This window comes from Dyella sp. AD56, from assembly GCF_002878475.1.
GTDB lineage: Bacteria > Pseudomonadota > Gammaproteobacteria > Xanthomonadales > Rhodanobacteraceae > Dyella.
This window is the reverse complement of the sequence record NZ_NRDP01000015.1, coordinates 1-57,671: the sequence shown is the minus strand read 5'-3', so window position 1 is coordinate 57,671 and position 57,671 is coordinate 1. Positions and strand designations below refer to the sequence as shown.

39 protein-coding genes and 2 pseudogenes (1 of these 41 running past the window's edge) are annotated in these 57,671 nt (G+C 63.7%); 20 read left to right on the top strand and 21 right to left on the bottom strand.

Annotated elements, in window-relative coordinates; all coding sequences use genetic code 11:
* The 4 genes from DyAD56_RS11280 to DyAD56_RS11265 form a co-directional block, all read left to right on the top strand.
* A protein-coding gene (locus DyAD56_RS11280; protein WP_102302868.1) for a VWA domain-containing protein crosses the window boundary here: on the top strand, positions 1 to 190 show its end. Its footprint begins 833 nt before the window's first position; 190 of the gene's 1,023 nt are visible here — the last part of the coding sequence; the start codon falls outside the window, past its left edge; the stop codon is at positions 188 to 190.
* A gap of 3 nt (positions 191 to 193) precedes the next feature.
* Entirely contained in the window at positions 194 to 1,819 is a 1,626-nt protein-coding gene (locus DyAD56_RS11275) for a VWA domain-containing protein (RefSeq protein ID WP_102302867.1), read from the top strand.
* Positions 1,816 to 3,150, top strand: coding sequence for a BatD family protein (locus DyAD56_RS11270; protein WP_158241317.1), 1,335 nt, complete (start codon positions 1,816 to 1,818; stop codon positions 3,148 to 3,150). The genes DyAD56_RS11275 and DyAD56_RS11270 overlap by 4 nt, the downstream gene beginning before the upstream one ends.
* 124 nt (positions 3,151 to 3,274) lie before the next feature.
* Positions 3,275 to 5,743: a tetratricopeptide repeat protein gene (locus DyAD56_RS11265; RefSeq protein ID WP_158241316.1), complete on the top strand. Its 2,469-nt coding sequence runs from the start codon at positions 3,275 to 3,277 to the stop codon at positions 5,741 to 5,743.
* 119 nt (positions 5,744 to 5,862) lie between these two features.
* Here DyAD56_RS11265 and DyAD56_RS11260 read toward each other — a convergent pair whose 3' ends face one another.
* Complete coding sequence (locus tag DyAD56_RS11260) at positions 5,863 to 6,276, bottom strand: DoxX family protein (RefSeq protein WP_102302864.1); 414 nt, start codon at positions 6,274 to 6,276, stop codon at positions 5,863 to 5,865.
* Positions 6,277 to 6,402: 126 nt separating this feature from the next.
* Positions 6,403 to 7,215, bottom strand: a complete 813-nt coding sequence (locus tag DyAD56_RS11255; RefSeq protein ID WP_102302863.1) for an SDR family oxidoreductase — start codon at positions 7,213 to 7,215, stop codon at positions 6,403 to 6,405.
* A 271-nt stretch (positions 7,216 to 7,486) separates the two neighbouring features.
* On the opposite strand from DyAD56_RS11255, the gene DyAD56_RS11250 reads away from it, so the two are divergent.
* A complete protein-coding gene (locus DyAD56_RS11250) occupies positions 7,487 to 8,113 on the top strand; it encodes a hypothetical protein (RefSeq protein WP_102302862.1) in 627 nt (208 codons plus the stop codon).
* Positions 8,114 to 8,167: 54 nt separating this feature from the next.
* Here DyAD56_RS11250 and DyAD56_RS11245 read toward each other — a convergent pair whose 3' ends face one another.
* The 5 genes and pseudogenes from DyAD56_RS11245 to DyAD56_RS11230 all read right to left on the bottom strand — a co-directional run bounded on the left by DyAD56_RS11245 (position 8,168) and on the right by DyAD56_RS11230 (position 13,139).
* Positions 8,168 to 9,379, bottom strand: a complete 1,212-nt coding sequence (locus DyAD56_RS11245; protein WP_102302861.1) for an AGE family epimerase/isomerase — start codon at positions 9,377 to 9,379, stop codon at positions 8,168 to 8,170.
* Positions 9,376 to 10,352, bottom strand: a pseudogene (locus DyAD56_RS11240) (carbohydrate kinase). Before DyAD56_RS11240 ends, DyAD56_RS11245 begins: the two are co-directional and overlap by 4 nt.
* Positions 10,353 to 10,370: 18 nt before the next feature.
* Positions 10,371 to 11,450 carry a glucose/galactose MFS transporter gene (gene gluP, locus DyAD56_RS24290; RefSeq protein WP_343125305.1) on the bottom strand — a complete coding sequence of 360 codons (1,080 nt, stop codon included), beginning with the start codon at positions 11,448 to 11,450 and terminating at the stop codon, positions 10,371 to 10,373.
* A gap of 84 nt (positions 11,451 to 11,534) precedes the next feature.
* Positions 11,535 to 11,996: pseudogene (locus tag DyAD56_RS24285) on the bottom strand (MFS transporter); the annotation flags it as partial.
* A 93-nt stretch (positions 11,997 to 12,089) separates the two neighbouring features.
* Entirely contained in the window at positions 12,090 to 13,139 is a 1,050-nt protein-coding gene (locus DyAD56_RS11230) for a LacI family DNA-binding transcriptional regulator (protein WP_102302859.1), read from the bottom strand.
* 157 nt (positions 13,140 to 13,296) lie between these two features.
* Here DyAD56_RS11230 and DyAD56_RS11225 point away from each other — a divergent pair, with 157 nt between their 5' ends.
* From DyAD56_RS11225 to DyAD56_RS11210, 4 genes are all read left to right on the top strand, one after another.
* Positions 13,297 to 15,699 (top strand): GH92 family glycosyl hydrolase, encoded by a 2,403-nt coding sequence (locus tag DyAD56_RS11225; protein WP_102302858.1) that lies wholly within the window; start codon positions 13,297 to 13,299, stop codon positions 15,697 to 15,699.
* An 86-nt stretch (positions 15,700 to 15,785) separates the two neighbouring features.
* Complete coding sequence (locus DyAD56_RS11220) at positions 15,786 to 17,582, top strand: ATP-binding protein (RefSeq protein WP_102302857.1); 1,797 nt, start codon at positions 15,786 to 15,788, stop codon at positions 17,580 to 17,582.
* A complete protein-coding gene (locus DyAD56_RS11215; protein WP_102302856.1) occupies positions 17,579 to 18,025 on the top strand; it encodes a response regulator in 447 nt (148 codons plus the stop codon). The genes DyAD56_RS11220 and DyAD56_RS11215 overlap by 4 nt, the downstream gene beginning before the upstream one ends.
* Positions 18,026 to 18,105: 80 nt before the next feature.
* Complete coding sequence (locus DyAD56_RS11210; protein WP_233202384.1) at positions 18,106 to 19,647, top strand: response regulator; 1,542 nt, start codon at positions 18,106 to 18,108, stop codon at positions 19,645 to 19,647.
* 713 nt (positions 19,648 to 20,360) lie between these two features.
* Here DyAD56_RS11210 and DyAD56_RS11200 read toward each other — a convergent pair.
* The 7 genes from DyAD56_RS11200 to DyAD56_RS24280 form a co-directional block, all read right to left on the bottom strand.
* Entirely contained in the window at positions 20,361 to 21,767 is a 1,407-nt protein-coding gene (locus tag DyAD56_RS11200) for a sigma-54 dependent transcriptional regulator (RefSeq protein WP_102302853.1), read from the bottom strand.
* An 81-nt stretch (positions 21,768 to 21,848) separates the two neighbouring features.
* Entirely contained in the window at positions 21,849 to 22,916 is a 1,068-nt protein-coding gene (locus tag DyAD56_RS11195; protein ID WP_102302852.1) for an alpha/beta hydrolase fold domain-containing protein, read from the bottom strand.
* On the bottom strand, positions 22,913 to 24,601 hold the full coding sequence (locus tag DyAD56_RS11190) for a trehalase family glycosidase (RefSeq protein ID WP_102302851.1): 1,689 nt from the start codon (positions 24,599 to 24,601) through the stop codon (positions 22,913 to 22,915). Before DyAD56_RS11190 ends, DyAD56_RS11195 begins: the two co-directional genes overlap by 4 nt.
* 112 nt (positions 24,602 to 24,713) lie before the next feature.
* Positions 24,714 to 25,979: an MFS transporter gene (locus tag DyAD56_RS11185; RefSeq protein WP_233202383.1), complete on the bottom strand. Its 1,266-nt coding sequence runs from the start codon at positions 25,977 to 25,979 to the stop codon at positions 24,714 to 24,716.
* Between the two features lie 96 nt (positions 25,980 to 26,075).
* Complete coding sequence (locus DyAD56_RS11180; protein ID WP_102302850.1) at positions 26,076 to 28,628, bottom strand: TonB-dependent receptor; 2,553 nt, start codon at positions 28,626 to 28,628, stop codon at positions 26,076 to 26,078.
* 30 nt (positions 28,629 to 28,658) lie between these two features.
* On the bottom strand, positions 28,659 to 30,764 hold the full coding sequence (gene pgmB, locus DyAD56_RS11175; protein WP_233202382.1) for a beta-phosphoglucomutase: 2,106 nt from the start codon (positions 30,762 to 30,764) through the stop codon (positions 28,659 to 28,661).
* Between the two features lie 57 nt (positions 30,765 to 30,821).
* Positions 30,822 to 31,718: a hypothetical protein gene (locus tag DyAD56_RS24280; protein ID WP_233202381.1), complete on the bottom strand. Its 897-nt coding sequence runs from the start codon at positions 31,716 to 31,718 to the stop codon at positions 30,822 to 30,824.
* Between the two features lie 409 nt (positions 31,719 to 32,127).
* Here DyAD56_RS24280 and DyAD56_RS11170 point away from each other — a divergent pair, with 409 nt between their 5' ends.
* Positions 32,128 to 33,081 (top strand): LacI family DNA-binding transcriptional regulator, encoded by a 954-nt coding sequence (locus DyAD56_RS11170; RefSeq protein ID WP_102302849.1) that lies wholly within the window; start codon positions 32,128 to 32,130, stop codon positions 33,079 to 33,081.
* A gap of 15 nt (positions 33,082 to 33,096) precedes the next feature.
* On the opposite strand, the gene DyAD56_RS11165 is transcribed toward DyAD56_RS11170, so the two are convergent.
* Positions 33,097 to 34,743 carry an ATP-binding protein gene (locus DyAD56_RS11165; protein ID WP_199178948.1) on the bottom strand — a complete coding sequence of 549 codons (1,647 nt, stop codon included), beginning with the start codon at positions 34,741 to 34,743 and terminating at the stop codon, positions 33,097 to 33,099.
* A 296-nt stretch (positions 34,744 to 35,039) separates the two neighbouring features.
* On the opposite strand from DyAD56_RS11165, the gene sucC reads away from it, so the two are divergent.
* The 3 genes from sucC (at position 35,040) to DyAD56_RS11140 (ending at position 38,430) form a co-directional block, all read left to right on the top strand.
* On the top strand, positions 35,040 to 36,203 hold the full coding sequence (gene sucC / locus DyAD56_RS11155) for an ADP-forming succinate--CoA ligase subunit beta (RefSeq protein WP_102302847.1): 1,164 nt from the start codon (positions 35,040 to 35,042) through the stop codon (positions 36,201 to 36,203).
* A 14-nt stretch (positions 36,204 to 36,217) separates the two neighbouring features.
* Positions 36,218 to 37,093: a succinate--CoA ligase subunit alpha gene (gene sucD, locus DyAD56_RS11150; RefSeq protein WP_102302846.1), complete on the top strand. Its 876-nt coding sequence runs from the start codon at positions 36,218 to 36,220 to the stop codon at positions 37,091 to 37,093.
* 515 nt (positions 37,094 to 37,608) lie between these two features.
* Positions 37,609 to 38,430, top strand: coding sequence for a hypothetical protein (locus DyAD56_RS11140; RefSeq protein WP_102302844.1), 822 nt, complete (start codon positions 37,609 to 37,611; stop codon positions 38,428 to 38,430).
* A gap of 263 nt (positions 38,431 to 38,693) precedes the next feature.
* On the opposite strand, the gene DyAD56_RS11135 is transcribed toward DyAD56_RS11140, so the two are convergent.
* Positions 38,694 to 39,590: a LysR family transcriptional regulator ArgP gene (locus DyAD56_RS11135; RefSeq protein ID WP_102302843.1), complete on the bottom strand. Its 897-nt coding sequence runs from the start codon at positions 39,588 to 39,590 to the stop codon at positions 38,694 to 38,696.
* Positions 39,591 to 39,709: 119 nt separating this feature from the next.
* Here DyAD56_RS11135 and DyAD56_RS11130 point away from each other — a divergent pair, with 119 nt between their 5' ends.
* The 3 genes from DyAD56_RS11130 to DyAD56_RS11120 all read left to right on the top strand — a co-directional run bounded on the left by DyAD56_RS11130 (position 39,710) and on the right by DyAD56_RS11120 (position 43,522).
* Entirely contained in the window at positions 39,710 to 40,327 is a 618-nt protein-coding gene (locus DyAD56_RS11130; protein WP_102302842.1) for a LysE/ArgO family amino acid transporter, read from the top strand.
* A 76-nt stretch (positions 40,328 to 40,403) separates the two neighbouring features.
* Entirely contained in the window at positions 40,404 to 41,366 is a 963-nt protein-coding gene (locus DyAD56_RS11125) for an acetoacetate decarboxylase family protein (protein WP_102302841.1), read from the top strand.
* A 17-nt stretch (positions 41,367 to 41,383) separates the two neighbouring features.
* Positions 41,384 to 43,522 carry an NAD(P)-binding protein gene (locus DyAD56_RS11120; protein WP_102302840.1) on the top strand — a complete coding sequence of 713 codons (2,139 nt, stop codon included), beginning with the start codon at positions 41,384 to 41,386 and terminating at the stop codon, positions 43,520 to 43,522.
* Positions 43,523 to 43,554: 32 nt separating this feature from the next.
* On the opposite strand, the gene DyAD56_RS11115 is transcribed toward DyAD56_RS11120, so the two are convergent.
* Complete coding sequence (locus DyAD56_RS11115) at positions 43,555 to 45,318, bottom strand: diguanylate cyclase (RefSeq protein WP_146010486.1); 1,764 nt, start codon at positions 45,316 to 45,318, stop codon at positions 43,555 to 43,557.
* Between the two features lie 141 nt (positions 45,319 to 45,459).
* Here DyAD56_RS11115 and DyAD56_RS11110 point away from each other — a divergent pair, with 141 nt between their 5' ends.
* Positions 45,460 to 47,091 (top strand): NAD+ synthase, encoded by a 1,632-nt coding sequence (locus tag DyAD56_RS11110; protein ID WP_102302838.1) that lies wholly within the window; start codon positions 45,460 to 45,462, stop codon positions 47,089 to 47,091.
* Between the two features lie 89 nt (positions 47,092 to 47,180).
* Here the strand turns inward: DyAD56_RS11110 and DyAD56_RS11105 are convergent, their stop codons facing one another.
* Positions 47,181 to 48,023, bottom strand: coding sequence for an outer membrane protein assembly factor BamD (locus tag DyAD56_RS11105; protein ID WP_102302837.1), 843 nt, complete (start codon positions 48,021 to 48,023; stop codon positions 47,181 to 47,183).
* A gap of 69 nt (positions 48,024 to 48,092) precedes the next feature.
* Here DyAD56_RS11105 and rluD point away from each other — a divergent pair, with 69 nt between their 5' ends.
* Both rluD and pgeF read left to right on the top strand, forming a co-directional pair.
* Positions 48,093 to 49,070, top strand: coding sequence for a 23S rRNA pseudouridine(1911/1915/1917) synthase RluD (gene rluD / locus DyAD56_RS11100; RefSeq protein WP_102302836.1), 978 nt, complete (start codon positions 48,093 to 48,095; stop codon positions 49,068 to 49,070).
* A complete protein-coding gene (pgeF, locus tag DyAD56_RS11095) occupies positions 49,067 to 49,813 on the top strand; it encodes a peptidoglycan editing factor PgeF (protein ID WP_102302835.1) in 747 nt (248 codons plus the stop codon). The genes rluD and pgeF overlap by 4 nt, the downstream gene beginning before the upstream one ends.
* 70 nt (positions 49,814 to 49,883) lie before the next feature.
* On the opposite strand, the gene otsA is transcribed toward pgeF, so the two are convergent.
* From otsA to otsB, 3 genes are read right to left on the bottom strand one after another with little or no spacing between them, the layout of a single operon-like run.
* A complete protein-coding gene (gene otsA / locus DyAD56_RS11090; protein ID WP_102302834.1) occupies positions 49,884 to 51,272 on the bottom strand; it encodes an alpha,alpha-trehalose-phosphate synthase (UDP-forming) in 1,389 nt (462 codons plus the stop codon).
* A 2-nt stretch (positions 51,273 to 51,274) separates the two neighbouring features.
* On the bottom strand, positions 51,275 to 53,086 hold the full coding sequence (locus tag DyAD56_RS11085) for a glycoside hydrolase family 15 protein (protein ID WP_102302833.1): 1,812 nt from the start codon (positions 53,084 to 53,086) through the stop codon (positions 51,275 to 51,277).
* The gene (gene otsB / locus DyAD56_RS11080; protein ID WP_102302832.1) at positions 53,058 to 53,861 is read right to left on the bottom strand and encodes a trehalose-phosphatase; all 804 of its coding nucleotides are present in this window, start codon (positions 53,859 to 53,861) and stop codon (positions 53,058 to 53,060) included. Before otsB ends, DyAD56_RS11085 begins: the two co-directional genes overlap by 29 nt.
* A 200-nt stretch (positions 53,862 to 54,061) precedes the next feature.
* Here otsB and clpB point away from each other — a divergent pair, with 200 nt between their 5' ends.
* Entirely contained in the window at positions 54,062 to 56,644 is a 2,583-nt protein-coding gene (gene clpB / locus DyAD56_RS11075; protein ID WP_102302831.1) for an ATP-dependent chaperone ClpB, read from the top strand.
* The last annotated feature ends 1,027 nt before the right edge of the window (positions 56,645 to 57,671 follow it).

Here is a 57,671-nt window from a genome sequence, read left to right as displayed (position 1 = left end):
GCTCGATCGCATGACGCCCAGTAAGGTGAAGCACTCGGTTTACCGGCCCAAGGTCAAGCTGTATTACCTGCCGTTGGGTGCGGCCCTGCTGCTGATGATTTTCTATCACCTGCTGATGCTTGGCCTCTTCGCGCCGTTCGCGCGAAAGCGCGCCACGGCGTCGCTCGCATCCAGGCCATCGGAGGGCTAAACGATGGACCAGGGCTTCCATTTCATCCGCCCGCTATGGCTTCTGCTGTTGCCGCTGGGCCCACTGTTGCTGTGGTGGTGGCAGCGGCGAAATGACCCGCTCCAGCGATGGAAAGGCATGATTGCGCCGCATCTGCTGGCGCATCTGGTGGTGGGTGACAGCGAGCATTGGCGCGCGCGTCCCATCCATCTGGTTTGCGCCGTTCTGATCATCGGAAGCATTGCCTGTGCCGGGCCAACGTGGGAGCTGGAATCGCCGCCGTTCGCCGAGGATCGCGCGCCGATGATGGTGGCCATGGATCTGTCGCCCACCATGAATGCCATGGATGTGTCGCCGACACGGCTGGAGCGCGCCAAGCAGAAGGTGCGCGACCTGATGGCGCTGCGCGTGGGCGGCCGCACCGGCCTCATCGTGTACACCAACACCGCGCACATGGTGTTGCCGCCCACAGACGATGCCGCGCTGATGGAGATGTTCCTTTCGGCACTGAGCACCGACCTGCTGCCGGGCAAGGGGAGCAATGCCGGCGCTGCGCTGGCACTGGCCGACCGCTTGCTCGACGCCGAGCACGACCCCGGCACCATCGTGTTCTTCACCAGCGGATTTGACGACGCGCAGATCCCCGCCTTCGTGGCGCACCACCAGCATTCGCGGCAGCAGGTGCTGATGCTTGCGGTGGGTACGACCAGAGGCGGCCCGCTGCGCACGGCGAATGGCGGTGAACAGACGGGGGAAGACGGCGCGCCCGTGGTAGCAAAGCTTGATGACAAAGCGCTGCAACGGCTCGCATCGCAGGCACATATTCCATTGGCCAGCATCACCTCGAGCAATGACGACATGCAGTGGGTGCAACGCGAGGCGGTGCATCACCTGCAGATCGTCAACGATAAATCGTCCGTGCACTGGAAAGAGTACGGCTACTACCTTTGCTATCCCCTGGTGCTGATCGCTTTGTTCTGGTTCCGGCGCGGCTGGATGGTGCGTTGGGTGTTCATACTGGGGTTCGTCGGGCTGAGTGCTTTGCCATCACCCGCCACGGCCGCCGACTGGCACGTGGCCGATTGGTTCTTCACCCCCGACCAACAGGGGCGCTGGTACTACGAGCACCGGGATTTCGGCAGTGCGGCTGAGCATTTTCAAAGCGCTTATTGGAAGGCGTGGGCGCTCTATCAGCATGGACGCTGGGACGAAGCACAGAAGATCTTCGAGACGTTGCCCGGATCGGACGCGAAGTTCATGTCCGGCAACAGCTACGCGCACCAGTTCGAATATCAGGAGGCCAAGGATGCCTACAACGACGCGTTGCGCCTGCGTTTTCCCTTTCCCGAAGCCGAAGCCAATCTACGGTTGATGGACACGCTGATGAAACAGCGCGCGGAGGTGCCACCGGAGACCAAGGACGAGGACAACACGCCCGACAAGATCAAGGAAGACAAAGAGGGCAAGAAGGGCGATGAGAAGGAAGAAACCATGGGCAAGCGCCCCATCGCGTTGCCCGCGGACGTATGGATGCGCAACCTGAGCGTGTCGCCCGCGGACTTCCTGCGCACCAAGTTCAGCATCGAGAACGGACCGCCGGCGGCCCGAGTGCCGGCACCCGCGACAAGCGCGTCGGGGCCATCGCCATGAGGGTCTGGTGGTGCTGCCTGTTGTGGCTGGTCGTGGCCATCGCTCATGCCGATGCGTTGCCTCCACCGACGCCACCCATCCAGGTGCGTGTGCATCAGGAGCCGTCTGGCTCGCTGATGCAGGGCGAGACCACGCGCATCGTGGTGGACCTGCTCACCCCCGATTTCTTTACCGACGCGCCGGTATTACCCGAGTTGCACATAGACGGCGCCTACTTGTCGCTTTCGGACGAAACCCCCGGGCATCTGGTGGAGACGATCGACGGGCAGACCTGGTCCGGTGTATCGCGCACCTATCTCATCACCCCGTTGATGTCTGGGGCGATGGAAATTCCTTCGTTCGAGATCACCGCCCATATCGGTGCGCAGCGCACCCCAGTCGCAGTACAGACCCAGCCGCTCGCATTGCAGGTACGCGCGCTGGTTTTGCCGGCGGGCGTGACGGAAGCGTTGATCGCGGGCTCGGTGAAGGTCACGCAGACGGTAACGCCGCAGGACGGAAGTCTTCACGTGGGCGACACGGTGACGCGGCGCGTGGAGATATCCGCGGAGGGCGCTCCCGCGATGATGTTGCCTCCCACCGCTTTCGCGCCGGTGAATGGTCTCACCCTGTATGCCGCATCGCCGGTCACGCGAGATGCTGTCGATAATCACGGCGGTTTTGTCGGTGGCAGTCGCGTGGATACCGCCAGTTACGTCATCGACCATCGTGGCCGTTACACGTTACCGCCGGTGACGGTGCGCTGGATGGACAGCCATACGCGCGAATGGCGCGAAACCATAGCCCCAGCGGTCCATTTCCACGCATGGTGGGGAGGCACCGACAAGCCGCGTTTTGCCCTGCCGAAAGGCGGCTTCATGCCCAGGCTGATCGGGTGGTTGTCGAGTGATGAGGGTCTTGGTGTCCTCTTGCTGGCCGTCTTGGCATGGTTTGGCTGGCGGTTCCGTGATGCGTTGCAAGCTCGCTGGGCTCAATGGAAGGCATGGCGATATCGACGCCGACATTCAGAGGCCGCAGCGTTCCGCGCTGTTTCCCGACAGCGCCACGTGACCTCGGCCGTGGCGCTGGCCGGAGCCGTCGACGCATGGGTTCGGCGCGCTGCGGATGATGGTGGGCCGACCAGTGTGACGGCCTGGGCCGCTCGTTACGGCGATGCATCCCTGCAAGCGCATTGGAATGCATTGCAGGATGCGCTTTACGGGCAGAGCGCTTCGACATGGTCGGCCCCGGGTCTCATCGATGGGCTCGCGTCGGGACGGCGGCATTGGAAACGCAGGCAGCGATGGTGGCAGCGCCGGCCCGCATTGCCGCCACTAAACCCGACGTCTTGATCGACAGCATCGCATTCACGGCTTCATCGCGCGCGCCGGCTACCATGCCCGCGCGCGACGGTGGAAAACAGCATCCCAGGAAGGGATGCACGACATTCATACCGTAGGTATCGGAGAGAGCAGGATGGGGCGTTCCAGGAAGAGCCATGGCAAGCGCTCAGGTAAGGCAGCGGCTGCGCCATCAGCGCCCGCTGCCGCAGCGCCGGCATCCGTGGCTCAGCGACGGCATGTGTGGTGGTTGCCGCTGGGTGTGGCCGTGCTGGTGCTTGTCCTGCTCGGTATCTGGTGGTCGCGCGTACCTGCGCCGGGTGTGGCGACCACGCCGGTAGCCACGGTCACCTCGTCTTCCGCGCAGCCAACCGCCGCCTTGCCACCATCGCACTACGTGGGCGCGCAGACATGCGCTGCATGCCACGCCAAGGAAACTCAGGCGTGGCAATCATCCCATCATGCATTGGCCATGCAGGTGGCCGAGGACAAGACTGTCGCGGGTCATTTCGACGGCGCGCTGAAGCAGGACGGCTCCGTCGCAAGCTTCTTCAAGCGCGACCATGCGTATTTCGTCAAGACCGATGGGCCGGATGGCAAGCCTGGCGAGTTCGAAGTGAAGTACACCTTTGGTGTTTATCCACTCCAGCAGTATCTGGTTGCCTTTCCCGACGGCCGGTTGCAGACCTTGCGCGCGGCATGGGATGCGCGTCCCGCTGCCGAAGGTGGCCAGCACTGGTTCAATCTCTATCCCGGCGAACGTATCGACGTGCACGACACCCTGCACTGGACGCGCTTGAACCAGAACTGGAACTACATGTGCGCCGACTGCCACTCCACGAACGTGCAACGCAACTACGACCTGGCCAGCAACACCTTCAAAACGAGCTGGAGTGAGATCAACGTGGCTTGCGAGGCATGTCATGGCCCGGGCTCGCGCCATCTTGAGTGGTCGAAAGCCACCGACGAGAAGAAGCGCGCCGATCCGTCGATGGGTTTAGCCATTGCGTTGGACGAACGCAAGGACATGCACTGGATTCCCAACCCAACGACCGGCAACCCGGTGCGCAGCACGACGCTGGCCTCGCATCGCGAAGTGGAAACCTGCGCAGTTTGCCATTCGCGCCGCAGCATCATCGCCAAGGACACGGCACCCACCGGTCGGTTGATGGATACGCACGATCCGGTGCTGCTCACCGAAGGGCGCTATCACGCGGATGGTCAACAGCTTGATGAGGTTTACGTGTATGCCTCGTTCCTGCAGAGCCGCATGTACGCCAAGGGTGTGACCTGCAGCGATTGCCACGATCCGCATACAGGTAAAACACGGGCCCAGGGCAATGCGCTATGCGAGAGCTGCCACACGCCCGCCGTCTACGACACGGCAGCTCACCATATGCACAAGGAGGGCGGTGCGGGGTCGCAGTGCGTGGCGTGCCATATGCCATCGAAAAACTACATGGTCATCAATGCACGGCCGGATCACTCCATCCGTGTTCCGCGCCCTGACCTCACGGTGCAGTACGGTGTGCCCAACGCCTGTGCGAACTGCCACGCCGACAAAGGTGCCCAGTGGGCGGCAGATGCGATTGCGAAAGCACACGGTCCCGAACGCAAGGGCTATCAGCATTTCGTTGAAGCACTCGATGCCGCGCGCCGCGGCAAGCCGGGGGCGGCATCACTTCTGACCACGTTGGCAGGTGATGCCAGCTCGCCGACCATCGCACGCGCTACGGCGGTCGACGAACTTCGCCACTACGCCAGTCCCGATGCGTTGCCCGCCATCCAGACGGCGCTGGGTGATGCTGATGCGCTTATGCGCGCGGCTGCGCTGGATGCGCTGCTGGCGTTCCCAACCGACGTACGTGGACCACTGGCGGCATCGTTGGCTGATGACCCGGTGCTGGATGTACGCGTCAAAGCCGGGCGTGCGCTGGCCGGTGTGCCCGATGCGCAACTCGACGCGAACCAGCGCACGGCACGTGACCGGGCGTTCGCTACGTATCGACAGGCACAGGAGGCCATTGCCGATCGCCCGGAATCGCATTTTGACCTGGGCTTGGTCTATGTCGAGCGCGGCGACACCGCGGCGGCGGAACAGGCCTTCCGGCAGGCGTTGAAGCTGCAGCCGGATTTCGTACCGGCCTATGTGAATCTGTCTGACATGTATCGCGCCACGGGGCGAGAAGAGGATGCCGAAAAGATCGTCGACGAAGGGCTGAAGGTAGTGCCGGGAAACGCCAACCTGCTGCATGCCAAGGGGCTTGCGCTGATTCGACAGAAGCAGCCGAAGGAGGCACTGATCTGGCTGGAGCGTGCGCATCGTGCCGAGCCCTCCAACGCGCGCTTTGCCTATGTGTACGGCGTAGCGCTTGATTCGGCGGGGCAGGGCGAGCAAGCGCGCAAGCTGTGGGAGGAAAGCCTGCGTACGTCGCCGTACGATCCTTCGTTGCTTTTCGCCGTGGCCGGGGCGGAGCGTGACGCCGGCAACAAGGACAAGGCACGCGAATACGCCGAGCGGCTGGTGGCGGTGGCGCCGCGTTCCCGCGACGCGCACGAACTGCTGCAAAGCCTCGGGGGCGACAACATGCCGGCCTTCCATTGAAGGTCTTCAGGCCGGCCGGGCAGCGCCACCAAGATGGACGTTGCAGGGCAAGCGTTGCAGCACACACGTGGCCAGCCCTGACGCGAGGGTATATCGCGTCAGGGAAGCACACGGCGGGGTCAACGTCGGTCGAGCGAGTATTTGCCCGGGCCGGCAATGCATAGCAATAGCAGCCCGCCAGCGATACTCATGTTCTTGTAGAAATTGATCATGGCGCCGATGCGCTCGGGATCGACCAGGTTCCAGAACTGGTGACCGATCACCGCCGCCGCAATGGTGTAGAGCCCGAGCACGATTGCCAGCGGACGCGTGTAGAAACCTACGGCGATGGCAATGCCGACGAAGAACTCCATGATCACCGCGATGGCCGCTGTCACCGCCGGCATCGGGACGCCGACGGAGCCCATATAGGCAACCGTGTCCGAAAAGCCGATGAGCTTGCTCCAGCCGAAGATGACGAAAAGGATCATCAGCAGAAGGCGGGCGAGTAGCAGCATGCCGTCTCTGCTGCCTGCCAGTAACGTATATCGCATGGCGGTTCTCCCATGACTCTACGCAAGGCATGTGGGGCATGCCCACGTGCGCCGCGCCGCCCATGCGGCACGGTCATGGACACTATATGCCTGCGCGCGACGGATGGCGCAGCCGGCTTTGACAGTTCAGGCGTCCTCGGGGATATCGCTCTTGTAGCGGTCGGCGGCCACGCTACGCGAGAGTTCGGGCAGCATGCGGCGACGCGCCTCTTCGAAGCGCTTCCATTCCACGCTGTCGACCAGGGAGGGAATGGTGACCACCTCGCCCTGGTCATAGCCGGCCAACGCCGCATCCACCAGTTCGTTCACCTCCATGATCATGCGCGGCGGAAACGACTCCAGTCCGCCAGCGACATTCCAGGTCGCCGTGCGCGTGACGCCCGGCAACACGCATTGCACGCGAATGCCGTGGCGGCCAACTTCCTCATGCAAGGTAAGGGTGTAGGTCAGCACGTAGCTCTTGCTGGCGGCATAGGCACCGACGGAAAGCTCCGGCGCCAGCGCCAGTATCGAAGCGACGTTGATGATGCTGCCCCTGCCGCGCGCGACAAGGCGGGGCAACAGTGCGGCGACCAGCCGTGATGGTGCGGTGACGTTGAGTTCGATCATCGCTGCCACCGCGTCCGGCGACGCCTGGGCCAGGGCTGGCCCAGCCTCTACGCCAGCGTTGTTCACCAGGGTGCCGATGGTGTGGTCGGTGCGCAGGCGCTCTTCCACCCGTTGGCGTTCGGCTGGCGATGTCAGATCTGCTGGAAGCACCTCTGCTTTCACGTGATATTCACGGGAAAGTCGTTGGGCCAGCGCTTCGAGTTGTTGTTGGTTGCGGGCTACCAGCACCACCGGATGGCCGCGCTGCGCGAAACGGTCGGCGTAAGCCGCGCCGATGCCGGCGGAAGCGCCGGTGATCATGACGGTATCGGGTTGCTCCACAACGGCCATGCAGATGTCTCCGAAAGAGGGGAAGTCGCTTGAGGGAAGCGTGGCCCGCTCAAGCTTGCGCCTGACCGCACACCCTGTCACCTCTCCGGGGGAAGGGTGTCTTCCCGGTAGAACTACGTAGCGTCTTTGCGTGGTTTTTCGCTCGTGGCGCGCGGCCTACTGGTCGAACATGGTCGAGTGAGGGATGCCCCATCGCGCTGGCCTGGCGTGGTGCCTGCCCTCCCGCATAGAACCCGGCATCGGGCGAACGATACTCAAAGGAGAAACCATCATGAAGAAGTTCCAGCGTTCCACCCGTTGCCTGCTCGGTGCGGCGATCGCCCTCTCGGCGCCGATGTTCGCGTGGGCACAGCAGGCCACCACGGAGGCCCCCGTTAACTCGACCGTGCATGAGTTAGCCCGCGAGGACAAGATGATCACCGCAACCGTGGTGCACGTGGACCAGGCGGAACGCTTCGTTACGTTGAAGGGTCCCAAGGGTAATGAAGTCACCATCCAGGCGGGCCCCGAAGTGAAGAACTTCGACCAGTTGAAAGCTGGCGACCACGTGACCGCGCACTATCAGTCGGCCGTCGCCGTACAGATCATGCCAGCCGGTAGCGCCAAGCGGGATGTAACGTATGAGGCCGGTCAGGCGACTGCCCCGCAGGGCAGTGCGCCTGGCGTCAAGGAAGGACAGGCCGTCACGGTGACGAGCAAGCTTACGGCGATCGACCTGAAAAACCACACGGTGACCCTGAAGGGACCGGATGGCAACGAGCGCACCATCGAAGTGAAGGATCCTGATCGTCAAGCAGCGATGAGCAGCTTGAAGGTGGGCGACATGGTGGTCGCAACGTATGTCGAGGCGTTGGCAGTGACGGTGACGCCGAAGGCCAAGGCGGGCGCATCAAAGTAAGCTAAAGAAAAGGGCCGCGATGCGGCCCTTTTCTTTCAACGGTGTAATCGCCTTTTACGGAACGCCGCCGTCCCGGATCAAGGCCATCACTTCGTAGCATGCGCCCATGGTGTGGTAGTCGGTTTTGCCGGCAGGGCTCTTCTCGTCGTCGACCTTACCGTTGTCGCGCGTGAGGATGCGGAACCACGCACCGTACTTGTGATCGACGAAGTGTTCCCACGAATACGCCCACAACTTGCCGTACCACGCGTCGTACTCGGGCAGCCCGGTACGGGCATGCAGCAGGGCGGCGGCGGCCAATGACTCGGCCTGCACCCAGAAATACTTGTCGTCGTCGCACACCGTGCCGTCGGGGGCGAAGCCGTAGGCCATGCCGCCAAATTCGCTGTCCCACGAGCGCGCAAGCGCGGTATCGAACAGGTGCTTGGCGGTCGGCACCAGCCAGTTCTCTTCACGGCCGCGTTCAAGCAGCAGCGGCTCCATGATCAGCAACAGCTTGGCCCATTCGGTCTGGTGGCCGGGCTGGAAGCCCCACGGGCGGAACAGGTGCTTGGGATTGTCGAGGTTGTACTTCCAGTCGACATTCCAGTTCACGTCGTAGTGTTCCCACACCAGGCCGTCGGCCTTGGCGGCTTGCCGGCGCGTCATGTGGTCGGCCAGTTGCAGGGCACGTTCCAGGTAGCGCGGCTCGTCGCTGGCCTGGTATGCGGCGAGCATCGCCTCGCACATGTGCATGTTGGCGTTTTGGCCGCGGTAATCGGTGAACTGCCACTGGTCGTTGGCCTCGTCGCGATACAAGCCGGCCTCGGCATCCCAGTAGCGCAGTTCCAGCAGGTTCCAGGTTTCGTCCATCCACGCACTGGCTTCGCGCACGCCGGCCTTCAGGGCGGTGGAGTAGGCAAGCAGCACAAAGGCCACGCCATACGCGTGGTACATGGTGTCCTCGGGCTTGCCATCACGGATGGTCCAGGCATAGCCGCCGGTGGCCGGATTGCGGTGCACGTCGCGCAGGTAGCGCAGACCGTGATGCACGGCATCGAGGTATTCGGGGTTGCCGAATTCCATGTGCGCCATCGCATAGTTGAAGACGAAGCGCGTGCTGCTTACCAGGTGGCGATGGCTACGATCGTAGATCGTGCCGTCGTCCTTGTAGTAGTGGAAGAAGCCGCCGGCCGGATCGATCGCGTGCGGATGATAAAAGGCCATGGTCTGCGCGATGTGTTCGCGCAGGAACGCCTCGCTGCGGAAATCAGGCGTCGTGGTCATGCGTAGGTCTCCATGAAGCTCAGCACTTCGGCCTCGTCGGGAATGGCCGAGAACGAACCCTGGCGCGTCACGGTGAGTGCGCCGCAAGCCGATGCAAAGCGCAGGGCTGCATGCAAGCGGGGCAGTTCGGTGATGAGGTGGTCGATGCGGTCGTCGGTATGGGCGAGCGTGGCGAGCTGGTACAGCAGGCCACCCACGAAAGCGTCGCCGGCGGCGGTCGTATCCACGGCGGGCACGGTGTACACCGGCAGCTCGCCTTCCACGTCTGGATGGAACCAGCGCAGCGGGTTTGCACCGTCGGTGATGATGACCAAGCGCGTGCGTCCCTCCCACAGCTTCTGCAGTGCGGCCTCTTCACCATCGACGGCCAGCCACGCGAACTCTTCGGCGCTTAGCTTCACCACGTCGGCCAGTTGCAACGCCGGCCAGATCAGCGGGCGCGGTTCCACATCGCGCGGCCACAGGGCCGGGCGTAGGTTGAGGTCGAAGCTGACCAGCGCACCGGCGGCGTGCGCGCGACGCATGCCCTCGCGGGTGGTTTCGGCCAGCGCGGGGTCGGTCATGCTGTTGGAGCAGACGTGGAACACCGCGGTGCCGTCGAAACTTTCCGCATGGAAATGTATCGGGCGGAACAGCAGGTCGGCCGACGGCGGGCGATAGAAGCTGAAGCTGCGTTCGCCACTCGCGTCCAGCGACACGAAGGCCAGCGCGGTGTTCGCTTCATCAGTGCGGGCAACGCCGTTCGTGTTCACCCCGGCGCGGTGCAGGCTGTCCAGCAGGAAATCGCCGAACATGTCCTTGCCAAGCATGCCGGCGAACGCGGCATCGCCACCGAAACGCGCGACGGCGACGGCGACGTTCGCGGGCGCGCGCCGGCGTAGGGAACGAAACTGCGTGGAAAGCCGGCTTCATCGCCGCCTTCGCTATGGAAATCGATCAGGGCTTCACCGAAGCAGAGGATGGTGCGTGACATCAGCGTTTGCGACTCAACTTAATGGTGGGATGCGGGCGTGACGGGGTCGCGAACGAGCGAACCGCGCAGTCCGTAGAAAACGATGTAGCCGTAGCAGAGCAGCGGCAGAATGAAAGCGTGTTGGATGCCCATGTGGTCGGCCAACACGCCTTGCGCCAGCGGCAGTAGAGCGCCGCCGACGATGGCCATGATCAGCAGGCTCGATGCCTTGCCGGTCAGGGGGCCCATGCGCTCAATGCCCAGCGCGAAGATGGTCGGGAACATGATGGAGTTGAACAGGCCAATGGCGATCACGCTGACCATCGCCACGTTGCCCTGCGTGAGCATGGTGGTAAGCACCAGCAGGCCCGCGACGGCGGCAAAGGCGGCCAACAGCTTACGGGGGTTGATGTAGACGAGCAGCGCCGAACCGGCTAGACGTCCCACCATCGCGCCACCCCAGTAGTACACCACGTGGTCTGCGGCGGTCTGTTCGCTCATGTGGCCGATTTCCGGCAGCGACAGGTAGTTCACCAGGAAGCTGCCGATGGAAACTTCCGCACCCACGTAGAAGAAGATCGCGAGCACGCCGAACAACACGTGGCTATGCCGCAGGGCATCCATCAGCGTGTGGTGCGAGGAGTCGGCCTGCTCGGTGGATTCGGTCAGCGGCGGCAGGCGGAACAACCACACGCCAACGGCAAGGACGATCAGTGCAACGCCCAGGCCGAGATAGGGCTTCTGCACCAACTGTGCCTGTTTCTGGCGGTAGTCGGTGAGCTGTTGCTGGGTTTCTGGCGAGAGGCTTGCGCGCACGCTGGTCAGTTGCGCGGCGTCATGCGTATCCAGTCGCGAGGACGCGAGCTTGTCCAGGGCGGTGGTGAGCGTTGCCGAGGGCAGTGCCGCCAATTGCTGTGGCGACAGTGCAGACAGCGTGGCGAGTAGGGGCGCGCCAGAAAGGCTATCCAACACCTGCGCCATCGGTCCGGCGGGCAGTTGGACGAAGCTGGCGGCCACGTCCTGGATCGGCAGGCGATCGAGCGCTGTGGCCGATGCATCGTTCAATGCGGCCACGAGCCGCTCGGGCGGCGCCTGGCGAATCGCGTCGATGGTCTGCACCGCCGGCGCGTTGTTGAGGGTCTGCACCAGTTGCGCGGTTTCCGGCGCGTTGCGTATGGCCGGCGGGATGACCACGGCCGCCGCGGAGAGAATCAGCAGGCCACCAAACTTCGGGCCAATGGTGGTGCCCAGCGAGTTCATCGCCTGCGCCAAGGTGAGTCGGCTTGAGCTGGTGCGCTCAGGGCCCAGTAGCGCCACGTAGGCGTTGGCGGCCACCTGCAGCACGGTGATGCCCGTGGCGAGCACGAACAGTGCGGCGAGAAAAGCGCCATACGAATGCAGCAACGCGGCTGGCCAGAAACCAAAAGCGCCTACCGCCGCGATGGCCAACCCGGCCACGATGCCTTTCTTGTAGCCCAACAACGCGACTAGCCGGCCCGCGGGCAGTGACATCAAGAAGTACGCACCGAAGAAGGTGAACTGCACGAGCATCGCCTGCGCGTAGTTCAACTCGAAAACGGTCTTCAGGTGAGGGATCAGGATGTCGTTGAGGACGGTCAGGAAACCCCACATGAAGAAGATCGTGGTGGTTACCGCCATGGCCATCGGGTAATCGGTATAGCGCGTCTTGCCTGAGGCCGGCGACGCAGTCGCCGACTGGATGGGTGGAGCTGCAAAGGCCATGCGTAATCCGAAAGGTCAGGAAAGAGGGCAGCTGCTTTCGCGCACGACCAGTTCAACTGGCGCGACGATGGTGCCCGAAGGCGCCTGCGGATCCCGCAGACGGGCGAGGAGCATGTCGGCCGCTTGCCGTCCCCGTGCGCGGGGCGCCGTGGACAGTGTGGTCAGCGTGGGCATGCTCATGGACGCTTCGGCGATGTCGTCGAAGCCGGTGACGGCGAAATCGCGGCCGGCTTGTCGCCCGTGCTGGTGCAGGCCGAGCATGAGGCCCAGTGCGACCGCGTCGTTGTAGCAGACGGCGGCGGTGGGCACCTTGCCCGCTCCCTGAAACAAGTCCCCGGCGGCGCGCGCGGCGTCCGTGCGCGTGGGCGTGCTTTGCACACGCCAGTGTGCCTCGACCGACAGGCCGGCAGCCTGCATGGCCTGGCGGTAGCCGGCATGGCGCTGGCGGGTGGAGCTGGCGTGGTCATGCCCGCCGAAAAAGGCGATGTGCCGGTGACCCTGGGCAATCAGATGCTCAGTGGCCTGGCGTGCGCCGCGCTCGTTGTCGAGCATCAGGCGGTCCCAGTGCGCGTACTCCGGCAGCTCGCCGCCGAGTTCGCGGTTGAACAGAACCACCGGCGTATGCGTGCCGACCGCGGCCAGCACCTTGCGCGCCTCGCTGTCTTCCGCGGGGGACAGGATGATGCCGCCGGGTCCGTGCTCGATCAGCGAGCCGAGCACGGCATGCTCCCGCTCCGCGGAATCGCCGGTACTGCCCAGCAGGGTGACGAAACCGGCCGCGCCCAGCGTCTCGTCGACGCCAGCGGCGAATTCGGCGAAGAACGGGTTGGCCAGTTCGTTGATGACCAACGCCACGCTGGAGGACGTACGCCGCCGTAGGTTGGCTGCGGCCCGGTTGTAGACGTAGCCCTGCTTGCGCAGTTCTTCCTCTACCCTGGCCCGGGTAATCTTGTTGACCAGGGGACTGCCTCGCAGCACCAGTGAAACCGTGGCGCGAGACACGCCGCAGCCGGCTGCGATGTCGTTGAGAGTGATCTTTCTACCGACCGGGGTCTGGCTTTCCATCGCAGGCCTAGGTTAATTGGAACGATCTAAAGGTAGCTGCCTCCGCCATGGAACGGAACCGTTTTCGATGGCGCGACGCAGCATGCAACGATGCCTGCATGGATGTTAGCGTCAGGCGAAATTAGAACGATTCAAATCTACTACTTTGGGGAATTCTATGCGTTGCTCCTCTTTCCGCGCCTGCCTGCCCGGATTACTGGCCGTCGCAGTGAGCTTTGCCCTGGCCGCGCCGGCCTCCGCATGGGCTGCCGAGGGGCATTCCGCTGACGTCGACCCCCGTATTGGCACGGGCGGCGACGGCCACACCTTCCCCGGCGCCACGGTCCCCTTCGGCATGATCCAGCTGTCGCCCGACACGGCCATGCCGGACTTCAAGCACGCCTACAAGTACGCCGCCGGCTACCAGTACGGCGACAGCAGCCTGCTGGGCTTCTCCCATACGCATTTCTCCGGCTCCGGCCATTCGGACATGGGCGATGTGCTGGTCATGCCGATCGCAGGCGACGTCCGTCTTGAGCCGGGTGACCCGGCCAAGCCCGGCAGCGGCTACCGCTCGCGCTTCAGCCATGACACCGAAGTGGCCCAAGCGGGCTATTACGCCGTGACCCTGGGCGACTACGGCGTGCGCGCCGAACTTACGTCCGGACGCCGCATCGGCTGGCACCGCTATACGTTCCCGGCCGGCAAGCCGGCGCACCTGTTGCTGGATCTGCGCCCAAGCATCTACGACTACCCCGGCAAGGTGCTGTGGTCCAGCCTGCGGGTGCAGGAGGACGGCACCGTCACCGGTTGCCGCACCACGCGTGGCTGGGCGCCCGGGCGCGAGCTTTGCTTCGCCATGCGCTTCTCGCAGCCGATGACCTCGCGCACGCTCTACAACCGCGAAACCGACGTGGTCTACAAGGGCTTCAAGGGCCCGGGCAACCAGCCGGAGGACCATGACGGCCAGAGCGGCCGCGCCCTGGAAGGCGTGTTCGACTTCGGTAACCTCAAGCAGCCGCTGGGCGTGAAGGTGGCGATTTCCTCAGTGAGCGAGGCCAACGCCATCGCCAACCTCGATGCCGAAGGCAAGGGCTGGGACTTCGATGCACGCCGCGCCGAAGCACGCGCGGATTGGGACAAAGCGTTGGCTTCCATCGACGTGGAAGGCAGCAAGGATCAGCGCGTAGGCTTCTACACCTCGCTCTATCACGCGCTGCTGTCGCCGACGCTGAGCATGGACGTCAACGGCCAGTTCCGCGGGCCGGATGGCGCGGTGCACGAGGCGGTCGACAAGAACGGCAAGTTCGAATTCCACTCCACCTGGTCGCTATGGGATGTCTATCGCGCCCAGCAACCGCTGATGGCACTTCTGATGCCCCAGCGCAGCACCGACTTCATCCGCTCGCTGATCGCCTCGCGCGAAGCCAGCCCGTTCGGCATCCTGCCGGTGTGGGCGTATCAGGGCATGGAGACGTGGTGCATGATCGGCTACCACGCCGTGCCGGTGATCGCCGATGCCTACGTCAAGGGTGTACGTGGTTTCGACGCGGATGCGGCGCTGAAGGCGATGGTCGCCAGCGCGACCTATGCGCCGTACGGTGACCTTGGCGATTACATGAAGCTCGGTTACGTGCCGATCGATAAGGAGCCGGAGGCCGCGTCCAAGACGCTCGAGTACGCCTACGATGACTGGTCGCTTGCCCAGATGGCGAAGGCCATGGGCCGCAAGGACATCGCCGCCACCTTCGACAAGCGCGCCGGCAACTGGCGCAACGCGTACGACCCCAAGACCGGCTTCATGCGTGCGCGCAAGACCGACGGCAGCTTCCGCGAACCGTTCAATCCGGATGTCGCCGGCTACGGTAGCGACTACACCGAAGGCAACGCGTGGCAGTACTCCTGGTACGTGCCGCAGGACGTCGCCGCGCTGGTCAAGGCGATGGGCGGCGACCAAACCTTCGTCACCAAGCTGGACAGCGTGTTCGACGCCAAGGTCGACAAGTCGCACTTCGCCAACGTGGAAGACATCACCGGCCTGATCGGCTGGTACGCGCACGGCAACGAGCCCAGTCACCATCTGGCGTATCTCTATGACTATGCCGGCGCGCCGTGGCAGACGCAGAAGCGCCTCAAGCAGATCATGGACAGCCAGTACGCCACGCGCCCGGATGGCCTGGCTGGCAATGATGACCTCGGCCAGATGTCGGCGTGGTACATCTTCACCGCGCTGGGTTTCTATCCGGTAACGCCAGCCAGCGACGAGTACGCCTTCGGCCGACCGTTCGTGTCACGGGCGACCTTGCATCTGCCCGGCGGCAAGACGTTCACCGTGACGGCCGAGCCGCTGGATGACGCGCATCCGTACGTGGGCTCGGTGACCCTCAACGGCAAACCGCTGAATCGCGTCTTCCTCCGGCATGGCGAGATCGTCGCCGGCGGCGAGCTGCACTTCACCATGCAGGCCGAGCCGAACCGGGCGTGGGGGCAGGGCGCGGATGCCAGGCCGTCATCGATGAGCACCTCTACGACCAAGGTCGCGGCTACTTCCGGGGAAAGTGGTAGCAAATCGTCCAGGTAAGTGGTGGTAAACGCCAGGGTGATTCTGCAACCATGCAGGACATGTTGCGCTCATCCTGGAAACTGGCGTCGACACAACGGCCCTCGATGAAGGACCGCATTGCCTTGCGCTGGCGCCTGGGCGGCTTGCTCGCCGCCGTGCTGGTGATCGTTGCGTTGCCGTACGTAGTCACGCGCTCCGGCGCCAGCCAGGCGATTCTGGCCAACGAGCGTGTGACGCATTCCAGTGAGGTGAAATCGCTCACCTACCGGATCGCCTATGTCACCCGGGACAGCGAAGCGGCAATCTACCGCCTCATCCATGGCGACCAGGATACGCAAGTGCGCAAGCGGGCGGAGCGGGCCGCGCACGAAACTCCTGGGTTGATGCAGCAATTGCGCGAGATGACCCGCGATAGCCCGGATCAGCAGGCGTTGATCGGCTCACTCAGTTCCGTGGTCAGCGGGCGGCTCGCACTCAGCGGGCAGGCCGTCATGCGGCACGACCACGGCGACGAGGTTGGCGCCGCCGATGCCATGCGGGACTCCGGCACGCTATTCCGGATGGACGATCTGATCGACGAGATCGTGCACAACGAGGACGGCAACCTGATCAACCGCCGCGACGCGGCCAGCCGTGAATCGTTCAACAGCGAGCTGGCCCTGACCATCACCGCCATTGCGCAGGTGCTGCTGTTGGCCATCGTCGTGGTGGTGTCCGAGCGCCAGATCAGCCGCCGCCTGCGCGCCGAGGTGCGCGAGGGACAGGCGGTGCAGCGCTCGCAGCTCATCGTGCAGGCGGTGCGCGAACCGATCGCTCTGCTCGATGCCAGTCTCGGCACGTTGCTGGTGAATGCGGCGTTCGGCGAACTCTACGGCCTGCCGCCGGATTTCCGCCAATCGCTGCCGCTCACCGAGATCGGCGACGGCGCCTGGAAGGACAGCGCATTGCTGCAACGGCTCAACGACGTGCTGCTGCTGGATCGCGAGCTGTGGGACTACGAACTGATCCAGCGCACCGTGGACGGCGTGGACCGCCACGTGGTGATCAATGCACGCCGCCTGGAGCAGGACAGCGGCGGCGATCCAGTGCTGCTGCTCACCCTCAGCGACGTCACCGCGCGTGCACTGGTCGAGCAACAGGTGAAGGAACTGAACCGTCAGCTCGAAGGCAAGATCGAACAGGTGTCGGATGTGAACCGCGAGCTGGAAGCCTTCAGCTATTCGGTGTCGCACGACTTGCGTGCGCCGTTGCGCCATATCAGCGGCTTTGCCGGCAAGCTGCAGCAGCACCTGGGCGACAACGCGGACGAGCGCTCGCGCCACTACATCGAAGTGATCAACGACGCTGCCAAGCGCATGGCGCTGTTGATCGAGGACCTGCTGGTGTTCTCGCGACTGGGTCGCGGCGCGCTGCGCCTGCAGCCGGTAGACATGCAATCGCTGGCGGATGAGGCGCGTGCGCTAGCCGAAACCGATGCCCATGGGCGCCACATCGTGTGGTCCATCGCACCGTTGCCCATCGTCATCGGCGACGAAAACATGCTGCGCACCGTGTGGCAGAACCTGCTTGGCAACGCGGTGAAATACACGGGTAAGTGCGAGGTGGCGCGCATCGACGTGGACGTGCAGCGCCACCGCGATGGTAGTTACGAATTTGTGGTGAGCGACAATGGCGCCGGCTTTGATATGCAGTACGCGGGTAAACTGTTCGGTGTGTTCCAGCGACTGCATCGTGCCTCGGAGTTTCCGGGCAACGGCATCGGACTGGCCAACGTGCGTCGCATCGTGACGCGACACGGCGGACGCGTCTGGGCGGATGCTCAACCGGGGCAAGGAGCGCGTTTCCATTTCAGCCTGCCGTCTTCGGACCTCGCAGAAAGCTTTTCGCAGAGGCGCCCATGAAACATCGAGACTTCCGCACGATTCTGCTCGTCGAGGACAGCCTTGCCGACGCTGAAATGGCGCTGGATGCGCTGGCGGGTGCCCATCTGGCCAATCCCGTGGTACACGTCGAAGACGGTGTGGATTGCCTGGACTACCTTTACTGCCGTGGCGAGTGGGCAGGTCGCGAACCCGTCGACCCCGCTGTGGTGCTGCTGGATATCAAGATGCCGCGCATGAGTGGCATCGAAGTGTTGACGCAGCTACGGGCGGACGAGCGCTTTCGCCGGGTGCCGGTGGTGATCCTCTCCTCGTCGCGGGAAGAAAGCGATCTCGCGCGCAGCTGGGACATCGGTGCGAACGCGTATGTAATCAAGCCGGTCGACGTGGATCAGTTTTTTGAAGCGGTGCGAACCGTGGGGCAGTTCTGGGCCGTGCTCAACCAGGCACCGGACCACGGCTGAGAACAGCGAACGGGACGGCAAGCACCACAACGGGGTGGCTGAACGTGGAAAGGCAGCAGTGGGCGTTACCCCGAATCCGGGTGTTGCAGATCGAGGACAGCCAGCTTGATGCCGAGTTGGTGTTGTCCGAGCTGGACGCCGATCACATCGACTACGACGTGCGGCTGGTGGACGCTGAGCGCGATTACCTTTCCGCGTTGGAAGAATTCCAGCCGGATATCGTGCTATCGGACCTGAGCATGCCGGGCTTCTCCGGCCAGCGCGCGCTGGACATCCTGCGCGAGCGCGACACGGACCTGCCCTTTATCTTCGTCTCCGCGACGCTGGGTGAAGAGGCAGCTATCGAAGCACTGCGCAATGGTGCGACCGACTACATCCTCAAGCAAAATCCCGCGCGCCTGGCGTCTGCCGTGCGGCGAGCCATGCGTGAGGCCGAGGCGCAACGCTTGCGCCGCCGCGCGGAAACCGAGCTGATCCGCGCGCAACGCTTCGAGAGCCTGGCCATGCTGGCCGGTGGCCTCAGCCACGATTTGCGTAACCTGCTGCAGCCACTGCTGCTGGCTGGCGATAGTTTGCAGGACTATCAAGACGACCCGCGCCTCGCGCGTTTGGGCCACCTCGTGCGCGATTGCGGCAAGCGCGGCCTGGACATGGTGCAGTCCATGCTTTCGTTTGCACGCGGTGCACGGCGTGCCGAGCAGGTGCGCGTGGGTGCGCTGCTCGATGCGCTCGGTTTACTGCTGCAAGGCAGCGTGCCTCGCAACGTGACGCTGGAGCTGAATGCCTACGACCCAGAGCTCACCTTCGACGGCAATCACACCGAACTGCAGCAATGCCTGCTCAACTTGAGCCTCAATGCCATCCAGGCCATGCCCGAGGGTGGTGAGCTACGTATCTCGGCATCGCTGGCGTCGTTGCCGGAGAGTTTCTTCCAGCCAGATGAGGAAGCACGCGAAGGCAATTACCTATGCCTGACCGTCAGCGATACCGGCACCGGCATGGACGAGTCGGCCTTGCTGCACCTGTTCGAGCCGTTCTACACCACCAAGGAAAGCGGCACTGGCCTAGGTCTCGTGTCGTGCAAACGCCTCATCACCGCGCATGGCGGTGTGATGCGAGTGGATAGTCGGCCGGGAGTGGGCACGCGCTTCCACATGCATATCCCGTTGACGCGGCAAGCCGTGGAGGTGGCCGGGGAACTGGATACCGTCAATCTCCAGGGCGAAGCCGAACGCGTGCTGGTGGTGGTGGAAGAGGCCGGCCAGCTATCGCTGTTGGTCGACACACTCGATTCCTGGGGTTACCAGGCCCACGCGAGCCAGAGTGGTACAGCGGCACTGCAATGGCTGGAGGCACAGGGCGTGCCCGACCTCGTGGTGCTCGACTCGGACATGAATCTGTTTACCGGCGTGCGCACGTTGTCAGCGCTGTTCGATCACGGTTATCGCGGCGCGGTGATTTTGCTGGCGCGGCCGGATGCGCCGCCAGATATGGATGAGTTGCCGGTGATGGAGCATTTGTATCTGGTGGATAAGCCGATCTCGACGGTGAGGTTGTTGAGGACGGTGAGGGAGGCGCTGGAGGAGAGTGCTTCAGGGTTGGGGTCGCTGGGGCCGGTGTAAGGGGAGCTGTTGCGGTGCGTTGTTGGTGCAATGCCGGGTTGTCGACGGTGTTGCTCCCTCTCCCTGCGGGGAGAGGGTTGGGGTGAGGGGCGGGTGCTCGCCTCGACGCTTCATCTTTGCCGTCATCCCTGCGAAGGCTGGGATCCAGTGGATTTGCGTTTGATTTTCGCGTGGTCGCGACCTGGCTCGCCTACGCGGCGGGCGTTTCGTCCTCCTACCGGAGGCCGAGTCACTTTTCTTTGCATGCCCACGCACGCGCAGGAGCGCGTGCGAACGGCGAAGCCGGCCCGAAGGGCGGAGGGCAGGATGCCCGGAGTAAAGAAAAGTAACCCAAAGAAAGGGCACCCCCACTTGGCGCTGGCCGGTGAAGCCGGCCAGTTCGTGAGGGGCGGCCGGGCTTTTCGACGGGGCTCCTGCCCTGGCGAAAAGGGATCGGCATCCTTGCCGATCCCCCTGCGGGCCTTCTCGTCCACCCCTCACCGCCGCACAGGGGGCCCGAAGGTCAAAAGCGCCGAGCCGAAGGCTCGTGCAGCGGAGCTGCACATCGCGTCGGGGCAGGTCGCGCTGCTCCTGCTTTAGAGCGCAAAGTCGAGGCAGACTCCCCGGAGGGGAGAGGGAGCCGACGGCGACTGCACCCGTTCACCCATCTGACCAACCCCCAAAAACAAAAAGGCCGGACAAAGTCCGGCCCCTCCGCGTGATATCGACAACCCTCAGTCGATACCCAACTTCTTCAACTTGTAGCGCAGCGCCCGGAACGTAATCCCCAGCTTCTTCGCCGCCGCAGTCTTGTTGTACCGCGACTCCTCCAGCGCCTTGATGATCGCCGTGCGCTCCAGGTTGCTGATGTAATCGTCCAGACCGCCGCTGGCGGTGGGCGATGCAGCCGGGGGCGGTTCCGCGTGTGAAGTCATGCCGGTAGGTGCCGCAGCCGGAACCGCCTCGGTGTGGGAGCGCGGCATGCGCTGCGGCAGCATCAGGTCGCTGACGTCGACTTGGTCGCCGTCGCACATCGCCATCGCACGCTCCAGGATGTTCTCCAGTTCGCGCACGTTGCCGGGGAAGTCGTAGCTCTCTAGCGCCTGCTGCGCGGCCGGCAGCAGTTGGCCGGGAGCGCCGCCGCTCTTGGTGGCGAGTTGGCGCAGTACGAAGTTGGCCAGCTGGGGCACGTCACCGCGGCGTTCGCGCAACGGCGGCACGCGCAGTTCGATGACGTTGATGCGGTAGAACAAGTCCTGGCGGAACTGGCCCTGCTCGACCAGCGCGGCGAGATTCTTGTGAGTGGCCGAGAGGATGCGCACGTCGACGGGCACTTCCTCGCGCGCGCCGATCGGGCGAACCGCCTTTTCCTGGATCGCGCGCAGCAGTTTCACCTGCATGTGCAGCGGCAGTTCGGCCACTTCGTCAAGGAACAGCGTGCCGCCATGGGCGGCCTGGAACAGGCCTTCCTTGTCGCCTACCGCGCCGGTGAAGCTGCCTTTGCGGTGGCCGAAGAATTCGCTCTCCATCAGCTCGGACGGAATCGCGCCGCAGTTCACCGGCACGAATGGCCCAGTGGCGCGGGGACCCTGCTCGTGGATGAGGCGGGCGACCAGTTCCTTGCCCACGCCAGATTCACCGGCGATGTACACCGGCGCCTGATTGCGCGCGAGCTTGCCGATGGTGCTGCGCACCTGCTGCATGGCTGGCGAATCGCCGATCAGGCGCTCGTTGCCGTCCGGCTTGGCGGCGGCTTGGCCGCTGCGCTTTTCCTCGGCCAGGCGCAAAGCGGTACGCACGAGGCGGCGCAGCATCTGGATGTCGACCGGCTTGGACACGAAGTCGAAGGCGCCGGCCTTGAGCGCGCTCACGGCCGCATCGACGTTGCCGTAGGCGGTGATCATGGCAACCGGCGTGTCCGGATGTTCGGCGGAAATCACCTCGACCACCTCATGGCCGGTGCCGTCGGGCAGCCGCATGTCGGTGAAGCACAGGTCATAGTGCTTTTCGGCGAGGGCGCGCCGTGCTTCCGTCACGGTGCCCACCGCATCGACCAGCAAATCCATGCGGCCGAGGGTGATGGTGAGGAGTTCGCGAATATCGCGTTCGTCGTCGATGACCAGGACGGTCTGTTGGCTCATGTCGTCAGTTTGCGCTGTGGACGAGGGCTAGGATAACCGTCGCCCAGGCAGGGGGCAAAGTTTTACTGCGGGGAGATCGGGTCACTTAGGCGCCAAATGGTGGTCGAAGAATCTCACGATGGTCTCGTAGGCGGCCCGCGACTCAGGCAGATCCGGATCCGAGAAGAACGAATGCCACATACCTTCCCACACATGCAGTTCCGTCGCTACGCCGGCTTGGCTCAATAGGGTCTGACTGCGGATCACCGAGCTCATGGCCATGTCGCGCGTGCCGGTAATCAGCAAGGTAGGAGGGAACTTGGCCAGCAACGTCGGCGAAAGCCCCGGGAACACCATGGGATCAGTGGCGCTGGCGCCTTTGAAGTAAGGCAGGTCACCTAGGTGCAGCGGGTGGTCCGGCACGGGTGCGCCGTTGAGCAATGGTGCCACGTAGGCGGAGTCGCCCTCCATGTCCACCAGTGAGCCGCAGAAGGTGCCAATGGCGCCCGGTGCCGGGAGCTTGCGGTCGATCAGGCGCGCCACGGCCTCGCCGGTGAGTATGCCGCCGGCCGAGCAGCCGTAGATGCCGATGGCGCCGGGTTTGTACTGCTTGAGCAAGGCTTTATACACGGCCTCCACATCTTCGCTGGCGGCGGGGAAGGTGTGCTCGGGGCCTTGCCGGTAGTCGACGCTGATGACTTTGATGCGGCCAAGACTGGCGATGGGGATGGATTCCACCAGCCCGCCGCTGTGCGCGCCCCACAGGAAGGCGCCGCCGTGCAGGTTGATCAGTACGCGCTCGCGGTTCTTCGGTGAGATGCCCTGCGCCGGTTCCACCACATCGGTCACCACGCCGGCGATGGTTTCGCGATGCGTCTTCACCGGGTAAATCGCCATCATGCGCTGCGCACGATCGGTGTTCATGCGGTCATAGAACGCCCGGCTCTGTTCGATAGGGGCGGTGATCGGCGGTGCCTTGGACCCGGCGGCGAGCATCTTGGGAAAGAACGCGCGCGCTTCGGGCGATGCGGCCGATGAATAGGGCAGGGTCATGCTGCCAGCACGAATGCTGCCGTCGGCGGCGACCGTGGGTGCGGCGTCCTGAGCATGCAAGGTGCCGCAGAGCAGCGAGGCAGCCAGGGTGAGGCGGGCGAGGGTACGTGTGCTCACGGCGTCGTTTCCTTCTGGGCGGTGGGTGCGGCTTTCTTCGTGGTGCCGTCAAGCAATTCGTGCAGTTTCAGGTAGACGCCGTTGGTCCAGCCGAAGCCCACCACGTTCTCGCTGTAGCCGGCGTTTACCTTCACGTCGGCATTGCCCAGCGCCATGTTGTATTTCTCACGGATGGTGCCGTCGTCGGCCAAGCCCTGGTCCACCGTGGTGGCGAACTTGGCCGCGATGCGGCGTGCATCGTCGTGGAAGCCGTAATCGTCGAGCCCTTTCACCGCGAGCCAGTGGGTCGGCGCCCAGCCGAATGGATCGCCCCACTGCACGGCCATGGGCCGGTTATCCATGCTCAATCCGCCCTTGCGTTCGAACACGCCGAGCTTGCCGCGCACCGCAGCTGCCTGCTGTGGTGAGGCAGCACCGGCCCACAATGGGTAGTACGTAGTGACATAGGGATACGGCGAGGGCTTGGCAGCGACGAAATCGTAATCGCGGTACATGCCGTCTTTGTCGCTCCACAGGTATTTATCCATGGCCGCCTTGCGCGCATCGGCTGCCTTTGCCCAGCGGTCGGCGTCACCGGCCTTGCCAAGCTGCAGCGCGAAGTCGTGCAGGTCGCGCTCATAACGATAGAGCAGGCTGTTGAGGCTGGCGTCGGCGTAGTGATGGGTGGAGCCGCCGAAGGGCCCAAAGTGCGAGTTGGTATCGAAGCCCGATTCGCGCATGGCGCGGTCGCCGTGGAAATAGTCTGCCGTGAGGCGATAGCCATCGACCCATGCACCTTCGCACACCTTGGAAGCGCGCACGTCGCAGCTTGCCTCCTTTAGGCGCGCGACTTCGGCGTCGTCGGGATGTTGGGAGCCTTTGATGAGATAGCCCGGATCGTCCTTCGGATGCGCGATCAGCCAGCGCATCACGCCCTTGTAGAACTCGCTGTCCTTGGCTTCCAGCACGGGGCCGTTGCCGAGGTCGTAGTAGCGGGCCAAGCCGGTGTCGCCTGCGCGATGCTCAGGGCGTGTCCAGATCTCGTAGTTACGCACGGCAAGTGGATAGGCCTTGGTGAGCCATTCGCGACGTGCGTCTGCACTGGGGAAGCTGGCCGGGTCATCCAGTAGCGCTGCCATCATGGCCGTGAGGAAAGGGGGCTGCGATCGACTGAGGTAGTAGGTGCGGTTGGCGTTGAGCACGCCGCCGTAGTGCTCCACTTCATAGAGCGCGTTGTCGACCATATCCTTGGCCAGGTCCAACTTGTGATCAGCGACCAGCCCCAACAGGATGAAGTAGCTATCCCAGCCGTACATCTCGTTGAAGAAGCCGCCGGGCACCACGTAAGGGTGTGGCAGATACAGCAGGCCCTGCTGCGGCAGCTTCGTGGCATCAATGTCGCCCAGTTGTTCGACCTTGCGCGGCAGTGGCAGCACATCGACGTTGCAGCGCTTGCCGATGGCAGCCACGTTCGCTGGCACCGGCTCGCCGGCGGGGACGTAAAGCACGGGATGGCCGACTACTTTGGTATCGGCCAGCGCGGCGCAGTCTTCCTGCGAGCGCGTGAGCGTCGTCCATGCCTTGTCGATGTAGGCGCGTGTCTTCGCTGGATCGGGCGTGCCCGAGGCGACGGCCGTGCTCGCAGCAGCACAAGACAGCGCGATGGCCAGCCATCGGAAGTGAAGCGAATGGGCGTGTCGAGTCATGTCTGCTCCCGGGTCGATGCGTGATCGTTGGCGGTCGTCGCGGCGGCGTTCAAGCCCTGCCTTGTCGCCGATCCATGGCGCAAGCCCCGGGCATCGTGCCCGACGTGAAGCATCACTTCGTGGAAAGGCCCATCGCGGCAGGTTCAGCCGCGCCGACGCGATCCGTCTCGCGCTTGAAATAGAACAGCGTCACCAGCACCAGGCACATCGGTACCAGCGAAAAATAGAAAGCGTGGATGCCACCGAAGCTTGAGAACACGATGGCGGTGATGCGTGAGCCCAGCGTGCCACCCAGCGCGGAGAAGATCACGATGAGGCCGGTCATCGCCGCATGCGAGGGCTTGGGCAGCGAGCTGAGCGCCACCGAGTTGATGACCGGGTAGATCGGTGCCATCAGCAAGCCAATCAGCGGGATCAGGTAGGCCGCGATGGGGGCGTTGAACCAGTTCACGTTCGCGCCGACGTGCACCTCGCGCGCCAGCGGCAGCACCAGCAGGATCAGCGCACCCATGCCGACCACGCACAAGTTCAGCAGCAGGTGCCAGGACATGCGGCGCAGCAGTTGCCCCGCAACGATGCGTCCCAGCGCGGTGGCACCGGCGAGGATGCTCGCCATCTGGATGCTCATCGCGTTGGGTAGCTTGAGGATCTCGTTGTTGAAGGTCGGCAGCCAGGTGCTGAAGCTCTGCTCGATCAGCACGTAGAGGAAGGCGGAAAGCAGGAACACGTAAACCAGCGTGCGCATCAACAGGCGATACATGTCACGCATGGCCTGCCCGAGCGAGTGTGCCGTGCCGCCGTGCGCGGCAGATTCGTCCAGCGTGGCGCCCCACAGCAGCGCTATCGTGCCAAAGCACATCGCGGCCAGCACCCAGTAGACGTTGAACCAGGATGGGTTAGCCGGATCCGCGTGATCGATGAACGCACTGAACAGCCAGCCGCTCGCCAGCACGCCCAGCATGAACAACCCTTCGATGGTATTGGTGAGCCGGCCGTGTTCGGCCTTGTTGCTGGTGAGCAAGCCAATCGACGAGTAGACGGCCACCTTGGCGAGCGCGAACGACACGCCGATACAGGTGAACAGCAACTCGGTGGTGTGGAAACCGGGAAACAGCGGCATGAGCATGCAGGCGCTGCCGACGATGCACAACGACAGCATCATGGCGCGGCGATAGCCCAATTTGGGCAGGAAGGACGCCACCAGAAACGAGGTGATGGCAATCGGCAGGTCTTTAAAGAGTTCGAGCAGGCTTGCCTGAGGCTTGTCGATGCCAAACGTGTGGATGGACTGCAAGATGACTGTGCCCACACTGTTGAGCAGTATCGCGAACACCATGTAAATCGTCGCCAGCGCAACGATCATGCGGTAACGGCACATCCCCACCTCCCACGCCCGGTTTGCAACCGATCCCCCCCGGAGTTGGTTCCGGGCCGCCGACCCACGTGCGGCCCGGAACCGGGGGGAAACACTACATCAGAACTTGTACTTCACCTGGAAATTGACCTCGCGGCCTTCCATTGGGCGGGCCAGGATGACGCCATTGCTGCCCGCAGCCGTACCGAAGATGCGCGAGTTGCTCTCGGTGAGGCCCAGCTGGTTGGTCACGTTGGTGCCCTGCACGCGCAGTTCCCAGTTCTGCTGGATGTTGGCCACCACGCCGAAGTCCAGCGTGTAGTACGTGCCCAACTGCTGCAGGCCCGACTGATCCTGCGTATGCGGACCCACGTAGGTGTAGGTCACGAACGCCATGATGTCGCCCCACGAGAACGGGATCTTGTAGCTCGGCGTGAACATATAGCGGTACTTCGGCTGGCGCTGCAGCTGTACGCCGTCGATGAAGGCGCAACCGTTGCCGGCGACCTGGTTCACGTAGGGGATACAGGCCGAGTAGTGCGAGTAATGGCCGTCGAGATAGTTGGCCACCAACTGCAACTTCAGGTTGTCGATCGGCGTGACGGCGCCGGCCAAGTTGACACCCTTGGAGTCCGAGCCGTACAGCAGCGGCGTACCCACCGGTACGCCTTCGCCGTTGGTCGGCTGATAGGGTAGGCCGTTGAACTGGCGGTGATAGACGCTGATGTCCGCGTACAGGTACTTGGACTGGTACTTGAAGCCGCCTTCGAAGTTCTGGATCTTCTGCAGCGGCGGCGTGTTGCCCGTGGTGTTGCCGCGCAGCGCGTTGTCGAAGTCGCCGAAGTGCGCACCCTTGTTGGCGCGGAAGTACACCGACATGTTGTCGGCCAGCTCGTAGTTCACACCGAACGTCCACGACGTATGCGTCTTGTTGTAGTCGGTGGTGGCGAACGTGCCATTGCAGACTGGCACAGCGTTGTCGTACAGCGTGAGCGGGTTACCGTCCAGGTTGACGTTGGTCAGGTTGCACACGCGCAGCGAGGAATCCTGGTTCTCGACGCGCGCCGAGGCGTCGATCAGCCAGCGGTCGATGCGCCAGGAGTCGGACAGGTAGAACGCCTTGTTGGTCGAGCGGCCGCTCTCGGTGATGTTGTACGAGCCGTAGTCCAGTAGGCCCTGGTAGTCGGTGAGCTGGTAGGTCTGGCCGTTCTGCTGGTAGCTGACCTTGATCGGCTTGGCGTTCGGCGTGTTGGTCATCAGCATCTGGTTGCCGAGGTTCCACGCGTCGTCGTCGGTGTAGTGCGCCAGATAGAGACCGGCGGTCAGCGTGTTGCCCTCGAACAGCTCCTTGCTGATGCGGAAATCGTTGTTGATGTTCTTCAGGTGCTTGTGGATGTACCACCAGCCCTGGTGAATCACGCTCTGGTTCGGGTCGACCGCACCGCCGCCGTTGACGTACGTCGCCGTGGCGGAGCCGGCCGGCAGCTTGAACCCGCCGAAGTCGGTGCCGAGGTTGTACAGCTCGTCGTTGAGCGAGGCCGGGTTGGTGCCCGAGAACAGCGCATTGGTGTTGACGTCGCCGCCGTCGATCAGGAACTTGTCTGACAGGTTCCAGCCGTCACCGAGGTCGTAGTCGAAGTTGAAGCCGAAGAAGCTGAACTTCGCGCCGCGACCATTCGCCAGGTTGGCGCTGGTGCCGCCGCCCGGATAGCCCGGCAGGTTTACGTGCTGGATATCCTTGCTGTAGTACGTGCTGGTGAGCGGATCAAAGCCGGGATACGCGCTGAAGTTGTCCGAGCCGCTCTGGATCAGCGGGATCGGCGTGATGAACTGGTTGCGGTCGTTGAGCTGGCGCGCATAGAACACCAGCGAGCCGTTATCCATGTCGTGCGACAGCGTGGCGGTGAACTGGCCACCCTTGTCAGCCGAATAGCCCGGGCTGCGCACGCCGTCCGAATCGCGGTAGAAGCCGCCGATGCTGCCGTACCACTTGTCGGCGATCTTGAAGCCGAGGAAGCCGTCGTAGCGCCACAGGCCTTCGTTGCCGTAGGTAACGCCGAAGCTGCCGCTGGGCACATCGGTACCCTGCTTGAGGATGAAGTTGGCAGTGGCACCCATCTGGCCGTCGCCGTACACCACCGACGGACCACCCTGCAGGATTTCCGCGCGCTCAACGGTGTCGTCGAGGCGGAAGATCGAGGTGGTTTCGAAGAACGAAAGCGTGGGCATGCCGTACAGCGGCGAGCCCATCATCTGCGTGGTGAAGAACGGCGCGTCACCACCACCGGGGAAGCCGGCGATTTCGATGTTGGCGCCGGTCTGGCCACCGGTGGATTCCGGCCACATGCCTGGCGAGATCTTCAGCAGGTCCGCCGTGCTCTTGGGATTGGCTTCGCGGATCTGCTCGGCGTTGGCGCTGACGATCGAATAGCTGGCGTCGATCTTGCGGATACCGCCAGCGGAAGACGTACCCGTGACCACGACCTGATCCAGCGTCTTGGCTGCTTTCTGATCGCCCTGTGCCGGCGGAGCCGGCGCATTGTTCGGCTGGTTAGCCGGTGCTGCTGGCGCTGGTTGCGCTTGCGTCGCGTCCTGCGCCTGCGCCGCACTCACCGCCAAGGCGGTGACGATCGCAGCTGCCAGCAGCTGTCGAGTGATGCCTTGCTTGTTCATGTCGTGCCTCCCCGCCCGAAACCGGGCCACTTACGCGTTGATGTTTATGGCTTCGGCCGTGCCAGCCGTCGCACCGTTCTTGTTGTTCAGAAAATCACCGATACGAAACACGCTCAGACCTGGCAGCACGATGTCTGCCTCCCCTAGGTCTTCGCGCCGACCAATGCCGATGGCGACCATGCCCGCGGCGTGGATACTGGCGACGCCTGCCGCAGCGTCTTCGACGCCAAGGCAGGCTCCAGGGGCAACGCCGAGTCCTGCAGCGGCCGCCAGGAAAATTTCTGGATCTGGTTTGGAACGGTCGATGCGCGCGGCATCGACGACGTAATCGAAGAGGCGTGAGATGCCGAGTCGTTCGAGCAGCAGCGGGGCGTTGCGGCTGGCCGAAGCCAGGCCGACGCGCAGCCCCTTCGCGCGGACGGATTCCACCGCTTCCCGCGCACCGGGTAGCAACTGGTCCGGGCCAAACTGTTCGATGCGTTCTACGTAGTAGCTGTTCTTGCGCGCTTCGAGGGCACGCTTCTCATGCTCGACATAGGCACGCGGCGCACGTTCAAGCAGGATCTCGAGCGAGCCGCGGCGATCGACACCCTTCATGCGTTGGGCGATCTGCTCGTCGAACGGGGCGCTGATTTCGTGTGCGAGTTGTTCCCATGCGGCGCGGTGAACCACCGCGGTGTCCGCGATGACGCCATCCAGGTCGAAGATCACCGCCTGCAATGGTGCCTTGAGCGAAGTCGTTGCATGCGGCATGGCACGCGACTCGCCGCCTGACAGCTGTATAGGCTGGCCGCCGTGGTGGAACGTCACCAAATCGCCGTGCGTGACGGTATAGCGCACGCCCTCAGCATCCACCTCCACACGAAGATGCGCATCGCGCCAAGTGATGCCGAAGCGGTAGCTGCGCCATGCGCCAGGCAATTGCGGATGAAGATGCAATTGGCCATCGATCACGCGCATGCCGCCGTAACCCCAGGCAAGCGACAGCCAGCTGCCTGCCATGGCCGCCATGTGCAGGCCGTGTGCCGCGTTGCCGTGCAGGTCGTCCAGATCCACGCGCAACGTGTCCTGGAAATAGCGCCATGCTTTTTCCGTTTCGCCGACTTCAGCCGCCATCACACCAAAGGTGGAGGCCGATAGCGTGGAGTCGTGGACGGTCACGCCTTCGTAGTAGTCGAAATTGCGGCGCTTGGCGGCGAGCGACACGTCGTCGCCGGCCAGCATCAGTGCCAGCAGGGTATCGGCCTGCTTGCACACCTGATGGCGATAAATGGTGAGCGGGTGCAATTCCAGCAGCAGTGGACGCTTGCCCTCGTCGGTGTTGCGGGCAGACATGCGCGGCTTGTCGAGGAAGGTGTCGTCCTGCGGGAAGACGCCCAGTTCCGCGTCTTCCGCGAGATACATCAGTTCGGCGGCGCGCTGCCACTGCATGATCTCGAACGGTTCCAGGTCAATGCGGTGCGCGATCTCCGCATAGATATCCGGCGCCGATTCGGACAGCCAATGCGCCACGGTCGCGGCATCGCGCAAATGCCGTTGCGCCATGCGATTGGTGTAGTGGTTGTTGTCGACCAGCGCGGTGTATTCGTCGGGTCCGGTGACGTCGTGGATGCAGAACGCACCGCTACGACGGGGATTGAAGTGGCCGATGTCCAGCCACACACGAGCGGTCTCGAGCAGCATCTCCGCACCGGCATCACGCAGAAAGGCCTCGTCGCCCGTGGCATCCACGTAATGGCGGATCGCCCAGGCTACGGCCGCGTTGATGTGGTACTGCGCCGAGCCGCTGGGAAAGTAAGCGGAGCATTCATCGCCGCTGATGGTGCGCCATGCGTAGAGCGCACCGCGCGCATGGTTGAGCTCGCGTGCATGCGCACGGGCCCTGGCCAGCGTGCCATGCCGGTACATGAGCATGCTGCGCGCCACGTGCGGCGCGAGCGCGACCATCGCCGGCAGCATGAAGACTTCGGCGTCCCAGAAGTAGTGTCCTTCATAGCCTTCGCCAGTCAGTCCCTTGGCCGCCGTGCTGCCTTGTCCGTCGCGGCTGCTGGACTGGAAGACGTGGAAAAGGTTGAAGCGCAGCGCCTGCTCAGTGGCCGCATCGCCCTCGATCGACAGGTCGGCGTTCTGCCACAACTGCGCCAGTTCGCTGCTCTGGCGGGCGAGCAGTTCGTCGTGGCCCAGCGCGTGCGCTTAGGTCAGTTCGCTGGCGGCATGCGCGATTAGCGCATCATCGGTGTCGTGAGCGCCGGGCTGCGTCCAGGCATAGGCGACGTATTTGTCCAGCGTGACTGACTGTCCCGGCGACAGCTCGCCTTCGAACACCTGCATCACGCCGTGCTGTGCGAGGTTGGCAAGACGGAAGCGCAGGCTGTTGTCGACCACCGCGTGCTGCTGCATGCAGGCCACACGGATGTCGCTATGGGTGGTGCGCTGGAGCACGTGAGCCTGTGTGTCGCCGGCCAGCGCATCAGTGGTCACCAAGCCACCGTCGATTCGCGTGCCGATGCGTGGGTCGTCGCCCTGTTCGGCGGCGTTGCGCACGGTACTGATGGAGGACTCCAGCGTCACCGGGCCGGTGTAGTCGACCGAATGCACGCGATAGCGGATGGCCAGCAGGGCGGGGCGATCCAGGCTGACGATGCGCTCGGCTTCGATCAGCAAGGTGGCGCCTTCCGGCGAACGCCAGCGCAGCTGGCGCCGGTAGCAGCCGTTGCGCAGATCCAGCGCGCGTTCGAAATGCAGCCATTCCCCTTCGCTCAGGCGTACAGGGGTATCGCCTAACCGCAGGTGGATGCGCGTGCCGTCAGCAACCGGGATGCGTGTGTCGGTGTGGGCGGCGAAACCCGGGAAGCGCTCGTGGTACTCGATGGGCGTGCGTTCCCAGGCGCCTGCGAGGAAGCAGCCCTGACTGGCGCTGTCGCCTTCTTCCAGTCCGCCGCGCACACCCAGGGCGCCATTGGATAGGGCGAACAGGCTTTCATCCTGAGCGAAGGCGGCGGGGTCGGCGTTGTGGCTGGTCACGACCCAGGCGTCGCGCAGGGCATGACCGTGGGGCGGCAAGATCTGCGCCGTTTCTCGATGATCCAACGTGTCCTCTCCCCACCTTTTGATGTTTCCGGTAGGCCGATAAATCGTGTGGGCCTACCGTAGGTTCTTATGTGGGGCGGAGCTTCGCAGCAATTGATATCGATATCAAGACATCGATATCAATTGCTGCGACACAACATAGTTGCGTATGATATCGATATCATGCACGGACGTTGTGCCATGAGACGCTGGCGACTTGCGGCACAAGCTTGCGGTATCGGGGCAATGGGCTTCCATTCGTGATTCCGTGCGGCGTTGGACGTTGAAGAGGCAAACCGCGACACTGTCCCGGTTTGCCAGGATTGGCCGGCGTGCGAAGCCCGCGCGACCGTTCACAAGACACCGGGGCCAGGTCTTGAGTCGTCACCAAAAGAACCGCCAGGGCGCCACGCCTTCCGTCAGTCTCACGATGGCGGATCTGGCGAAGGTGGCCGGGGTATCCAAGATCACCGTTTCGCGGGCGCTGAGCGACAGCCCGTTGGTCAATCACGAGACGCGTGAGCGCGTGCAGCAGCTCGCCCACGAGTTGGGCTACAAGCTCAATGTCAGCGCGCGCAACCTGCGCCTGCGCCGCAGCCATACGGTGGCGGTGATCGTGGAGATGAAACCCTCACACGATCGCACCATGTTCGATCCCTATCCGCTCGTCTTGCTGGGCGGTATTTCCCAGGAGCTGACAGCGCACGGCTTTAGCGTGCTGCTGACCACCCGGCAGGGCGCCACCGCCGCGGCCGTGCAGGCGGCGGACGGGCTGATCCTGCTGGGCCAGGGCTCGCGCCAGGACGCCGTGCGCCGATTCGACAAGCTGGGCCTGCCGATGGTGGTGTGGGGTGCGCCGGGCGATGAGCATGTCGTGGTGGGCAGCGACAACCGCCAGGGCGGCAACGCGGTGGCGGAACACTTCATCCGTCTCGGACGCCGTCATCCCGTGTTCGTGGGCAACCCCAACCATCCGGAAATCTTCGAGCGCCTCACCGGTTTCGTGGATGCGCTGGCCGCCCACGGCATCAAGCCGCTGCTGATTCGGCGCGATGAATTCACCCTGGCCTCCGGCATGGACGCCATGCATTCGCTGATGGATCGCGGCGTGCCGTTCGACGCCGTGTTCGCGTGCAGTGACCTGCTGGCCATGGGTGCCATCCGTGCACTCAATCAGTTGGGGCGCGATGTGCCCGGTGATGTGTCTGTGGTGGGTTACGACGACATGCCGTTGGCTGCGAGTTTCCTGCCGCCGTTGAGTTCGGTACGACAGGACTGGCAGGAGGGCGGCACGCTGCTGGCGCGCAAGGTACTGGCGATGATCAACGACGAGCCCGAGCAATCGGAAACTTTGCCGGTCGAGTTGATTGTTCGCGAAACCTGACCTGCAGAGCGGTTCTTAGCCAGTCGCCGCCGTGTCGCCCGTCGCCTTGCCCATCCGCGCCGGTGTCAGCACCAGTCGGAAACAACTGCCACCACCGGCGACACGCACGTATTCCAACGATGCCTGATTCGCTTCGCTCATCTGGCGCGCCAGGTAGAGGCCCAGGCCCGTACCGTACTCATGCGTGGTGTAGAACGGCTCGAAAATCTGCGCCGCGACCTTCGGTGCGATGCCCGGGCCGCGATCGATCACTTCCAGAATCGGCACGCCGTGCTCGCCATGGCGCGCCACCACCATCACGCGGGCGGGTTCGCCCGGCATGCGGCCGTAGCGCAGGGCGTTCTGCACGAGGTTCCACACCACCTGCTGCAACTGTTGAGGGTCGGCCACGGCCGCCACCGGCGTACTGGCCTGGATCACGCGCAGGGAGTCTTCGCCCAGGTCGTTGCCCTGGCGGTACTCGTCCACAAACTGATTGGCCCAACTGCCCAGATCCAGCGTTTCCGGGCGCGAGCGCTCGCGCCGCGACAGTTGCAGGATGTTCTCGATGATCTCGTTCAAGCGCACGCAGTGGTTGTTGATGATCTCCACCATGCGCTGGTCGGTCGGTGGCAGGTCTTCCGACTCGGCCAGCAACTGGGCCGAGTAACGGATCGCGGCCAGCGGGTTGCGGATCTCATGCGCAATGGAAGCGGACAGGCGCCCGAGCGAGCTGAGTGTCAGCTCCTCGGCGCGGCGTGACACCAGCGAGGTGTCGTCCAGGAAGATCAGTACGTGCGAGTCGTCATTCGGCGCCAGTCGGCTGAAGCGAGGCACCACTTCGGGCACGCCGTCGGCCAATTGGGTGGCGGATTCGTCGAGCTTGCCGGAGGTTATCCAGTGGTACAGGCGGCGAGAGAGCTCCGATGCCACGCGGCCCAGATCGCGTTGGTCAGCAGCCGGGTTGCCCAGCAACATCCACGCCGATTCGTTCATCTGATGGATGCGGTTGGCGTCATCCACCAGCAACACGCCAGTCTTCATGCGGCGGATGATCAGCTCGTTGACCTGCGCCAGGTTGGCCAGGTCCACGCCGCGCTGTTCGGCTAGCGCCTCGCTGGCGCGGATCTGCCGGCTCAGCACGTAGCACAGTACCGTGATGGCGAAGTAGGCGAGGCCGAACAGGCTTGACTCGAGCAGCTCCCGGTCCATGCCGGCCTGCCCGTGTTGCACTTCGAGGACCGAATGGCCGATCACGCCCAGGGTGGCCAGTGCCGCGAAGAAACAGGACAGGCGCAGCGGCAGGATCAGCGCGCCGGCCGCCAGGTTCACCGCTAGCATCATGGCGATGCCGATGCGGGCGTCGTGCATGGTGATGATGGCCAGCACCGCCGCGATGATGTCCACCACCAGGGAGGCCGACACTGTCCAGCGGATCCATGGGGTGGCTCGCCGGGTCAGCGATAGTGTGCCGAGCGCGAACAACAGGAACAGCACCGCCACGCCCCGGGCCAGGCCGACATCGGCCAGTTTGGGCCAGCCGAGGGTGGTCGGGCTCAGGGCCAGGCCGGTGTAGACCAGGGCCTGGGCCAGGCGGAAACAATTGAGGAACAAAAGCTCATGGCGCGCCGCCTCAGGGGCTGGGCGGGCGGTGGGGTAGGCAGGCTGCACGGTGCTAGACACCTGGCGGGCTCTTGTTGGTCTGAGGGCAGTCTGAACCAGTATAGACGGGCCTTTCACAGTCTGTGGGAGACGGCCGTCAACCGGTGTCGGAATCCCCCTCTGGTGGCCGGCCCCTTTCCATCGGGGGCCGCTGCTGCGAAAATACCGGGCCGTATTGCGCGGTTTTCGTCATGTCGACAGGCCTGACGGCGGCGCACTGCATCCGGCAGCGCAGCTTTACTCCGCCGTCGTTCCCCTGACCGTCAGGCCCCCACAGCCCGACGGCCACCATGTTTCCCCGTACCCTCGAGGTATCCATGAATTTCCACGAGTACCAGGCCAAAGAATTGTTCGCGAAGTACGGCATTGCCGTGCCCCCGGGCAAGGTCGCCAACTCTCCCGATGCCGCTGTCGACGCCGCCAAGCACCTTGGTGGCACGCAGTGGATGGTCAAGGCACAGATTCACGCAGGCGGCCGCGGCAAGGCCGGCGGCGTCAAGTTCTGCAAGAGCCTCGACGACGTGCGCGCAGCTGCCAAGGGCATGCTGGGCACCAACATGGAAACCTACCAGTCTGCCGGCCGTGCGCTGCCGGTGAACCTGGTGCTGGTCACCGACGCGACCAACATCGCCAAGGAACTGTACCTGTCGATTCTGACGGACCGTGACAGCAAGTCCATCTCGTTCATCGCCTCCAAGCACGGCGGCGTGGACATCGAGCAGGTCGCCAAGGACACCCCGGAAGACATCCACACCATCGTGGTGGACTTCGTGGAAGGCCTGCAGCCGTACCAGTGCCGCGAGCTCGGCTTCGCCATGGACCTCAATGCGAAGCAGGTCGGCCAGCTGACCAAGATCATGCTGGGCCTGTACAAGCTGTTCAACGAGAAGGACCTGGCCCTGGTCGAGCTGAACCCGCTCGCCATTCTCGAAGACGGCAACCTCGCCGCCCTCGACGGCAAGGTCAACTCCGACGACAACGCCGAATTCCGTCACCCGGATCTGGCCGCCATGCGCGACCTGACCCAGGAAGACGCGGCTGAGGCCGCTGCCGTGCAGCACAACCTCAACTACGTGACGATGGACGGCACCATCGGCTGCATGGTCAACGGCGCAGGCCTGGCCATGGCCACCATGGACGTGATCCAGCTGGCAGGCGGCGAGCCGGCCAACTTCCTTGACGTCGGCGGCGGCGCCACCAAGGAACGCGTCACCGAGGCGTTCAAGCTCATCCTCTCCTCCGACAAGGTGAAGGCCATCCTGGTCAACATCTTCGGCGGCATCGTGCGTTGCGACCTGATCGCCGAAGGCATCATCGCGGCCGTGAAGGAAGTGGGTCTGAAGATCCCCGTTGTGGTTCGCCTGCAGGGCACCAACGTGGAGCTGGGCCGCGAACTGCTCGCCAACTCCGGCCTGGCGATCACGCCGGCCGACGATCTCAACGATGCGGCGCAGAAAGCCGTGGCTGCGGCCAAGGCCTGAGGAGCAACTGAACCATGAGCGTTCTCGTCAATAAGAACACCAAGGTCCTCGTGCAGGGCTTCACCGGCCAGCAGGGCACCTTCCACGCGCAGCAGGCGCTGGACTACGGCACCAAGGTTGTGGGTGGCGTGACTCCGGGCAAGGGCGGCACCGAGCACATCGGCCTGCCGGTCTTCAACAGCATGTCCGAAGCCGTCGATCAGACCGGCGCCGACGCGTCTGTCATCTTCGTGCCGCCGCCGTTCGCGGCCGACTCGATCCTCGAAGCCATCGACGCCGGCATCAAGGTCATCGTGGCCATCACCGAGGGCATCCCGGTGCTGGACATGCTGCGCGTGAAGAACGTGCTGGCACAGCATCCGGAAACCGTGCTGATCGGGCCGAACTGCCCCGGCATCATCACCCCGGGTGAGTGCAAGATCGGCATCATGCCGGGTCACATCCACATGCCGGGCAAGGTCGGTATCGTCTCGCGCTCCGGCACGCTGACGTACGAGTCGGTGTTCCAGACCACCAACGAAGGCCTGGGCCAGTCCACCGTGATCGGCATCGGCGGCGACCCGATCAACGGTCTGAGCTTCATCGACTGCCTGAAGATGTTCCAGGACGATCCGCAGACCGAAGGCATCATCATGGTCGGCGAAATCGGCGGCAGCGCTGAAGAAGACGCCGCCGAGTTCATCGGCGAATACGTCACCAAGCCGGTCGTGTCGTTCATCGCAGGTGCCTCGGCTCCTCCGGGCAAGCGCATGGGCCACGCTGGCGCCATCATCTCGGGCGGCAAGGGCACGGCAGCGGCGAAGTTCGCTGCGCTGGAGAAGGCCGGCGTCACCACGGTGAAGTCGCCGGCTGACCTCGGCAAGGCCCTCGCCGGTCTGATGAAGAAGTAATTCGGGTTTTTACAACCGATATGAAGAGGGCCGCAGCGATGCGGCCCTTTTTCTTTGCTTGGAAAAGTTGCGCTGCATGAGGATGTCCGCGTACCGCATTACCCGTCGCTTCTGTCATCGCGGCCACATGATCAGGCCGAGGAAGAAAGTGCCGGCCTTGCAGATTGATCTCATGGAAATGCACGGTTGATGCCTGGAAAATCTCTGTCTCCCTGATGGCTGCTGGTCTCGCGCGAGTTCGATGCGCGAGACATGGCCTTGCCTTTCGTTGGGACAAAGCAAATTCATTTGGAATTTCAGGCGTATGTTGCAAGGTTTTCGTTACTGGTTCCTGGCTCCAGCGTTCATGGTTGTGGGCCTCGTGTTTGCCTATATGGGCTATGTCCACGCGTCGCCTTTCTCGATGGCGAAACCGCGGATCCGCATAAGCACTTTTGGCCGGCAAAGACGAGCTGCAGTCGTGCTGTCCGTTTTCTTTGCTGATCACGCATGGCAAGCCGGACGGAGGCAATGACATGAAAACGCTGCGTGGAATTCTGATGGCTGGCCTCACCCTAACGGGGATGGCGTGGATGTCGGCAAGCGTTGCTACCGAGTTACCTGACAAGACGGCCGAGGGCTGGTATTGGAAACTTCAATCCGCGGGCAAAGCGAATTCGAGCAACGACTTTGAGGTCGCCGCCCGGCGCGGCGAACAACTCCTGGTGTGGGATGACGGCAAGCAGGCTCAATATGCCGACTATGTGATCTTGTTGGTGCCCGCTTCCTTCGAGCAGGTGCAGTCAGTCGTGCAGGCCGCATTGGCGCCGCTGGGAACATTCCGGAGCGATAGCGCAGGGTCAGTAGAGAATCTTTCAGCATCCTGGAAAAAACTATGGATGTCTCGGCATCCCGAACTGAAAGCTTCCGCAAGCGATGTCCTGGGGCAGATCACGTACGCTTCGTGGAGTGCGTACCAGGTCCGGAAGAGCGGCTTCGCCAACAGGCACACGAGCGAGCTCTACGTGGGTGTGGCGGATCGGACCATGGTGTTCGACCATCCTGCAACGATCGTCGTCCTGAGTCAGCGAGATACACGCCCCGATCCGGAATACAGCTTCTTCAAGCAGTGGCGCAGTGACATCGGTGAGCTTGGCATGGACTCGGGAGCAGCAGGAGATGGAACGACCTATGTCGACGTTGTTCCGGGTCCGGTATTTACTGCACTGCAGAATGCCTTGACTGCGCTTCAGGTTGACCTGGAGATCGCAGCCATGCCCAGCGCCTGGCTTCAGGGCGAAGACCGTTACCCGATGCTACTGCCGCTGGTTGGGACCATTCATCGCGAATACGAATGACCTGCTGCTGCGCATGGATCGCATGACCGTTAGCGATGCTCGCGAAGTCCCTTGGGTGCGGCATCTAGCAGGGTGTTCGTTACCGTCGACAACGTGGTCGGATAGCGGGTAGGCGTATTGCTTGCCCTTGCCTTGCCATGGTCCCAGGGGGTCTGCAGTGGCTTGACCGGGCGTGATCTCTGCAGCCGCTGACAAACGGTCACAGCGGCATGATGGGCGCGAAGCGCTTTCCTTCCGGGATCGTCGTGTTCTGAAGAGCCTAATTAGTGTTGCCGCAATCCACTATGCGCTGCTGTCATCAGCGCCTTAGTGACCAAGGCCAGCGTGTTTGAGCGGATCGACCAATGCTGCCAATACAGCGGCACGTCGAGCCATCGCTTCGGAGCAATCGCTTTGAGCGTACCTGCGGCGAAGTTCCTTTCCAGCATTGATTCGGGGGCCATCGCCCAGCCGAGTCCTAGTTCAGCGCCCTCCACGAAGGCCGTGGAGGAGGGCACGTAATGTCTGGGCGGTGCGAGCTTTGCCCGCGTGATGCTGTGCATGAAACGCCATTGCAGAGCGTCCTTACGATTGAATACCAACATGGGCGCTCTGCCGAGCGAGGCTGCGCTCACGCCGTCGGCGAAATAGCGGTCGACGAAGGTGGGTGAAGCGACGGGCAGGTAGCGCATCACGCCGAGCTTCCTCACGCTGCAGCCTTGCACCGCTTTCGATTCGGCCGTGATGGCGCCGAGCACCGAGCCGTCGCGCAGAAAGTTGCTGGAATGGTCTTGGTCTTCCACGCGGATGTCGAACAGCAGTTGGTGGCTATCGTGGAGTTGCGCCAGTGCAGCGAGGAACCAGGTGGCCAGCGAGTCGGCATTGACGCCGATGGCGACCGTGGTGGGGCCGCTGTCATCCGGACCGACGTGGAAGTCGTTCAACGTTTCCGCTTCCAGCAGCCGCATCTGCTGCACGGTACGCAGCAAACGTTCGCCTGCTTCCGTGGCCTCGCAGGGGGAGCGTCGCAGGATGAGGATCTGGCCGAGGCGATCTTCGAGCGCCTTAATGCGTTGCGAGATTGCCGAGGGTGTCAGCGAGAGGCGCTGCGCCGCGCTGTCGAAGCTGCCTTCATCAAGCACGGCAGCAAAGGCAGCGAGCTGGGGATTGAGCAGGCTCATGGGTGTCTCCCGCCGCGCGTGCGCGCGACACATTAGTAGAACTTAACCAGCTTTAGGATAATTAGTTTTACTGAATAAGACGTCCGCGCCAGAGTAGACGTCTTTTTCGAGGTCATCCCATGGATTTCACACCTTACCTGGCCGGCCTTGTCGCCGGGGCGGGCCTGATCATCGCGATCGGCGCGCAGAACGCGTTCGTGCTGCGGCAGGGCTTGCAGCGGCATTACATCGGCTCGGTGGTGGCCGTGTGCATTTTTGCGGACGTTGGCCTGATCCTGCTGGGCGTGGGCGGCATGGGGCTGATGGTGAAAGAGCAGCCGGGCTTGATGCAGTGGTTGCGCTATGCCGGTGCCGCATTTCTGGCGACGTATGGCCTGATGGCGTTGCGTCGCGCATGGCAGGGCGAGAGCGGGCTGCAGCCGGCGGGTGACGGCATGCTCAGCCGTGGCCGCGTCGTCGTCGCTTGCCTCGCTTTCACCTTGCTTAACCCGCACGTGTATCTGGATACCGTGGTGTTGCTTGGCAGTCTATCCACCCATTACGAAGGCGATGCACGCTGGATCTTTGCCGCTGGCGCGTCCACAGCAAGCGTGGCGTGGTTTCTGTCGCTGGGCTATGGCGCGCGCCTGCTGTTGCCGGTGCTCCGCAGCCCGTTGGCGTGGCGCGTGTTCGATGTGGCGATTGCCCTGTTCATGCTGACGCTGGCGGTGGTGGTGTTACGGCAACCCCTGGGCTAAGCCGGGCGTCGGATCGACAAGAACCGGTCATCATGCGAGCGTATGGTCTTGCTCACGTTTCCGGGGGGGAATTCGCATGGCAGCACCGTCGTATCCGCCGTTCCTGTATCCGCCAGGTTCACCGTTGATGCATCCGCCGCTGGCACTCACGCAGGCCCGCATGTATGGGTTCTGGGTGCCAGGCAATGCACATGCGCTGCAAGCCAGTGTCGACGCCACGCTCAACGCGGGCGGCGGCGGGCAGATGCCGTTCTTCGTGGTGTCGCCTTATGTGCTGATGACGTTTACGGACATCGCGCGGGCTTACAGCCTGTGGCCGGATGATTGGGCCAAGGGATGGGGGCGCGAGGTCGATATCGTGGCTTGGGTACTGGTCGCAGGCTTTCCGCCCGGGCAGGCGTTGCCCTCGTTCTATGCGTATCCGCTGCATATCTGGGTCGATGACTGCATGGCCTTGATCGTTGGGCGCGAGGTGTTCGGTTATCCGAAGTACCTGTGCAGCTACACCATGCCCGGGCCGAATGAGTCGCCGCTTTCGTTCACGCTGGCCGCCAAGGGTTTTCAGCCCTATGCCCCCGAGAGTGAGATGAGCGTGCATCCGCTGCTGGAGGTGACGGGCGAGGCGCTACTTGGTGGCGGGCGCCCCGTGGGTGACGTGCAGGGCTGGCGATGCGATCTGCTGGAAGGCCTCCATCAAGCGCCGGATTTCTGGTGCGGCGAATCTTCCTGGCGTGAATCGTTCGACCAATGGTTCATGCAGTTCCCGGCGATGCCGCAGATCTTCCTGAAGCAATTCCCCGATGCAGCGGGCGAGCGCGCGGTCTACCAAGCCATCGTGTCGGCCAACGCACAGGTGGACTCCATCCATGGGCTGTGGCTGCTGGGTCACGACTACAGCCTCAATCTGCATGACTTCGCGAGCTTTCCGCTTGCGCAGACGCTGGGCTGGTCGCTGGGCGCGCAGAAGGCATGGTTCGGCTATCGGATCGATTTCGATTTCCACGTCGAGCCCGGCGTGGAACTAGTGAATAACACCTAAGGCATGGAGGCACGCTGATGTCCACTCAACCACGTCGCATCGCCATCCTCGGTGGTGGCGTCGGCGCCATGACCGCTGCGTTCTGGCTGACCAACCGTGATGGTTGGCAGGACGACTATCAGATCGACGTCTATCAGATGGGCTGGCGGCTCGGCGGCAAGGGGGCCAGCGGCCGCAATGCGGACATCGCCGAGCGCATCGAGGAACACGGGCTGCATATCTGGTTCGGCTTTTACGACAACGCTTTTCAGTTGATGCGCGAGGCCTACGCGAAGCTCGATCGCCCGCTGGGTAGTCCGCTGCGTACATGGGACGAAGCGTTCAAGAAGCACCGACTGGTGTGCCTGACCGAAGCCATCGACGAAGCGTGGCGTGTCTGGTCCATCCTCACGCCGCTGATGCCGGGCGAGCCGGGTACGCCGCGTAGCGAGGCAAATGTCTCCTCGGCGCTGGGGAGCTTGCTGGATCAACTGAGCGACTGGGCTGGTGCGTGGAACGCGACGGCAGCGAAGCCGCTGGTGGTGGATAGCGTCGAGCCGCAAGCCATCGCCATTGGTGTCTCGTCGAATGCGTTGTCTGATGCCCCCACGATCCTCGCGCGGGCTCGTGAGGTCGCACACACTGGGGCGCTGGTCGGCCTCGACAGTCCGGCGCAGACGGTGCTGTCGCTGCTGCAACGGTTGCAGACCGCGTTGCATGAGATAGGTGCGTGGTTGCAAGCGGCTGGATTGTGGCCTGATGAGGTGCGACGCCTTTACCTGTGCATGGATCTGGCACTCGCCGCCGCCATCGGTATGGTCGCCGACGATGTCGTGGGCAAGGGTTTCGAGGTCATCAACAACGTCGACTTTTGCGCATGGCTGCTCTCGCATGGCGCGCAACCGGCCAGTGTGGACAGCGCGCCCGTGCGCGGTTTCTACGACCTGATCTTTGCCTATCGGGACGGTGACCCGGCGCGGCCGGAGATCGAGGCGGGCACCATGCTGCGCGGCATGCTGAAGGTGGGCCTCGGTTACCGTGGCGCCATCATGTACAAAATGCAGGCGGGCATGGGCGACGTTGTTTTCGCTCCCCTGCACGAATTGCTGGAACGGCGCGGTGTGCGTTTCCACTACTTCCACAAGTTGCTCGCGCTGCAGCCGGACGCAAGTGGCGCCGCCGTGCAGGAAATGGCGTTGCAGGAGCAGGCCGCCCTGCATGGTGGCCGCACCGTCTATGAGCCACTCAGGGACGTAAAGGGATTGCCGTGCTGGCCGTCTGAACCGCGTTACGAGCAGTTGGATCCGGAACAGGCCGATGCGCTCAAGCGCTACCGCGTCAACCTGGAGTGTCATTGGTCGGATTGGCCGCAGCACTATGAGGCACTGTTCCATCGGCCGCTGCCGATGAAGACGTTGCTACGGGGCGTGGACTTCGATGACATCGTGTTTGGTCTTTCGGTAGCCAGCCTGCCCGTGGTGGCGCCTGCGCTGCTCGAGCGCAGTTCTGCGTTGCATCAATGCAGTGACCACGTAGCGGCGGTAGCAACGCAGGCGTATCAGGTATGGACCCGCCGTAGTCTGCAGGACATGGGCTGGAGCTGCGCCGTGGCGGATGGCGAAGAGCCCGTGCTGTCGGGATTCACTGAGCCGTTCGACACCTGGGCGTCGATGGATCAGCTGCTATGCCGGGAAACATGGCCGCCGGGTCAGGAGCCGCTCAACGTCTCGTACTTCTGCAACGCCTTTGCGGTGAGCGACTATCCACCGAGCAGCGACCATGGCTTTCCTGCGCGGTGCGCCGACGTGGTGAAAGCATCGGCGATCCAACAGCTCAATCAGGATATCCGTGTGCTGTGGACGAACGTCAGCGTGCAGGGTTTTGATTGGACGTGGCTGGTCGATGCCGAGGGAGGCGAGGGCGCAGTGCGCTTTGATAGCCAGTACTGGCGCGCGAATGTCGATCCGTCCGAACGCTACGTGCAGTCACTGGTCGGGACCACGGCGTTTCGCCTGCATGCGGATGAAAGCGGCTTTACCAATTTGTTCCTCGCGGGCGATTGGCTGAAGACGGGGTTGGACGCGGGCTGCGTGGAGGCGGCTGTCATGGGTGGCATGCAGGCGAGTCGCGCGATCAGTGGCTGGCCGACATCGATTCAGGGCGAGCACGGCTGGTAAGCGCCGCCGGGGCCCTGGCGACCTTCGCGTTGTCAGGTCTCCGTTTCCACCTGCGTTTCGCGATCGCTGGCGGGCGGTGTGCGGCGACCTGATTTGTGTTCGTACATGATGCGATCCGCCTCGCGCACGAGTTCGGCGAAATCGCCGCTGTCCAGCGTCTGCCCGGTGGGCGCGCCGCATACACCGAAACTCAGGCCGGCGCCCTGGAAACCGTAGGCCTGTAGTTGCTGGTCGAGTTTCCCCAGTGCCCGCGTGAGTCGGTGCAGGCTCAGTTCGTCGCCGAAGGCGATGACCGCGAATTCGTCGCCGCCAAGGCGATACGCATGGCCCTGGCAGGGCAATCGGCTCAGCCCGCGGCCTGCCGCCTGCAGCAACGCATCGCCGCGCTCGTGGCCTTCGTTGTCGTTGATCTGCTTGAGGCCGTCCAGGTCGATCATGGCGACCTGCCACGCACCCTCCACGATAGGTGCAGGGGCGTGCTGGTGGCGGGTGATTTCTTCGATCTTCATGTTGAAGGCAAGACGGTTGCCGAGGCCGGTCAAGGTGTCCGTGGATGCCCGTGCGATGGCGTCGAGCATGCCCTGGCGGAACCGTTCGCGCGCCGCCTGCACTAGCTTCATGTGGTCGGCGAGCGCAAAGGCGAGCAGCATTGCTTCAGCGCTGTTGCCCATCAAGGTAAGCAGGTCGGCGTTGTCCAGCGGACTGGGCATCAGGCCGAAATTGACCGGCAGGATGATGGCGCCAGGAACGAGCACGCACACATAGGCAAGCACAAAAAAGCGCGCCTGACGGACGCCGCTGAGCAACGCCCAGATGCTCACGCTGACGGAGAACAGCACCACGGAAGTGACCGCAATGGTGGCGATCAGGAACGACAGTGACGGCATCAGCAACGCCATCGGCACGGCCGGCGCGCAGGCGATGGCAATGCCATAGCCGATGCGCGCAGCAAGCGGCGCGTGGCGCTTGAGTTCGAGGAAACGGATGGTGAAGGGCGCATGCACCAGCGGCACCAGGATGAACCACAGCGTGAAATTCAGCGTGCCACCACCGATGCCCAACCAGTCATCCGGCAGGCCGAAGAACGAGGCCCAGCCGGCCAGCAGGATCAGCGACTGGCAGCCGTACAGCGTGTAACTCAGCACGCGCGTCCACAGGCCGACGAACAGAATGAACAGACCCAGCCCGCCGAGTACACCCAGCGCCATCAGCATCAGTGCGGATTCGTTGGTAAGCCGGCGACGATGAGCATCGCGCGTCTGCAGGTCGATGCGCGGGAGCGCGGTGAAAAAGGGTGTGGAGACGCGGATCACCACGGCATAGCGATGTCCCGGGCGGAGCGCCACAGGTACCGTGCCGCGCAGCATGAAATTGGTATCGATGCCGCGCCCGGCCTCCAGCCGCTGCCGCGAGCCGTCATCACCGAGAATCAGCAAACTGGCGCGCTGGTAGTAAGTGTTGCCGAAGGTCACGACCCAGTTGGGCGCGTCATCAGGCGTTTGCAGTGGTGCGACCAACCAGTAGTCGCCACCGAGCATGCTTACCGAGCCTAGTTGCTGGCGCGCAGCGAGCCACGCGGGAAGCTCGCCGTAGTCATGCGGGGGCAGGTCGCCGGAAATGGCGCGATAGGTCGTGACTGGCGGTTCCAGCGGCGGCTGGCCGAACAGGGACCAAGGCTGGGCAGCGTGTGCAACGGGAGTGCAGGCGCATACCAGCAGGAGCAGCGCGACCCACCGCCACGCACCCGCGCGCAGGCGCACGGCAAAGGCTGCCCCAATGGATCGCGAACGACGCAACGCTGTCCCCTGTCAGTTTGCGTCCGAGAATCGTAGCACCGCCCCGGAGCAACAAAGTGAAGGCCCGCTGGGGCTTCCGGCGGGTGCCCCGGGACGGTGCTCGGGTACAATTTCAGGCCCCAGGCAACGGATTCCGATGGCATGTCTTCCCTACGCTTCGCGCTTGCTCAGTTCGACTTCCCGGTAGGCGCGGTTGCGGCCAATGCGGCCAAGGTGGGCGACCTGCTGGCGCAGGCGCGCGATGGCGGCGCGGCGCTCGTGGCGTTCCCCGAATTGACCCTGAGCGGTTATCCGCCGGAAGACCTCTTGCTGCGACCGAGTTTCCTCGTCGCATGCCAGTGTGAGCTCAATGCGCTCGCGGGCGCCACCAACGGTGTGGCCGCGCTGGTGGGGCATCCGCACAGCGAAGGCGAGGTGTACAACGCAGCCAGCCTGCTGCGTGGCGGTGCCATCGAGCTGACCACGCACAAGCAGGCATTGCCTAACTACGGCGTGTTCGATGACAAGCGCTATTTCCGCCCGGGTAGCGACAGTGCCGTGGCGATGATCGACGGCGTGCGCGTGGGCATGATGATCTGCGAAGACATCTGGGAGCCCGAGCCCGCCGCCAAGGCAGCCGCTGCTGGCGCCGAGCTGATCGTGGTGATCAATGCCTCGCCGTGGGATGACGCCAAGCAGTCCTCGCGCGAGGAAGTGCTGACTGCCCGTGCCTTGGAAACCGGCTGTGCCATCGCCTACGTCAACATGGTCGGTGGGCAGGACGAAGTGGTGTACGACGGCGGCTCCATGCTGGTAAACGCCGACGGTACCGTCGCTGCGCGCGCGCCGCGATTCGTCGACGCCATGCTCTGGGCCGAGTTCGATAGCGAAACGCGCACGTTGCTCGCGGACAACTGGCCGACGGTGCCCGACGCGTCCAATGAGGCGACCTTGTATGCGGCTTTGGTGCGCGGCATCCGTGATTACATCGACAAGAATGGTTTTTCTGGCGTGCTGCTGGGGCTGTCCGGTGGCATCGATTCGGCGCTGACGCTGGCGCTGGCCGTCGATGCGCTTGGCGCAGATCGCGTCACTGCTGTGATGATGCCCACGCGCTACACCTCCCAGCTGTCGCTGGACGGCGCGCGTGCGCAGGCCGAGCAGTTGGGCGTGGACTATCACATCATCAACATCGAACCGATGGTGGATGCCTTCCTCGATGCGTTAGCTCCCGCCTTTGCGGGCAAGCCAGCCGACACCACGGAGGAAAACCTGCAGTCGCGCACGCGTGGTGTGACCCTGATGGCCTTGTCCAACAAACATGGCCGCCTGCTGTTGGCCACGGGCAACAAGAGCGAGATGGCGGTGGGTTACGCCACGCTCTACGGCGATATGTGCGGTGCCTATGCACCACTGAAGGACGTCTACAAGACCGTCGTCTACCGCTTGTCGCGCTGGCGCAACGAACATGCGGCGCGCGTAGGTGAGCCGGAGGCGATTCCATCCGCGGTGATCGAACGACCGCCGTCGGCGGAGCTGCGCGACAACCAGACCGACCAGGATTCGCTGCCTCCCTATGACGAGCTCGACGCCATCCTGGCGCGCTTTATCGAGGGCGAGCAGTCGCAGGCGGAAATCGCTGCGCAGGGCTTCCATGCGGATACCGTGCGTCGTGTGGTGCGCCTGGTGCTGCTCAACGAGTTCAAGCGCCGGCAGTCTGCACCGGGGCCGCGCGTGACCACGCGTGCGTTCGGACGCGAGCGGCGGTATCCGATTACGTCCGGCTGGAAGTAACCAGCGGCGCTTTTGTAGGGGCACAAACAAAAAAGCCGGTGCTTGCGCACCGGCTTTTTTTTATACCGCTCGGAAACCCGGGCGTTGGATCAATGGTGACCCGAGAACGGAATAGCCTTGCGCAGCAGGGACGGCGCATGGGGCCACTTCGGATCCTTCAGGTACGGGTGATCCGGGTAGTTCATGGCCAGCACCTGGCGCGTCTGGTCGGCGAGGTTCTTCTGGTCCATGCCGATGTAGCTGCGGGTCAGGATGGCCAGCGCGTCGCCGGTCTGCGGTGCCTGCTGGTAGTGCTCGATGACGTACTGAGCACGATCGGCCGAGGCCACGTAGGCCTTGTTGCGCAGGTAGTACTCGGCCACGTTGATCTCGAACTGCGCCAATACGTTGCGCAGATAGATCATGCGCTGGCGCGCATCGGCGGTGTACGCGCTGTCCGGGAAGCGACGCGACAGCTCCGAGAAATCGTCGAACGACTTCAGGTTGTAGCCTTGGTCACGACGCGATTGGGCCTGGTCGCCACGCTGCAGCAGACGCTCCATGGCGCCGCCGGTGCGATCAAAATTGATCAGACCGCGCAAGTAATAGGCATAATCCACATGCTTTTGGGTCGGATACGTCTTGATGAAGCGATTGATCGTGGAATAGGCGTCGTCCGGCTGGTTGTCCTTGTACTGCGAATAGGCCAAGTCGAGCTGGGCCTGCTCGTTGTAGTTACCGGACGGGAAACGAGCGATCAGTCGCTGGTACGCTTTGGCGGCTGCCGAATAATCGGCGTGCTCCATCGAGTCGTGCGCCTTCGCATACAGCTTGTCTACCGGCAGCGTATCGTTGGTCTCCCTCTTGTGGTGGAACATCGAGCAAGCGTTCATCGAAAGAGCGATGGCGAGCACGACAAAGACTTTGAAAGCCTGCAGCTTAGTTACGCGCATGAGAAGGGTTCAGATGTTTGAGCGAAAAGGGATGATAGCCGAAACCACCGGGTGCCCGGGGAGCCGGTCATGACGACGATCCGTCACGACGCCACGGTACCCCTGTCGGCCGCGGGTCGGAGGTTCGACCAAGCGTTGGCCGAGATGTTCCCGGACTATTCCAGATCACGCCTTACCGCGTGGATCAAGGCCGGTGCGGTGACGCTGGACGGTGCGCTCGCGCCGCCCCGGCAGTTGCTGCGTGGCGGGGAAAAAGTCCTGTTGGAAGCGGAACTTGAGACCGAAGTGGAGCTGGAGCCGGAGGCCATTGCCCTGGACATCGTCCACGAGGATCCGCACCTGCTGGTGGTGAACAAGCCGGCCGGGCTGGTGGTACATCCTGGCGCAGGAAATAGCGCCGGCACGATGCTGAACGCCCTGCTGCACCACAATTCGGAGCTGGCCCTGCTGCCCCGCGGCGGCATCGTCCACCGCCTGGACAAGGACACCTCGGGCTTGATGGTGGTGGCTAAGACCCTGCCGGCCCATACGGCGCTGGTGGACATGCTGTCCCGGCACGATGTGGAGCGGCAGTACGAGGCCGTGGTGCTGGGCACCCTGGTAGCCGGTGGCACGGTGGATGCCCCCATCGGTCGCCATATGGGCGACCGCCTGCGCCAAGCCGTGCGTGACGAGGAAGACGGCAAGCATGCGGTGACCCATTACCGCTTGCGCGAGCGCTTCCGGGCCCACAGCCTGATCCAGTGCAGCCTGGAAACCGGCCGTACCCATCAGATCCGCGTCCATATGGCCCATATCAACCATCCGCTGGTGGGCGATCCGCTGTACGGCGGCGGGTTGAAGCTGCCCAAGCGGGCCACCCCTGAGCTGGTAGCCGCTTTGCGCGGCTTCCGCCGGCAGGCGCTGCATGCGGAGCGGTTGGCTTTCGAGCACCCGGTGACGCATGAGCCGATGTCCTTCAGTGTCGAGCGCCCAGCCGACCTGCAGGTCCTGATTGACGCCCTGCGTGTCGATACTGCCCAGGCGGATCCGGACGATTGGTCGTGAGCCCAGACGGGGCCTGGATCATCCCGGACTGGCCAGCGCCCGCTGGTGTTCGGGCAGCGGTCAGTACCCGCCAGGGCCCCGGTGTTTCGACGGGCCCTTGGGGGCGCTTCAATCTGGGCGCTCGTTGCGGCGATGTCCCCGAGGCGGTCGCCGCCAACCGGACCGCCGTGCGGTCGGCCTTGGGTCTGGGCCGCGATCCCCGCTGGCTGCAGCAGGTCCACGGCGTTGACGTCGCAGATGTGGACCGACTGGCCGACGCGCAGGAGCCACGCGCCGACGCCGCGGTCACCGATCAGGCCGATCAGCCTTTGGCCATCCTGACCGCTGATTGCCTGCCGGTGTTGTTCTGCACCGCGGATGGTCAGAGCGTTGCCGCCGCCCATGCGGGCTGGCGGGGGCTGCAGGCCGGCGTGCTGGAGGCGACGGTGAATGCGTTGAAGGTGCCGCCCGCGCAGGTCATGGCGTGGCTGGGTCCTTGTATCGGCAAGGCCAGCTACGAGGTGGGTGGCGAGGTGCGTGACGCCTTCATGGCACTCGACGTCGACGCTGGCGAGGGTTTCGAGCCCACGCGTCCGGGGCATTGGTTGTGCGATCTCGCCTGGCTGGCACGGCGTCGACTGCAGGTCGCAGGTGTCCCCGCCATCTACGGTGGCGGCTTTGATACGCGCACCGACGACCGGTTCTATTCCTATCGCCGCGATGGCGCCCAGAGCGGGCGGTTCGCCAGTTTGATCTGGCGATAGGGCTGTCTTAGAGCCGCTAATAAAACGTAGCGCCCGCCTGACGGCCGCGCAGTAGTTTTATTAGTGGCTCTTATCCCGCGAGGCGCCGTAGGAACGCATTACGCCACGCCGTGACGTCCTGCTTCTCAAGTACGTCCATCATGCGGCGCCAACGGCGTCGGCGTTCCTGCAGCGGCATTTCAAGCGCAACGCCCAGTGCCTCGGCTAGCTCTTCGGTATCGGCGGGGTTTACCAACAAGGCATCGCGCAGCTCCTCCGCGGCGCCGGCGAAACGTGAGAGCACTAGCACGCCAGGATCTTCCGGGTCCTGGCTGGCGACATATTCCTTCGCCACCAGGTTCATGCCGTCGCGTAACGGCGTCACCAGCCCCACGCGGGCGCTGCGGTAGTAGCCGCTGAGCAGGCTGTGTGGGAATGAGTTGTTGACGTAGCGGATCGGCACCCAATCCGGCGCGGCATACATGCCGTTGATGTGGCCGGCCATGCGTTCGAGCTCGCGGCGGATCTGGCGATACTCCGGCACGCCGCCGCGGGAGGGCGGGGCGATCTGTAGAAAGGTGACTTTGCGATGCAGTTGCGGCGAGCGTTCCAGTAGCCGCGCGTAGGCGTGGAAGCGCTCGGGCAGGCCCTTGGAGTAGTCCAGGCGATCGACGCCGATGATCAGCGCGCGGCCTTCCAGGCTTTGCCTCAGGTCGTGGATTTCCTCGTGCTCGTCGGCGTGGCTGGCAGCCTTGGCGACTTCGGCGGTGTCGATGCCGATGGCGAATGCCTCGGCGCGGAATAGCCGCCCCTCCGGCGTGCGGATGCGTCCATCGCGGCGCATGCTGGCGCCCACCTCGTGCAGAAAGTATTCCTCCAATGCACGCCGGTCGCGCGGTGTGTGCAGGCCGACGAGGTCGTAGCTCGCCAGCGTTTCCAGCAATTCCATATGGTGCGGCAATGCAATCAGCAGGCCGGCGGCTGGAAGCGGTGTGTGCAGGAAGAAGCCGATGCGGTTGCGTACACCGCGCTCGCGCAGCATCGCGGCGAGCGGGATCAGGTGGTAGTCATTGATCCAGACCAGGTCGCTCGGTCGGATCAATGGCATCAGCCGTTCGGCGAACAGATTGTTGACACGCAGATAGCCGGCCAGATGCTTGCGGTCGTAGTCCACCAGATCGGGTCGGTAGTGCAGCAGCGGCCATAGTGTGCGGTTGGCGAAGCCGTCGTAGAAGTCGTCGTGGTCGGCGCGGGAAAGGTCGATGGTCGCGTACTCCACCGGGCCATCCCTTTGTTTGTGCACCTCTTCAGCGGTCTGGCGGGCGATCTTGCCGCTCCAGCCAAACCACAATCCTCCGCGTTCCTGCAGAGCTGCTCGCATGGCGGAGGCGAGTCCTCCGGTGGCGGTCTGGTCGGGCAGTGCCACACGGTTGGAAACCACGATCAGTCGTTCCTGACCGCTGTTTCCTTTTCCAGCCATCCTCACAGTGCGTCCTCCCAGCGCCGCGACAGGCGCATGGCGGCCTGGATCAGGCCCACCATCGAATAGGTTTGCGGGAAATTGCCCCAGTGCTCGCCGTTGGCCGGTGCGATGTCTTCCGACAGCAGGCCTAGCGAGTTTCGTTGCGAAAGCATGTGTTCGAACATGACGCGGGCGCGCTCCTTGCGACCCGTGGCGGCGAGCGCCTCGATGTACCAGAACGTGCAGATGTTGAAGCTGGTCTCCGGCGCGCCAAAGTCGTCCGGCGCGATATAGCGGAACAGGTAGTCGCCGCGCCCCAGCGCCTCGCCGATGGCGTCCACGGTGGCGATAAAGCGTGGGTCCATCGCATCGATGAAGCCGATGTCGGCCAGTAGCAACAGACTCGCGTCCAGGTGCTCCCCGTCGTAGGCGTCGACAAAGGTGCCGAGCTTGGCGTTCCACGTCCGTGCTTCGATTCGGGCATGCAGCGCCACTGCCTCGTCGTGCCAGTGACGGGCACGCTCATCCAGGCCGAGCTCCGTGGCGATGTGCGCCAGGCGATCGCACGCGGCCCAGCACATGGCGGCGGAATAGGTGTGCACGGCTGAACGGCCGCGGTACTCCCACAATCCCGCGTCGGGCGTTTCGGCCACGCGCAGCGCCATTTCGCCCATGCGCTCCAGTCGGCGGAAGGTGAGCTCGTCGCCGGGGTGTTCCAGGCGGCGGTCGAAGAACACCTGAGACGAAGCGAGTACCACTGAACCGTAAACGTCGTTCTGGCGTTGGCGCCACGCGTCGTTGCCCACGCGCACCGGCCCCATGCCGCGATAGCCGGCCAGGCTGTCGACCTGGGTTTCCGGCAGTTCGTGCTCGAAGGTGATACCGAACACGGGGCCGATTTCGTTGTCGCCGTCGGAGGCGACCAGGTTGAACACGTAGCGGATGTACTCCTCCATGCTGCGGGTCGCACCCAGCCGGTTGAGTGCACGCACGGTGAAGGCGGCGTCGCGGAGCCAGCAGTAGCGGTAGTCCCAGTTGCGCCCGGAGCCTGCCGACTCGGGGATGGAGGTGGTGAGCGCGGCGACGATGGCGCCGGTCGCTTCGTACTGGCATAGCTTCAGCGTGATGGCGGCGCGGATGATCGGCTCCTGCCATTCGTAGGGCACTGAAAGGTTGCGCACCCACTCGCGCCAGTAAGCCAGCGTGCGTTCCAGCGTGTGGTGGATGAAATCCGCCGGGCTGTGCGTGAGGGTTTCGTCGGGGCCGAAGACGAAATGCGCCGGCTTTTCCAGGAAGAATGGCAGCCCGCGTTCGATCATGATGGACGCCACATCGCTGGTGAGCCGCTGTACGACTCCATCGAGCAGGAAGCGGATGTGGTTGCTGCCGGATGTTGTCTGCGGCTCATCACTGCCGTACTTGCAGAGCGGTCGCAGCAGCACGCGGATACGCGGCGAACCGCCGATAGGCCTTACGCGGCGCGCCAATAGCACGGGATGGTAGAAGCGCCCGCGCGAACGAAAACGGGGCATGTAATCCACAATCTCCACACCCGCACCATGTTGGTCGTACAGGCGTGTCACCAGTACGGCGGTGTTGGGCATGTAGTGTTGCTCCGAGCGGTCGAAATCTTCCAGCTCGATCGTCCAGTCGCCACCTTCACGTTGTGGCGACAACAGCGCGCAGAAGCTCGCGTCGCCGTCGAAGCGCGGCAGGCAACACCAGACGATGCGACCGCGCCCGTCGATTAGCGCGGCAACGCTGCCGTTGCCGATGACACCCAGTTCCAGACTGGACAGGGTGTCAGTGCTTTCCTCCTGAGGAGTGGGCATGTGAGAGTGCTCCATGCTTGAGCGCGTGCAGCACGCGGAAGAGCCAGGCCCGCGCAGCAGCGGGGTCCGACAGGGAATAGCGGGCAAGGCTCGGTTCGCGGGAACCCACACGAATGCTCAGCCCGCCCTCGAGATTGGCCATGGCAAAACCGTGTTCATCCGTCAGGTCGTCGCCGACATACACGGGCTGGCGCTCGCGGAACGGCCACGCAGACATCAGGGCGGCGACGGCCGAACCCTTGTCCATGCCTTCAGGCTTCAGTTCGATCACCATGTTGCCCGGCTGCATTTCATAACCGGCCAACGACGGCAGCACGCCTTGCACCTGTTCACGCAGACGTTCGAACAACTGCGGCGACGTGCGGCAATGCAGGGCGACCGCCATGCCCTTGTCTTCCATCATGACGCCGGGCAGCGCAGCGGCAACGGTGCCGGCGATGTCCCGCACCAACGAGCGACGGCTGGCGCCAATGTGCACGCCGCGATAGCGACCGTCGGCGCCGCGAAGTTCCAGGCCATGCAAGCCGGCCATGGCCCAGGGCGGATGGCCAAACAGATCGTCCAGATCGTCCAGGCTGCGACCGCTCACCAAGGCCAGCGCGCCGTCGAGCGCGCCGTAGAGGTCTTCGATGAGTTCGCGCAGGCGCGAATGCACGCAGACCTGGTCGGGATGGTCGACAAAGTCGAGCAGCGTACCGTCGACATCGAGAAACAATGCCCAGCGATCATCCACGCCAGGCACGGGCGGAGCCGGAAGGGGCAGTTGGGCGGACATGGCGGCTAAGGGCACGAGGGATGGCACGTGCAGCAGCCTATCAAGGCGAATGTGAAGGCAAGCTATGGATGTGCCCAACAACGACTGAAGAAACGACGTACACCTGACGTTGACGCGGCTTGAATCATGCGCGGGCGAGCCGCATGTCTTTGCCCAGTGGCGGCGGGGCCGCCAGATCCTATTGATCGAGGGGAAAACCCATGAGGATGGACAAACTCACGTCGCGTTTTCAGCAGGCGTTGGCCGACGCCCAATCGCTTGCTGTCGGACGCGACAACAACATGCTTGAACCGGTGCATGTCATGGCCGCATTGCTCGACCAGCAAGGCGGTTCAACGGCACCGTTGCTGACGCAGGCGCACGTCAACGTGCCAGCGCTACGCCAGCGCGTGAACGAAATGGTGGATCGCCTGCCGCGCGTCAGCGGGCAGGAGGGCAACGTGCACGTCGGCAACGAGCTGACGCGTTTGCTCAACCTTACCGACAAGTTGGCGCAGCAGCGGGGCGACCAGTTTATTGCCAGTGAACTGTTCGTGTTGGCGGCGGTGGAAGATAAGGGTGAGCTGGGCGCGGCGCTCAAGGCCGCTGGCGCGACCAAGACAAACGTCGAGGCCGCCATCGAGAAGATTCGAGGTGGCGAAAAAGTGCAGAGCGAAAACGCCGAAGACCAGCGTCAGGCGCTGGAGAAATATTGTGTTGACCTGACCGCGCGCGCGGAGAGCGGCAAGCTCGATCCGGTGATTGGTCGCGACGAGGAAATCCGCCGCACGATTCAGGTGCTGCAGCGTCGCACCAAGAACAACCCCGTGCTGATCGGCGAGCCGGGCGTGGGCAAGACAGCGATTGTCGAAGGCCTGGCACAGCGCATCATCAAGGGCGAGGTACCCGAAGGCCTGCGTGACCGCCGCGTGCTCGCACTCGATATGGGCGCGCTGATCGCTGGCGCCAAGTTCCGTGGTGAATTCGAGGAACGCCTCAAGGCGGTGCTCAACGATCTGTCCAAGAGCGAAGGCCAGATCATCCTGTTCATCGACGAGCTGCACACCATGGTTGGTGCGGGTAAGGCCGATGGTGCGATGGATGCAGGCAACATGCTCAAGCCTGCGCTCGCGCGTGGTGAACTGCATTGCATTGGCGCCACCACGCTCGACGAATACCGCAAGTACATCGAGAAGGACGCCGCGCTGGAACGCCGCTTCCAGAAGGTCTACGTGGGCGAGCCCAGCGTGGAGGACACCATCGCCATTCTGCGCGGCTTGAAGGAGCGCTACGCGGTGCACCACGGCGTGGAGATCACCGACCCCGCCATCGTTGCCGCGGCCACGCTGTCCAATCGTTACATCCCGGATCGCCAGCTGCCGGACAAGGCCATCGACCTGATGGACGAGGCGGCGTCACGCATCCGCATGGAGATCGATTCCAAACCGGAAGAGCTAGACCGTCTGGAGCGTCGTCTGATCCAGCTGAAGATCCAGCGTGAAATGCTGAAGAAGGAAACCGACGACGCGTCGAAGAAGCGCCTTGCCGATCTCGATACGGACATCCAGAAGCTGGAGCGGGAGTTCTCCGACCTCAACGAGATCTGGAAGTCCGAAAAGGCTGCGCTGCAGGGCGCGACTAAGGTAAAGGAGCAGATCGAGGCCGCTCGCGTGGAGCTGGAATCCGCGCAGCGTCACCAGGACTACGCCAAGATGAGTGAGATCCAGTACGGCAAGCTGCCGGAACTGGAGAAGCAGCTCGCGGCCGCGCAGGCCGCGGAGAAGCAGGACTTCAAACTCGTGCAGGATCGCGTCACCGAGGAAGAAATCGCCGAGGTGGTGTCGCGCTGGACAGGCATTCCCGTCAACAAGATGCTGGAAGGCGAGCGCGACAAGCTGCTGCACATGGAAGACGCGCTACACAAGCGCGTGGTCGGTCAGGACGAAGCGGTGCGTGCGGTGTCCGATGCAATCCGTCGTGCGCGTGCGGGCCTGTCCGATCCCAATCGTCCCAACGGCTCGTTCCTGTTCCTTGGCCCCACCGGCGTGGGTAAGACGGAGCTATGCAAGGCGCTCGCCGAATTCATGTTCGACACGCAGGATGCGATGGTGCGCATCGATATGAGCGAGTTCATGGAGAAGCACTCCGTGAGCCGCCTGATCGGCGCACCTCCGGGCTACGTGGGTTACGAGGAGGGCGGCTACCTCACCGAGGCGGTGCGTCGCCGTCCGTACAGCGTGATCTTGCTGGACGAGGTGGAGAAGGCGCACCCGGACGTATTCAATATCCTGCTGCAAGTGCTCGACGACGGCCGGCTTACCGACGGCCAGGGTCGCACGGTGGACTTCCGCAACACCGTGATCGTGATGACCTCGAACCTTGGCTCGCAGATGATCCAGGAGCACTCGGGTGATTCGGAAGCCGATTATCTGCAGATGAAGGCGGCGGTGTTGGGCGTGGTGCAAGCGCACTTCCGTCCGGAGTTCATCAACCGCCTTGACGAACTGGTGGTGTTCCGCCCGCTGGAGAAGAAACAGATCCGCAAGATCGCCCTGATCCAGCTTACCTACCTGGAGAAGCGCTTGGCTGAGCGCGAGCTGCGCATGGAGATCAGCGAGAAGGCGCTGGACGTGCTGGCCAATGTGGGCTTCGACCCTGTGTACGGTGCGCGTCCGTTGAAGCGGGCGATCCAGCAGCAGTTGGAGAATCCGCTGGCGAGGGAGATTCTGGAAGGGAAGTTTGTTGCTGGTGCGACGATTGTGGTGGATGCGGAGCAGGGGCATTTGACGTTCCGCAAGCAGTAACGTTGGGGTTTAGACGTGGCGCCCGTTCTGTGGAAGCAGGGCGGGCGTTTTCTTTTGGTGGACAGGTTTCGGACTGGCGGGGTTTGGCTCCCTCTCCATTTTGGGGAGAGGGTTGGGGTGAGGGGCCAATCTAGCCTCACTTCTTCAACTGGGCCGTCACCCCGGCGCACCCCACAAAAGGGGGCAAGGACCGGGATCCTGGGCCTCGGTGTTTGATTGTCGCGTGGCGGCGACCTGGCCGCCTACGCGGCGGGCGTTTCGACCTTCTGCCGAAGGCCGAGTCACTTTTCTTTGCTTGCCCAAAGAAAAGTAACCCAAAGAAAGGGCCCCCCGGATGAGTCACCTATCGGGCTAAAGCCCGATAGGTACGCGGTCGGGTTCCGGGCTTTTCGACGGGGCTCCTGCCCCGGCGAAAAGGAATCGGCATCCATGCCGATTCCCCTGCGGGCCTTCTCTCCACCCGCCCGCCGCCTCATACGGGGCCCTGGTAGATCAAAAGCAGCAAGCGCACGGCTCGTGCAGCTGCGCAGCACATCGCGTCGCTCCTGCCAAGCGCACAAAGTCAAAGCAGAACAGAAAAGCCATGCCGGTTCGCATCGGGCTCCCCACACCGATCGGGAAACGGAGCACGCGCTTTATCTAGCTCCAGCGATTGGAACGCGAAACCCGCTTCAAGTCCTCTCCGCACCAGCGCGATGTGCAGCGCAGCTGCACGAGCCGTCTGCCTTTGCTCTTGACCTTCGGGCCCCTGTGCGGCGGTGAGGGGTGGACGATCAGGCCCGCAGGGGAATCGGCAGGGATGCCGATTCCTTTTCGCCAGGGCAGGAGGCCCTGTCGAAAAGCCCGGCCGCCCCTCACGAACTGGCCGGCTTCACCGGCCAGCGCCAAGTGGGGGTGCCCTTTTCTTTGGGTTACTTTTCTTTGGGCAAGCAAAGAAAAAGTGACTCGGCCTCCGGCAGGAGGTCGAAACGCCCGCCGCGTAGGCGGCCAGATCGACGCTACGCGACAATCGAGCGATAACGCTATT

Excerpts from the sequence above, each read along its gene's own strand:
- DyAD56_RS11275 (WP_102302867.1), top strand. The coding sequence starts at position 194 with ATGGACCAGGGCTTCCATTTCATCCGCCCGCTATGGCTTCTGCTGTTG.
- DyAD56_RS11270 (WP_158241317.1), top strand. The coding sequence starts at position 1,816 with ATGAGGGTCTGGTGGTGCTGCCTGTTGTGGCTGGTCGTGGCCATCGCT.
- DyAD56_RS11265 (WP_158241316.1), top strand. The coding sequence starts at position 3,275 with ATGGGGCGTTCCAGGAAGAGCCATGGCAAGCGCTCAGGTAAGGCAGCG.
- DyAD56_RS11260 (WP_102302864.1), bottom strand. The coding sequence starts at position 6,276 with ATGCGATATACGTTACTGGCAGGCAGCAGAGACGGCATGCTGCTACTC.
- DyAD56_RS11255 (WP_102302863.1), bottom strand. The coding sequence starts at position 7,215 with ATGGCCGTTGTGGAGCAACCCGATACCGTCATGATCACCGGCGCTTCC.
- DyAD56_RS11250 (WP_102302862.1), top strand. The coding sequence starts at position 7,487 with ATGAAGAAGTTCCAGCGTTCCACCCGTTGCCTGCTCGGTGCGGCGATC.
- DyAD56_RS11245 (WP_102302861.1), bottom strand. The coding sequence starts at position 9,379 with ATGACCACGACGCCTGATTTCCGCAGCGAGGCGTTCCTGCGCGAACAC.
- DyAD56_RS11230 (WP_102302859.1), bottom strand. The coding sequence starts at position 13,139 with ATGGAAAGCCAGACCCCGGTCGGTAGAAAGATCACTCTCAACGACATC.
- DyAD56_RS11225 (WP_102302858.1), top strand. The coding sequence starts at position 13,297 with ATGCGTTGCTCCTCTTTCCGCGCCTGCCTGCCCGGATTACTGGCCGTC.
- DyAD56_RS11220 (WP_102302857.1), top strand. The coding sequence starts at position 15,786 with ATGAAGGACCGCATTGCCTTGCGCTGGCGCCTGGGCGGCTTGCTCGCC.
- DyAD56_RS11215 (WP_102302856.1), top strand. The coding sequence starts at position 17,579 with ATGAAACATCGAGACTTCCGCACGATTCTGCTCGTCGAGGACAGCCTT.
- DyAD56_RS11200 (WP_102302853.1), bottom strand. The coding sequence starts at position 21,767 with ATGAGCCAACAGACCGTCCTGGTCATCGACGACGAACGCGATATTCGC.
- DyAD56_RS11190 (WP_102302851.1), bottom strand. The coding sequence starts at position 24,601 with ATGACTCGACACGCCCATTCGCTTCACTTCCGATGGCTGGCCATCGCG.
- DyAD56_RS11185 (WP_233202383.1), bottom strand. The coding sequence starts at position 25,979 with ATGTGCCGTTACCGCATGATCGTTGCGCTGGCGACGATTTACATGGTG.
- DyAD56_RS11180 (WP_102302850.1), bottom strand. The coding sequence starts at position 28,628 with ATGAACAAGCAAGGCATCACTCGACAGCTGCTGGCAGCTGCGATCGTC.
- DyAD56_RS11170 (WP_102302849.1), top strand. The coding sequence starts at position 32,128 with ATGGCGGATCTGGCGAAGGTGGCCGGGGTATCCAAGATCACCGTTTCG.
- sucC (WP_102302847.1), top strand. The coding sequence starts at position 35,040 with ATGAATTTCCACGAGTACCAGGCCAAAGAATTGTTCGCGAAGTACGGC.
- sucD (WP_102302846.1), top strand. The coding sequence starts at position 36,218 with ATGAGCGTTCTCGTCAATAAGAACACCAAGGTCCTCGTGCAGGGCTTC.
- DyAD56_RS11140 (WP_102302844.1), top strand. The coding sequence starts at position 37,609 with ATGAAAACGCTGCGTGGAATTCTGATGGCTGGCCTCACCCTAACGGGG.
- DyAD56_RS11135 (WP_102302843.1), bottom strand. The coding sequence starts at position 39,590 with ATGAGCCTGCTCAATCCCCAGCTCGCTGCCTTTGCTGCCGTGCTTGAT.
- DyAD56_RS11130 (WP_102302842.1), top strand. The coding sequence starts at position 39,710 with ATGGATTTCACACCTTACCTGGCCGGCCTTGTCGCCGGGGCGGGCCTG.
- DyAD56_RS11125 (WP_102302841.1), top strand. The coding sequence starts at position 40,404 with ATGGCAGCACCGTCGTATCCGCCGTTCCTGTATCCGCCAGGTTCACCG.
- DyAD56_RS11120 (WP_102302840.1), top strand. The coding sequence starts at position 41,384 with ATGTCCACTCAACCACGTCGCATCGCCATCCTCGGTGGTGGCGTCGGC.
- DyAD56_RS11110 (WP_102302838.1), top strand. The coding sequence starts at position 45,460 with ATGTCTTCCCTACGCTTCGCGCTTGCTCAGTTCGACTTCCCGGTAGGC.
- DyAD56_RS11105 (WP_102302837.1), bottom strand. The coding sequence starts at position 48,023 with ATGCGCGTAACTAAGCTGCAGGCTTTCAAAGTCTTTGTCGTGCTCGCC.
- rluD (WP_102302836.1), top strand. The coding sequence starts at position 48,093 with ATGACGACGATCCGTCACGACGCCACGGTACCCCTGTCGGCCGCGGGT.
- otsA (WP_102302834.1), bottom strand. The coding sequence starts at position 51,272 with ATGGCTGGAAAAGGAAACAGCGGTCAGGAACGACTGATCGTGGTTTCC.
- DyAD56_RS11085 (WP_102302833.1), bottom strand. The coding sequence starts at position 53,086 with ATGCCCACTCCTCAGGAGGAAAGCACTGACACCCTGTCCAGTCTGGAA.
- otsB (WP_102302832.1), bottom strand. The coding sequence starts at position 53,861 with ATGTCCGCCCAACTGCCCCTTCCGGCTCCGCCCGTGCCTGGCGTGGAT.
- clpB (WP_102302831.1), top strand. The coding sequence starts at position 54,062 with ATGAGGATGGACAAACTCACGTCGCGTTTTCAGCAGGCGTTGGCCGAC.